The sequence below is a fragment of the Nocardia wallacei genome (assembly GCF_029868745.1).
Taxonomy (GTDB): Bacteria; Actinomycetota; Actinomycetes; order Mycobacteriales; family Mycobacteriaceae; genus Nocardia; species Nocardia wallacei_B.
On record NZ_JARWOP010000336.1, the window covers coordinates 1 to 57671 of the forward strand.

The window sequence follows — 57671 nt, forward strand, 5'->3', positions numbered from 1 at the left end:
TCAATCAGCGGCCGAGGCGTCCAGAACGACGGGGCGGCCACTCCTCGCAAACCACCCAACGGCAAGAACCGATCAGCCACACCCCGCCGCCCTGGGCATCCAGAGCACCTTGCCCTGGACACCTACAACCTTATGGAGAACTGATGAACAGCTGGCTGTGGGTGGGGCAGATCGTCCTCGCCGCGTCCTTCATTGTCGGCGGACTCGCCAAGGTCGCCGTACCCAAGGACAAGCTGCGCGGCCCGATGCCGTGGGCCGACGATCTGTCGCAGCGTGCGGTGAGCGGGATCGGTGTGGTCGAGGTGCTGGGCGGCGCCGGAGTCGTGCTGCCCTGGGCGACCGGTGCGCCACGGTGCTCACGCCGATCGCGGCGGTGGGGCTTGCGCTGGTGATGGTCGGCGGGTTCGCCACTCACCTTCGCCGTACCGAATACGGCCGGTCGCTGTCCAATGTCGCGTTCTTCGTCGTCGCCGTCCTGGTCGCGATCGGACGCTTCACCTGACCAGCTGCGAATTCGACTCTGCGGCAGGATATTTCGGCACCGACCCGGCCAATGCGTCGTGCAGGATCCTGGCCGTCTTACCGGCGCGTTTGCCCTGCAGCACCACCTCTGCGAAGCCGTCGACGAGTGCCCGCGCGGGGTCCAGCGGATTGTAGGCGCCCCCGTGCAGCGAATCGGTGAGTGCGGTCTGCCACGCCAGTTCGTGCGCACCGAAGCCGCCGGCCCGGTCGAGGGCATGGCCGTATTCGCGCACGACAGCCGCATACACGGCCCGCTCGAACTTGCGTCTGGACCACCGCCCCCGCGGTTGTTCGGAGTGGTCCGGCTGGATCATGGTGCGGTCCAACACGAGCCAGAAGCCGCGGGCGTCCTCCGTGCACGGCCCGGGTCCCGTCCGCTGCACCACGCCGCCCCCGGGTTCGCTGATCTCGATGCCGCGCACCGGGATCGGGTACTTCGCATGCAGGTCGTCGAGAGCCGAGGCAATCACGCGAGCGGTGCGCGGATCCAGACCGTCCCGATCGCATCCGATGATCTCGAGGCGGCGGACAGGCGATGGCTGCTGAGGGTCCGGAAGCGGGTCCGGTGGCGGGATCTGCGGCGGTTGGCCCGGCGGAGGTTGCGACCACAGCCCGTTCACCAGCGGCTCACCGACCGCAGCTTCCGCCGACCGCCCGTCGTTCAGCCGGGTCCGCGGCCGCAACAGGTCAGCCGACGATGGGTCCGCCAACACGGGCCCACCACGAATATGCTTGGCCCCCACCGCTTCCCCCGAGGGCGGCCGAGACCGCAACGAATCCGCCGATAACGGGTCGGCCACCGGCCCACCACCGATCCCCCACTCCCCGTCCACCGGCCGGGGACGCGAAAGCTCCGCCGAGGACGGGTCGACCACCACCGGGCCGCCACCGGCGCCCTCAGACCGAGACTCCTCCTGCACAGCCTCGTCGCGGATGCCTTCCGCCGCGCGCGTTTCCGTCGATGCAGGCCGAGGCTGCAAAAGGTTGACCGATGATGGGTCGATCAATACCGGGCCGCCGAGAAGGCCTACCACCGACGGCGATTCCGTTACGACAGGCCGGGGGCGAGGCAACTCCGCCGAAGACGGTTCGGCTGGAATCGGCCCATCACCGCCCTCCGCTGAGGGAGATGCCCCCACGACAGCCCGATCACCGACACCTTCCCGCGACTCCCCCACCGTGGACCGAGGCGGAAGGAGTTCCACCGAGGATGGGTCAGCCAACACCGGCTCACCGCCGGCGTGCGTCCGAAACTCCGTCAGCGACACCTCGTTACGGGTCTCCTCCTCCCGTGCCGGCCTGGGCCGAAGAAGTCCCATCGACGAAGGATCAACCAACTCCGGCTCAGCACGAACGCGCTCCACCGATCCCGATTCCCCCAGGGCACGCCGAGGCCGCAAAAGTTCCTCCGACGACGGGTCGGCCAACACGGGCCCACCCCGCACACCCTCCGCCGACGAGGGATCAGCCAGCACCGGTCCACCGCCCACACCCGCCTCCGACCGCGGTTCCTTCACCGCAGGCCGAAAGTGCGGAACCTCCACGTGCGATGAGTCAGCCAACACGGGCTCACGAGGAACGCCTGCCTCGAACGACGGTTCCTTCGCGGCCCGGCGGGGACGCAAAAGCTCCGCCGACGACGGGTCGGCCAGCAGCGGACCACCGCGTACACCTACGGCCGACTGCGAGTCCTCCACCGCAGACCGAGGCCGCAAAAGCTCGGCTAACGACGGATCGACCAGTACCGGACCACCACGCACAACGTCCGCCGACCGCGGCCCGCCCGGCACGGCCGCACCAACGATCTCTTCCTCCGACCGCGACTCCTTCACCGCAGTCCGCGGGCGTAGAAGTTCCGCCGAGGACGGGTCAGCCAACACCGGCCCAATTTTCACGGGTCCAGCCTCCGTCGACGCGGGTCTGGGCGGCAGAACGTTCGTCGGCGACGGAGTAGCGGGGACGGGCGCACCACGATTTTCCGACGGCGGTTCCTTCGCAGCAGGCTGGGGGCGTGGAACATCCACCGGTGCCGGGTCGGCCAACGCGGGCTCGGCCGGACGAAGCTCCGACGATGGCGGCCGGGCTCGCGGCGGTCTCTTGGGCGGAGGTTGGGCTGCCAGACGCCCGGTTTGCACGCGGCCGGGCGGCAGGGGCTTGGCGGTGCCGTAGGCGTGGGTGTGCCGCGGATCGGGCTTGCGCACCGGCCGACGCGAATCGGGCTCTCCTACGGCCGAATTGGTGTCGGTCGAGGCAGCGGACGCGGAAGCCATCGGCGACTGAGCCACCGTCGCCGACGTGGCTGCCCCCGAACCTGCGGAACGTTTCGACCACGGTGTCGGACCGGATTTCCCAGCCCGCGCACCCGCTGGCGACGCAGCGACGGACTCCTGATTCTGCACAGCCTCTGATGAATCAGGCCGCACGTCCCGCACAGACGAGCCCTGCGCCCCACGCCCCGCCGAACCGACCTTCGTCCCTTGCGTCGGCGGTCCCGCCGCCGTACCGAGCATCCCCCGCCGCACCGCCCTTTCCCGCACCGAACCTCGAGTAGTCGCATCCGGCACTTCACCTCGGGTTGCTGCGCCCGGCACCACATTTCGGACCGCTGCACCCTGCACCGCACCTCGAGGTGCTGCGCCCGCCGCCGCATCTTGGATCACTGCATCCGGTGCCGCACCTCGGACTGCCGCATCCCCGGCCGCTGCGCCCGGGACCTCCACACGGGCCACTACATCGCGCAGCGCGCCTGCCGCTGCCGACACCGCGCCTGGTACCACCATGCCCGGCATGACGCCTCGGACCGCTGTATCCCCGGCCTTCCCCACGTCCACCGCACCCGGCGGCGGCGCATCCCGAGCCGCCGGGCCGGAAATCACTGCCGCAGTCTGCACATCGCCGCGAGCGTCACCCATGCGACTTTCGGCGGCGGCGATGGCCTTTTTCAATCCGTCGACAGTCAGAGAAGCCTGGACGATGAGCTGTTCGAGCGTCGACAGCAGCGCACGCAACGTGTCCGCATCGGACTGCGAGGGCTGGCTCACCGATCTCTCCTGCTCGTCGCGCCGATTCAGGGCAGGCCCATCTCGACCTCACTCCTCGGCGGCGAATCCTACTTTCCCACGCCCAGCCCGACGAAGCATCACCACCAGCGAAAACCACCCGCACAGGCATCGCCCCAACCCGCGATTCCCAGCCTTATAGCCGTACTTATAAGAGTTCTGAGTATGAAACCTCTGGTCAAGCCGGAGCGAGTGTTCAACCGGGAGCGCGAGTGGGACGGGCTGAACACCCGGTCATGGATCCGTGCTGGTTAGGCTGGCTGGGTGATCACGATCGGGGGCAGGGCCGGGAGGTTGCCCGCACCCGCGCATGTTGTCTGGGGGTCGCTCACGAAGCCGACGCGGCCGGGTGCTCGGCCGTGGCTGAACTCCTACGGCCGATAGCTCATCGCCGCGCGGTCGGCACCTGCCCGCGCCGAGAAAGCGGTGACCGGAAGGGAATTCGGACCACCGCTTCCCGGCGGCACATCAGGAGGCCAGGGCCGCGGTGATCTTGCGAGCCATCTCGACCACAGCCGGGCCGGGCTGCCCCTGCCGAGTGCGGGCGGCGGTCTCCACAGCGACGGTGACCGTATTGCGGAAATTGTCGGCCTCCGCCGGATCCTGCTGCTCGAGCAGGGTCACGGCCGCGGTCAGGGCTGGGAGCACCTGGTCCGCGAGTTCCGCGACGGTCTTCCCCGTCAGCTTGATGTCCTTGGACTTCGCCGCGAGCACGTGCCCGGACAACCCGGTCGCCGACGCCAGCGCGACGGTACCGTCGGTCGCCGCCCGGTGCGCCGAGGTGCCCGCGGCGGCCATCAGCGATACAGCGCCGTAGGCGGCAACACGCAGGGTGGACTTGTCCTGGTCGGTCAGAGTGATGGTCATGGCGTGTACTCCTTCATCGGTCGTGTCGCCCGGACCCCTTGTGGCCCGGCCGTTTTGTTCGATGTACACACTGTCGCCGCCCCGCCTGACACGCCCCTGATGCCGACCTGACACCTCCCTGTCACGGACCGGTCCACGCGCCGCCTTCCGTCGACAGCAGATACGCGGCGTCTATACAGGCCACCACACCGGCCATACGAGCACGACCAGCGGGATACCGACCGCTGACAATAGACAGGTGATGGAGAATGAGCTGTTCCAGCGTCGACACCAGCGATACCCCTAAATTGGGGGCACGACCTTTCGGGACATACTCCTCCAGCAGTAATTCTGCGGGGTACCGGGTGAGCAACGCCGAGAACTGGCGACTTCACTGATCCGAACGACATCTTGTGCGACTTAGAATCCTAACGGTGTATAGGACGACGCCGCTTTGTCGAATCTTCGACTCTTCCGAGGACCGCGTTGGTTGCGAGCCGAGAGAGTTGTGGATTCGGTGCGCGCACGCTGGACACCACGCCACGCAACTGGGCGGCAGACATGTTCGTCGCAAATCAGGTGGCGGCCGGTACACCCTTTCTTCAGAGGCACTATGACCACTTACTACTGGTACTCGTCCAAGGACCACAAACTACACCAGTCGGACCGCCCGCCGGAGTCGGGATATTACTCCACGCAGGATCACCCCGGCGGAGACGTCACCCTATACCAGGTGAACCCGGACAGCGCCGATGATCCTATACGCGTCGACGGCTGGCCCTTCGACGAGTACAAAGAAATTGGTATCGACTACCTCGCCGACGGTACGGCTTTCCATATCAAATGGCAGGATGACCTGCCGGTGTTCGACCGATTTGCGTCGGACGACCGGAACCTACCCCTGCCATGGACTAAATACCTCGGTGACCAGGATGCACCCGGGGTGGGCGATAGGATCAATTCTTTCGAACTGGAAATTCCAGTGCCGCCGAGGTCCACAGTGTCGAACGATTTGAGAACGGCTATTTCCGTGGCGAACGACGAGCTGCGGTACCTGATGTATCAGATGGGGACAGAGAGCAAAGAGAAGCCGTCGTTGTTGATCTCGCCGTCGGAGAACGACAAGAATACGATGGACAAGAATCTGACGCAGTCGTTCATGGACACGATCGCGTCGGGTGAGGCCGCGGACGGGTATTTGTCGGCGATCACCTATCTGGAAGCTCTCGCGGACGAGTGGAACAAGAAGGATTCGCAGTATCGGCTGACCGAGCAGACGCTGGGGAATTTGAACAGCCGCTACTACAAGAACATGTGGGACCGGATCCAGACGGTGCGTGAGAACATGTGGAAGAGTATGAAGTTTCTGGACCCCGAGGAGATCGCCTGGACCGAAGCGCAGTTCAGGAAATCCGAAGCGGACCGTGCCCAGATCACCAAGGATCTCGCCGACGAAAAGCAAACAGCGGCCGGGTTGCAAGAAGCGCTGCGGGAGCCCGGAATCCAGCACGTGATCGAGGAAAGGGCGCTGTACAACCTGATCCGGGAAGCGGTCGCAGGTTGCCGCGACGATGTCGTCTCCTACGTCGACACCGTTGCCGAACTGCCCTTCGACATCGGCCCACCGGCGCCCGCGCCGTCCCCGGCGCCGTCACCATCTCCTTCCCCGTCACCATCTCCATCTCCCTCCCCGCCGCCATCTCCATCTCCCACCCCGCCGCCATCTCCGTCTCCCACCCCGTCTCCGCCTCCGCCTCCGTCTCCGTCACCGTCTCCAACATCAACATCCAGCGACGCCACCAGCGACGAGGACTTCAGCAACCTGTTCAGCGATCTCGACCTGACGGGTGAGGACGGCGGCGCCCTCACCGGTGACGAGAGCGGCCTCGTCACCGCCGACGGTTCACCCATCGGCACCACCGGTAGTGGCGTCACCGCGACGCCCGCCGGCTACCAAGCGCCCGCCACCAATACCGGCGGAAGCAGCGGCGGTGGAGACGCGCTCGGCGGACTCACCTCCATCCTGCCCATGCTGACGACCATGCTCTCCGGCGGTCTCGGCGGCGCGGGCAATCTGCTCGGCGGCAACAAGGACGAAGACAAGCCCAGCGAAGCGGAAATCAACGAACGCGAGCAGGCCGCCTACGAGGCGGGCGCGCAATCACAGCAGACCGTCACCGCCCAGCAGGCCGGTTACGCTCAGCAACCCGGTGCGACCGACCCCGATGTCGCCGGCGCGCAACCCGCCGCTGTCAGCCCACCCACCGGCAACGGTAGCCCGCCGCCCGTCAACTCTCCTGGCACCATGGTCGACTTCCCCATTCGCGACGGCGTCACCCAGCAAGTCCCCACAACCGTCGCCGAGGCTCTCAACCGCCAGCTCCACGACGGCGCGACCGACGCCGATGCCGCCTACGCCGGCACTCCCGGCGAATCGACCGGCGACCACCGCTGGACCATCGTCAACGATCTCGACAAGCTCCGAACCGGCGACATCGTCCAGTGGTCCAACCACAGCGCCCTCATCGTCGTCGACAACGGCACCGTCAGCTACGTCGACAACGGCCGATTCCTCCCCCTCGACCCACACAATCCTCAGAACGGCAGCAGCTACGGCGCGTTCCAGGGATTCCGCCACCCTTCGGGCATTCCCGACCCCGACAACACCGCCGTCAGCGTGGCCACCGCCCCACCCACCATAACCACCGCCCAGGACCCCAGCGCCGACGAACCACCGAAAATCTGACACCTGCGCCCGACACCGTCCAGATGGCATCGTCGGGAACCCGAGAAGACCACCGATACAACGGTCGACGCTCACCGTTGTCGCCCGGTGAGGATGACCCGGATAAGGTCGGCGCGCGATCCGATGTCCAGCTTGTTGAAGATCTTTCGCAGGTGGTAGTCGATCGTTCGGGCACCGAGGAACATCTGAGCGGCGATTTCGCGGTTGGTGTAGCCCTGCGCAACGGCCTGCGCGATGCGCACCTCCTGGGGCGTGAGCATCTCGACCTCACTCGAGCGTGCCGGGTCCTCCACAATCTCCCCGGCCGCACGCAACTCGGCGCGAGCCCTATCTGCCCACGCCGAGGCACCCAGCGATTGAAAGGTCTCGAATGCCTCCCGCAATGGGCGGCGGGCCTCGGTCCGGCGGCGGCGCCGACGCAGGTACTCCCCGTACAGCAGCCGAGTCCGAGCGGACTCTATCGGCTGGTCACCGTATCCGTGCAGTTCGAGGGCACGATCGAAGGCACCTTCAGCATCCTCGGGCTCGGCGAGCAATGCCTCGCACCGCGCCACCAGTGCGCTCGGTTCCGGTGCGCCGGTCGACGCGGCCTGCCGAAGCGACGCGAAAGCCTTGGTCGCGAGGTCGCGTTTGCCGGCTTGAACGGCAGCCTCCACCAGATCCGGTGCGGACATCAGAATGACCCCTGGATGAACGAAATCGCTCGGTGATTGGAGATATGTCAGTGCCGAATCAGGTCGGCCGGCGACCAGGTCGATCAGCCCCAGGGCGCGCCTGGCGGTGGTGACGACGACCGCCAGGCGGCGGGGAATCGCTTCGGCCAAGGCCTCATCGGCAAGGTCACGTGCGTTTTGATCTCGTCCTTCCAGCGCCGCGAGCAGAGCCAGAGTGCTGCGGTACCAGCAACTCGCGTTGCTCAGCCCGATCTCGTCGGCGAGGCGATGCCCCTCCTCCGCGGAGACCCCCGCGGAGCGGAGGCGCCCACTGGCGAGGTCGTCGATCACCGAGCGCTCCAGCGCCCAGATCAGAAATATGACCGCTCCGGTGTCCCGGGCGTGCCGCACGGCCGTCCGGTTCAGTCGTCGGCCCCGGTCTCGCTCGCCCAGGCTTCTCAGCATTCCACTGGCCCCGAGCAGCATGGCGGGATCGGTGAACGCCTCCACGGCATCCAGGTCGGCGGAGGACAATTTGTGCGGTCGCCCCGTCCGGGCGCGGCATGCTCCGCGGAACAGTCTGAGGAGCGCATCGTGAGAGCTGTTGTCGGAGAGCGACAATCGCTCGACGATCTCCGCGAGTCCCGACCATTCGGTGGGCAGGTTCGCGTGAAAGCTGGCTTCTTCCCAGACTATCAACGACAGAATCGCCTGCTGTGGATCGGCTTCCACGATCGCCGGCATCAGCGGGCCGAGCATGGCCATCGCGTCGCTCGGCGTCCCCGTGTGCAACTCCATCAACGAGCGCAGCCACAGGACGTCGCGACGCAACGACTCCTCGGGCGGCCCTTCTCTGTCGATCAATTCGAGCATAAGTGCCGCTCGATCGGCGTCACCGCTGTGGAACCACGCCACAGCCGATTCGAGATACCGCTGGTAACGACGGGGACCGCCGGTACTCAGGTCGCCTGCCCGGGCGAGCAGCGCCGCCGCGGTTGCCGTGCTGACCTGGATGCCGCGGCCCGCCCGCTCGATCCGATCGGCCACTTCGTCGTCCGGACCGTCGACCGCCTGTCCCAGATGCCACGCGCAACGTACGAGGTCCGCGGCCGAAGTCAGCACCGCAGCAAGTGCACGATGCGCAGCGCGCCGATCCGATGCGGCGGCGCCGTGGTAGACGGCCGCGCGGATCAGGGGGTGGCGAAAAGCGATCGCCCCCGTGTCCGTCTCGATGAGCTCGTCCAGCGTGCCGAGTTCTGCCGTCGGAGCCGCATCGAATTCGGCTGCCGCCGACGCCAGGAGATCGCGACGGATGTGGCCTGCGGCCGCAACCAGGAGCAGCAGCCGCCCCACCGATGGAGTGTGCCGCAGCACCCGCGCAAGGAAGGCCTCGCGCAACGTGTCCGCCAGCAGCACGGGCGCCGACAGCGATGGGCCGTGCGGAATTGCACCGACAGGCAACTCGATGATTGCCAGTGGATTGCCTGCCGTCGCCTCCAGAACGAGTTCCCGCTGCGCCCGCGACAGCCGCGACCGTGTCCGCTCGGACAGTAGGCGCATCGCGGCTCCACGCTCCAACGCCTCCAACGGCATGTCCACAGCACCCGACACCACGACGGACGGTTGCTCGCTCGTCCTGGAACTCAGCACCAGCACGATCGGCTCAGAGTCCAGCCGCCTGCCTACGAACTCCAAAACCCGCGCCGAGGCGCGGTCGATCCACTGGACGTCATCGACCAAGCACACCACCGGCCGACCGGAGGCCAGTTCCGACAGCAACGACAGCGTCGCGAGACCTACCAGAAAGGATTCGGGCGCGGGGCCCGCGGCCAAGCCGAACACAACTCCGAGTGCCGAAGATTGCGGGGCAGGCAACCGGTCGACCCGGTCCAGCACCGGCAGGAGCAATTGGTGCAACGTCGCGTAACCGAAGTCGGCCTCGGCTTCGGCACTCGTGGCTCGCAGCACCGACGTCTCCGAAACCGCGGCGGCAAGGTGGTCCAAGAGCGCGGTTTTGCCGATCCCGGGCTCTCCGTGCAGGCTGACCACCGCACCACATCCGGTGGTGTGTGCACGATCCACCAGGGCGACAAGCGCATTCTGCTCTTTATCTCGACCGTACAGCACACTTCGAGACTAATTCGGTTCGGCAGCCTGGAGATTCGCCACCTCCGGGAAACCCGGACGGTCTCCCGAATTCTGCAGCGCGGGCTGTCCCGGGTTATTGTCCGCCCGGTTGCGAGAATCCGGACACGCATTGTAGGTGCCGGTTGGCATTCTAGGAACAGGCGCTCCGAGACACGGGGCGGGAGATAGAGGAGGCAGCGGTGGGGATGTTCGATGCCATCCGGCGAGGGCGCACGGCCAAGCTCGAGAAGGCTCGGACCGCGGCGTACGAGAAGGCGATTCGGGGCGGGGCTTCGGAAACGGAAGCCGCGGCCGTCGCGGACGAAGCCGCCGAACGCGCGGCTCGCCGACGGCGGTTGCTGCTGTTCGGAAGCTGAGTTCTCGCCGCCGGTTCAGTCCTGCCTGCGGTGCGGAACGAACTCCAGGGTCAGCAAAGCCGCTGCGGTGAAGACGATTTCGCGCCAGCGGATGAGGACGAAGCGGTCGTCGCCGAAGGAGTTGAACTTGCGCAGGAAGCGATACAGCGATTCCAGGCGGATCAGCGGGTCCAGGGTGCGGGCGGCGACGTAGACGGCCTGGCGGGAACGGGTGCGTTCCTTTTCGGCGAACAGCTCGGGGAAGGCCGCGAACGCCAGCGAGATGCGCTGGACGCCCTTGTCGCGGCCGTAGTCGACCAAGTCCACGATCATGCGCTCGTCCAGGCCGTTGGGGGCGTCCTTGCGACGCCACGGCACGTCCAGGCTCAGCTCGGTGCCGCCGTTGGACTCGCCGTAGCGCTGGAAGCCGACCACCCGGTCGTCCGCGTCGCGGGCGATGACCAACAGCATGCCGGGATGCCGCCCGTCGAGCAGATGGTCGAGGATCATCGAGAAACCGCGCGTCTGATGGCCTTTGCCCCACTCGTCCACGATGTCGAACAGAGTCGAGCGCAGCGACGCGCCGATCTCGATCTCCTTGACGATCTTGGTGGTCACCCCGAAGTTGCGGGTGCGGCTGACAGCCTGGCGCAGGTTGCGGAACTTGCGGCCCACCATGTCGAAGTGCTCGACGTCGATCACCACGTCGCGGCCGATCGGAATGGCCCGCAATCCGTGATGGTCCACGGCCCGTCCGCGCCACAGCTCGGTCAGCTCCGGACTGGCGCCGAGTACCGCGATGCGCCAGCCGTGGTTCATCGCGAACTCGGAGAACTCGCCGATCAGGGCGGGGAACTCGGCGCGATTGCCGACCGGGTCACCGGCCACCACCGCGATGCCGAATCGGGCCCGATAGCCCACGGCCGCGGTCGAATTGGCGTTGAAGAAATACGACTTCGCCGAATGCAGGGCGAAGGGCGCGAGCGGGTCGCCGACGGTCCGGTCGACCAGTGCCGCCACCCGGTACTGCTGCTCGGGCTGCGGGCGCGAGTTCTGCGGCAGCATCAGGATGAACCCGGTGGACGCCAGGCAGACGAAGCCGACGCCGGAGTGACCGTTGTGGTAGGTGACGTTGGAGACACCGAGCACCAGGACCGCCACCGTGAAATGCGGCAGCGTGATCGGCCGCCGCAGGTGCAGCCCGCGCGCCACGAACAGGCCCGACAGCGACACGGCCACGAACCAGCCGTGATCCACACCCTCGCGGGACGCCCGGTCGGCCGCGTACACCAGCACCACGCCGACGAGCACCAGCACCACGATCAACGGCACCCGGACCGCGCGAGTGGGCGACAGCGCCGCGTCCCGGTAGGTCCGCCGGTAGCCGGCGACGGCAGAGTTCAGTTCGGGCACGGCACAGCCCCCGGCCATACGCCCACGAACATCCTCGTCATGTCCGTCCTCCCGATGATCGCGTCCCGCACCACAAGAATGCAGAACAAACGTTCCGGTCGGTAGTACCTGAAGCGACGACACCGCGACAACACGGTTCCCATCGGCGAGGCACTCCCCCGGATCGGTATCCACCTGAATCATAGGATGAATCCCACGGCGCAACGCGCACGTAATTCAACGGATACTCCCCCGCCGGTGTTCCCGCAATGGGTTTATGCGTTGTGCCACACCGTGATCCACCCGTGCCCGGCGTGCGACCCGGGATCGTAATTTCCGCAGGTCGGCTGGCCCACATCCGGACCCGCCGACCCGCCCCTCAGCTCCCGAACACGCGCTCCACGACGGTCTTGGCCCGCCTCGTCACCCGCATGTAGTGGTCGAGGAATTCACTGCCGTCGTCGTTGGGCCACCCAGCGACCTTGGCGACAGCCGATAGTAGGCGGCCCGGGCCGGGCAGCTGATCGGCCGGTTTCCCGCGAACCAGGACGAGGGCGTTGCGGGCGCGGGTCGCGGTCAGCCAGGCGTCGCGCAGTAGTTCCACGTCGTCGGCGCCGAGCAGGTCGGCGCGCTCGATGGCGTCCAGGGACTCCAGCGTGGACGTGTTGTGCAGTTGCGGCACCTCGTGGGCGTGGCGCAACTGCATCAGCTGCACGGTCCATTCGATGTCGGCGAGTCCGCCGCGACCCAGCTTGGTGTGGGTCGCGGGATTGGCGCCGCGCGGCAGCCGCTCGGAGTCGACCCGGGCCTTGATCCGGCGGATCTCGCGCACCGCCTCCGCGGACACCCCGCCCTCGGGATAGCGCACCTTGTCGATCATGTGCAGGAACCGCACGCCCAGCTCCTGATCTCCGGCGATCTGATGGGCGCGCAGCAGCGCCTGCACCTCCCACGGCTGGGCCCATTGCTGGTAGTAGGCCTGATAGGCGCCCAGCGTGCGCACCAGCGGCCCGTTGCGGCCCTCCGGGCGCAGGCCCGCGTCGACCTGTAGCGGCGGATCGGTGCTCGGCGCGCCCAGCAGCCGCTGCACCTGTTCGGCGACGCCGATCGCCCACTTCACCGCGACCGTCTCGTCCGCGCCGGGCCGCGGGTCGCAGACGAACAGCACGTCGGCGTCGGAGCCGTACCCCAGTTCCTTGCCGCCGAGCCGGCCCATGCCGATGACCGCGATGTCGGCGGGCGCGGGCGCACCCGACTCGGCCTCGCTCGCCCGGATCAGCGCCAGCAGCGCGGCCTCGAGCACCGCCACCCACACCGAGGACAGCGCGCTGCACACCCGCGGCACCTCGAGCATGCCGAGCACATCGGCCGACGCGACGCGGGCCAGTTCGTGGCGGCGCAGCGAGCGGGCGGTGGCGATCGCGCGCTTCGGATCGTCGTAGCGGGCGGCGCCGGCGAGGATGCCGGTGCGCACGTCGTAGAGCTTGGGCGACAACAACAGTGGGCCGGTCGGTCCGTCGGCGAACATGCGGATCGTCTCGGGGGCGTTGATCAGCAGGTCCGGCAGGTAGGCCGACGAGCCGAGCACGATCATCAGCCGCTCGGCGACGGCGCCCTCGTCGCGCAGTTCGCGCAGGAACCAGGTCTGCGACTCCAGGCCCTCCGAGATCCGGCGGTAGGCCAGCAGGCCCTGATCGGGATTGGGCGTCTCGCCCAGCCACTCCAGCAGCGTCGGCAGCAGCAGCGCCTGGATACGACCCTTGCGGCCGATCTCACCGGTGAGCGCCTTCAGGTGACCGAGGGCGTTCTCCGGCGCGGCGTATCCGAGCGCGGCGAGCTGCCGCACCGCGGCCTGCGGGCTCAGCCGCAGCGCGGCGGCGTCCAGGCGGGCCACCGATTCCAGCAGCGGCCGGTAGAACAGCTTGGCGTGCAGGCGCCGCACCCGCAGCCCGTTGCGTTTGATCTCGCTGCGCAGCACGCCCACCGCGTCCTGACGGCCGTCGGGACGCATGTGCGCCGCGCGCGCCAGCCAGCGCATACCCTCCTCGTCGTCGGTGGCGGGCAGGGTGTGGGTGCGCTTGAGCCGCTGCAGTTGCAGCCGGTGCTCGAGCAGGCGCAGGAACTCGTAGGAGGCGGTGAGGTTGGCGGCGTCGTCGCGGCCCACGTAACCGCCGGCGGCCAGCGCGGTCAGCGCCTCGACCGTGCCCTGTACATGCAGCGACTCGTCTGCCTTGCCGTGTACCAATTGCAGGAGCTGCACGGCGAATTCGACGTCGCGCAGGCTGCCGTGGCCCAGCTTCAGCTCCCGCTCGCGCAGGTCCGCCGGGACCAGGTCCTCGACGCGGCGGCGCATGGTCTGCACGTCCGCGACGAAATCCGGCCGCTCCGAGGCGTTCCAGACCATCGGCATGACCGCGGCCCGGTACTGCTCGCCCAGTTCCAGATCACCGGTGGCGGGCCGATTCTTCAACAACGCCTGGAACTCCCAGGTGCGCGCCCACCGCTTGTAGTAGGCGAGGTGGGACTCGAGGGTGCGTACCAGCGCGCCCGCCTTGCCCTCCGGCCGCAGCGCGGCGTCCACCTCGAAGAAGGCGTTTCCGGCGACCGTCATCAGCTCGGCGGCGAGCCGGGTGGCGGTGTTGTCGGCGGGCTCGGCGACGAACACCACGTCCACGTCGGAGACGTAATTCAGTTCGCGCGCACCGCATTTGCCCATCGCGATCACCGCGAGCCGCACCGGGACCGGACCGTCCGGGCACACCCGCGCCACCGCGACCGACAGCGCCGCGGTCAACGCCGCGTCCGCCAGATCGGTGAGATGGCGGCCGACCTGCTGGTACGGCAGGACCGGCTCGTCCTCCACGGTGGCGGCCAGGTCGTGGGCGGCCAGCAACATCAACTGGTCGCGATATCGCTTGCGCAACAACGCGATTGCCTCGGGGCCCGCGATGGATGCGCGATACAACGTAGAGGTGGTGTGTGGTTCGGGTACGGCCTCGACGGCATCGAGCAGATCCGCGACCAGTTCCGCGGGCGCGGGCAATTCCCCGCGGCGCAATAGTTTCCAGGTATCCGGCTCGGCCACCAGGTGGTCGGCGAATGCGCTGGAGGACCCGATCAGCGCGAACAGTCGGCCTCGCAGGGAGATCTCGCTCCGTAGCGCCTCGTCCAATTCGTCCCAGCGGGGGCCGAGCTGTTCGCGCAAACGCACCAGCGTCAGTAACGCCAGGTCGGCGTCGGGGGCGCGCGACAGCGCCCACAGCAGCGGAATGCTTTCTACGTTGTCCCACGCCAATTCTCGCAGCGAATCGGCGGCCGTCGGTTCGAGCAGCCCGAGCCGACCGGCGCCGGGCACCGCGGAACGGGCAGTCGGTGGCCGTACCATGCCCCACAAATTACAGGGTCGGCGGCGGCCGCCGAGGACACATCCCCGGGAACGGAGAAAGTGTTCTCAGTTCGTGCCGCGACCGGACACCTACCTCACAGATCGAGGTATTCCTGGAGTTCCCACTGCGTAATCTGCGCGCGGTAGCCCGCCCACTCCCGGCGCTTGTTGCGCAGGAAGAAGTCGAACACGTGCTCGCCGAGGGTCTCCGCGACCAGCTCCGAACGCTCCATCGCCTTGAGCGCCTCGTCCAGGCTGCCCGGCAGTTCCTTGAAGCCCATGGCGCGACGCTCGGCCGTGGTCAGCGACCACACGTCGTCCTCGGCCTCCGGCGGCAGCGTGTAGCCCTTCTCGACCCCGCGCAGCCCGGCGGCCAGCAGCACCGCGAACGACAGGTACGGGTTGCACGCCGAATCGGGGCTGCGGATCTCGACGCGCCGCGAGGACTGCTTGTTCGGCGTGTACATCGGCACACGCACCAGCGCCGAGCGATTGGACCGGCCCCAGGAGGCCGCCGTCGGCGCCTCGCCGCCGTGGATCAGGCGCTTGTAGGAATTGACCCACTGGTTGGTGACCGCGCTGATCTCGTTGGCGTGCTCGAGGATGCCCGCGATGAACGCCCGCGCGGTCTCCGACAGGTTGTTCGGATCGTCCGGGTCGGCAAAGGCGTTCTGCTCGCCCTCGAACAGGCTCATGTGAGTGTGCATCGCCGAACCCGGGTGCGCGGCGAACGGCTTGGGCATGAAGGTCGCGCGGACGCCCTCGTCGATGGCCACCTCTTTGATGAGGTAGCGGAAGGTCATCACGTTGTCGGCCATCGACAGCGCGTCGGCGTAGCGCAGGTCGATCTCCTGCTGGCCGGGCGCGCCCTCGTGGTGGCTGAACTCCACCGAGATGCCCATCGACTCCAGCGCGTCGATGGCGTGGCGGCGGAAGTTCGGGGCCTCGTTGTGCACGGCCTGGTCGAAGAAGCCGCCCTTGTCCACCGGCACCGGGTCGCCCTTGGTGTCCATCTCGGCCTTCACCAGGAAGAACTCGATCTCCGGATGCACGTAGCAGCTGAAGCCGAGATCGCCGGCCTTGTTCAGCTGCCGCCGCAGCACGTGCCGGGGGTCGGCCCACGACGGCGAGCCGTCCGGCATCGCGATGTCGCAGAACATGCGCGCCGAGTGCTGATGTCCCTTGCTGGACGCCCACGGCAACACCTGGAACGTCGACGGGTCGGGCCGGGCGACCATGTCGGCCTCCGACACGCGGGCGAAGCCCTCGATGGCCGAACCGTCGAACCCGATGCCCTCCTCGAAGGCGCCCTCCAGCTCAGCGGGCGCGATCGCGACCGACTTCAGGTACCCCAGCACGTCGGTGAACCAGAGTCGTACGAAGCGGATGTCCCGCTCCTCGAGCGTCCGCAGCACGAATTCCTTCTGGCGATCCATACGCGCGAGCGTAAGCACCCGGCGTTAAATCCGTGTTACATAGCCATTGTCAGGCAAATTAACCGCATGTGAGACCGGCCGGCGGCTCGGTCAGATCGGTGAGATAGCTGATCACCGCGTCGTCCACGCACGGCACGCCGCCCGACAGGAACGCCGTGTGGCGGGTGCCCTTGTTCGTGATCAGCGCCGCGTTCAGCTCCTTGGCCAGGTTCACGCCCGCCTCGTAGGGGGTCGCGGGGTCCTGGGTCGTGGAGACGACGACCGTCTTCGGCAACCCCGACACGGTGATGTTGTGCGGGGTGGACGAACTCGGCACCGGCCAGAACGCGCACAGCTCGAGCGGCGCCTGCCCGCTCGCGTGGCCATCGTCGAGGAAGGGGGCGACCTTGCGGTACTCGGCGTCCTGCTTGTCGGCCACCGCGCGGTCCTTCACGGCCGGGTCGTCGACGCAGTGGATGGCCATGAAGGCGTCCTGGGAGTTGTCGTAGGTGCCGTCCTGGCGACGGCCGTCGTAGAGGTCGGCCAGGCGCAGCAGGATGTCGCCCTTGCCGGTGGCGAGCTGAGAGAGCCCGGCGCTCAGCACATTCCAGTTGTCCTCGGCGTAGAGGGTGTTCTGCACGCCGGTGATCGCGTCGCCGTAGGTGAGCGGGCGGCCGTCGTCGGTGGTCGCCGGACGGTCCCACAGCGGACCGACCAAGGCTTGGAACCGCGCCACGGACTGGGCCGGGTCCGCGCCCAGCGGGCAGTCCGGCTGCCGCGCGCAATCGGTGGCGTATTCGTTGAACGCCTGCTGGAAGCCGGCCGCCTGCTGCACCGATTCCTGCACCGGATCGGCATCCGGGTCCAACGCGCCGTCGAGCACCAGCGCGCGCACCCGGTCCGGGAACTTCTCGGCGTAGGACGAGCCCAAGCGAGTGCCGTAGGAATAGCCGACGTAGTTGAGCTTCTCGTCGCCGAGCACCGCGCGGATCACGTCCATGTCTTGCACCACCTCCCGCGTACCGACATGCGCGAGGAAGTCGTTGCCGGTGCGCTCGGTGCAGCGGGAGGCGAACTGCTTGTTCTCGTCCTCGGCCGCGGTGATGCCGGTGGGGCTGTTGTCCTTCGGCGGTTCGGCGCGTTCGTCGTCCCATTCCTCGGCCGTCATGCAGGAGATCAACGGGGTGGACGCGCCGACGCCGCGCACGTCGAACCCGATGCGGTCGAAGCGTTCCGCGAGCGGAGTGTCCTGCCCCTGCTGCGACATCCACAGTCCCGGCTGGCCCGGACCGCCCGGATTGAACAGCAGCGAGCCGATGCGCTGGCCCGTCGCCTTGATCCGGGAGATCGCGACCTGCGCGGTCGCGCCGTCGGGCCGGGCGTAGTCGACCGGCACGGTGACCCGGGTGCACTCGGCCGTCTTGGGGAAGCGGTCGGTCGCGTCGCCGAAGTTGTCGCAGCTGCTCCACTCCGGCGCCTGGGTGTAGAACTTCTCCAGATTCGCCGGAGACGGCGTCACCGCCGGGGGCGTGGTCGTCTCGTTGTTCGACGATGTGGAGCAGGCGGTGACCACCAAGGGGGCCACACACAGCAGGGCCACCGCGGCTACGAGACGGCCGGTTCGCGACAAGGGCATGCGAACGATCCAACCAGACGAACCTGTGTGATGAATTGCATGGTCGGCACGCCTTAAACGGGGTGTCCGGCCGGTGGCACACTGGACGGGTCCGCAATGGACGAGTCACGACAACCCGGGGACCCGTACGGGCCTCGAGGAGACGACGAAAGGGACGATGATGTCCGCATCCGAAAAGTCCGCCGAAACCGCTGCCTATGGCGCCGCACCGACAACTTCCCGCCGGAAGACGCGAGTACAGCACCTGCAGCAATTGAAGGCCGCGGGCGAGAAGTGGTCCATGCTCACCGCCTACGACTACTCCACGGCAAAACTGTTCGAAGAGGCCGGGATTCCGGTGCTGCTGGTCGGCGATTCGGCCGCCAACGTGGTGTACGGCTACGACACCACCGTGCCGATCACGATCGACGAGCTGGTTCCGCTGGTGCGCGGCGTGGTGCGGGGCGCACCGCACGCGCTGGTGGTCGCGGACCTGCCGTTCGGCAGCTACGAGGCCTCCCCCGAACTCGCGCTGGCCTCGGCCACCCGGTTCATGAAGGAGGGCGGCGCGCACGCGGTGAAACTCGAAGGCGGCGAACGGGTTTCCGAGCACATCGCGCGGCTCACCGCCGCCGGTATCCCGGTGATGGCGCACATCGGATTCACCCCGCAGAGCGTCAATACCCTCGGCGGGTTCCGCGTGCAGGGCCGCGGCGACGGCGCCGAGCAGCTCGTCGCCGACGCCATCGCGGTGCAGGAGGCGGGCGCGTTCGCGGTGGTCATGGAGATGGTGCCGGCCGAACTGGCCGGTCAGGTCACCCGCAAGCTGACCATCCCCACCGTCGGCATCGGCGCCGGCGTGGACTGCGACGCGCAGGTGCTGGTGTGGCAGGACATGGCCGCCTACACCAGCGGCAAGACCGCCAAGTTCGTCAAGCACTTCGCCCAGCTCGGCGATCAGCTCCGCAACGCCGCGGCCGCCTACGCCGACGAGGTCCGGCGCGGGGTGTTCCCGGCTCCTGAACACAGCTTCTGAGGTTGTCGGCGGCACGTTTCCGGTTCACCGGGGGCGTGCCGCCGCTGCGCCGGTGGACGAGGGCGGGGCGGGCTTGCTCTCCGCGGCGGGGACGACGTCGGTCGGTGATCGGTGGCAGACTCGAAGTCCGACCGAGCACGGAACGAGCAGAGGGAACTGATGTCGCAGAGCCGTTGGATGACTCGCGGAGCGCTGGGGGTGGCCGGGATGGCCGCCGTCGCACTGATTGCCGGATGCGGAGGCGGGGGTACCACCGGATCGCCCGAGCCCGCCGGGTCGAGCGGGTCCGTCACCTCCACGGCGGCGCGCGCCAGCGGCTCGGCCACGCCGAGTAAGGCACCGGGTCCGGTCGAGGTCCCCGAGCAGGTCGCCAAGCAGCTGTGCAACCGGATCCAGCCACAGCTCTCGGATTGGCGCGTGCAGGGTCCCACGCTGGGCCGGGTGGCGCTGAACATCACCGTGCACGAGTGGGCCGCTCTGAACGGCGGCATCAATATGCAGATCCTCGGCGACAAGTCGGTGGTCGACCGCATCACCTCCGCCACCTGCTCCGACGTTCGCAGCCAGGCGCTACAGGCATTGGAACTGCCCGACCTCGCGGCGGGGATCGCGTTCTGATGCGCACGCTGTACCCGTCGCTGCGGGCGCACCGCGAGGGCCTGCTCGATGTCGGCGACGGACAGCAGTTGTACTGGGAGGAGAGCGGCAACCCCGACGGCAAACCCGTGGTGTTCCTGCACGGCGGCCCCGGCGGCGGCACCGCGCCCTTCCACCGTCAGTTCTTCGACCCGCGCGCCTACCGGATCGTGCTGTTCGACCAGCGCGGCTGCGGCCGATCCGTGCCGCACGTCGCCGACGGCGCGAGCCTGGAGACCAACACCACCTGGCATCTGGTCGCCGACATCGAGAAGCTGCGCACGCATCTGGGCATCGAACGCTGGCAGGTCTTCGGCGGTTCGTGGGGTTCGACGCTGGCGCTGGCCTACGCGCAGACCCATCCCGATCGCGTCACCGAGCTGGTGCTGCGCGGCATTTTCCTGTTGCGGCGCAAGGAGATCGACTGGTACTACAACGGCGCCGCCGGTTACGTCTATCCTGACGAGTGGGAAAAGTTCCTGGCCGCGGTGCCGGAATCCGAACGCCGGGGAGATCTCGTGAGTGCTTATCACCGACTGCTGCACTCCCCCGATCCCGAAGTCTTCGTCCCGGCCGCCGTCGCCTGGTCCAGCTGGGAAGGGGCGACGAGTTCGCTACTGCCGCAACCGGATCGAGTGGCCGAGACCGCGGAGCACCGGTTCGCGCTGGCGTTCGCCCGCATCGAGAATCACTACTTCGTGCACGGCGGTTTCCTCGACGACGGTCAGCTGCTGCGCGATATCGACCGCATCGCCCACATCCCCGGGGTGATCGTGCAGGGCCGCCACGACATCGTGTGCCCGGCCGTGAGCGCCTGGGATCTGCATCGCGCGTGGCCGAATTCGACATTGCACATCGTCGCCGACGCCGGGCACGCCGCCAGCGAGCCGGGCATCACCCACCATCTGGTGGAAGCCACCGACAAGTTCCGGAGTACCTGATGACCACCGCAACCGGCCCCGCGCTCCGCGCCGCTCTCGACGAGGACGTGGACCGGTTGCTGTCCGCCGAACCCGAGGTCCGCGCCGACGCCCACGACTCGGTGCACCAGATGCGCGTCGCGACCCGGCGGCTGCGCAGCGTGCTGCGATCGTATCGGGAAGCGTTCCACCGCAAGCGGATCGATGAGATCCGCGAGGAATTGCGCTGGCTCGCAGGGCTGCTCGGGGTGGCCCGCGATGCCGAGGTGCGCGCGGAACGTTTCGCGGCGCTGGCCGAGGAGCAGTCCGGCGAGCAGCGGCGCGTCTGCCGCCGCCTGGTGACCGTGGAACGTCACCGGTACGCCGAAGCCCATCGTGAGGTGCTGCGCGCCCTCGACGGTGACCGCTACCGGCGGCTGCGCAAACGGCTGAAGGCGTTGCGCCGCGATCCGCCGCTGCGCGGTAAACGGGCCCGCGCCGACGCCACCCGATCGTTCTCCGCCGTGTTGCGCGAGGACTTCCGCCGGGTGCGCCGTATGGTGCGCGCCGAGGAGACGGTCGAGCCCGCCGACCGCGTCGAGCATCTGCACGAGATCCGCAAGGCCGCCAAGCGTTTACGGTATTCCGCGGACGCCGCCGTCCCGGTCCTGAACGGTCCCGCCGAGGAGTTGTCCGCCCGCGCCAAGAAACTCCAGACCGTCCTCGGCGACCACCGCGACGCGATCGAGGCGATGACCACCATCCGCGCCCGCGCCGCCGCGGCCTCCACCCGCGGCGTCGTCACCGCCGACTACGACCGCCTCTACGACGCCGAATCCGACGCCGCCCGCAAGGCCTTGGACCAGTACCCTGCGGCCGCCGAGTTCCTCCGCCACAAATACGGTCGCTGAGCTTCGGGGCCGGCGCCCGCCTACCACGCGTACGCCGATCTGCACGTACATCTCGCTGCCCTACTGCGGCAGTCCGGCTGTGGACACCCCGCCCGGACGCTGCCGCCGAGACGCTGCGAGGTGAGGCCGAGTGTCGGGCGGCGCGTGTTTCACCGCTTGCGTGCCGGGTAGCGCCGCGGTGTAAGGGCAAGTGCGTAGTGGGTGCTTGCCGGACGATGGAGGGAGCGAGCGGATGGGATTCGCCGAGCAGCAGCAGGATGTTCCCGGTGCGCAGTCGGCGATGGAGCCGGTGCCCGACTGCGGCGAGCACAGCTATCGCGGCAGCGGCAAGCTCACCGGCAAGGCGGCGGTGGTGACCGGCGCGGACAGCGGTATCGGGCGCGCGGTGGCCATCGCCTTCGCCCGCGAGGGCGCCGACGTCCTGATCTCGTATCTGAACGAGCACGACGACGCCAAGGAGGTCGCCGAGCTGGTGCGGGAGGCGGGTCGCACCGCCGTGCCGATGGCCGGTGACGTCTCCGACCCCGCGCACTGCCAGGCGCTGATCGACACCGCGGTCGCCGAGTTCGGCAAGATCGACGTGCTGGTCAGCAATGCCGCCTACCAGATGACGCACGAGACCATAGAGGAGATCACCACCGAGGAGTTCGACTACACCTACCGGGTGAACGTCGGCGCCTACTTCGCTCTGGTGCGGGCCGCGCTGCCGCACATGCCGCCGGGTTCGGCGGTCATCGGCAGTTCCTCGGTCAACTCCGATATGCCCTCGCCGACGCTGGCGCCCTACGCCGCCACCAAGGCGGCCATCGCGAATCTGTCCGCCAGCCTGGCACAGTTGCTGGGGCCCAAGGGAATTCGGGTAAACAGCGTGGCGCCGGGACCGATCTGGACGCCGCTGATCCCGTCGACCATGCCGCCGGAGAAGGTGGCGAAATTCGGCGACGACACCCCGCTGGGCCGGGCCGGGCAGCCCGCCGAACTCGCGCCCGCGTACGTGCTGCTCGCGAGCGACGAGGGCAGCTACATCTCCGGCGCTCGCCTCGCCGTCACCGGAGGACGGCCCATTCTGTGAATCACCCGGCGGACCGATCGTCCGCCCGATCCGGGGTACCCCGACACCGGGACCGCCGAGACCGAACACGGAGGTGGTAGTCATGACCGATCCGCAAGACACCTGGGACCCGCCGCAGGACACCGGCGCACCCGACTCGGTGGAAACCGATCCCGGTGCGCTGAACAGCGCCGAGGATCTCGACGAAGACCGTCTGCAGTCAGACCCGCTGGAAGCGGGCATGGATCCCCCCGAACGCTGGTCCGAGGCCGACCGCTACGGCACGACGCCCTGGGAGGAAGCCCACGACCGCCCACTGCGCGACCGGCTGGCCGAGGAACAGCCCGAGACCGAGCCGTCGCCCCCGGAGGACACGCAACCGGCCGAGGTGGACGCCGTCGACATTCCCGAAGGTTCGCCGGACAGCTACGACGAGGAACTGGGCACCTCCTCCGACGTCGCCGGGGGCTCGGTGGCCCAGGGCATGCGTACCCCCGAACCCCCGGACTGAACGGGGCTCGTCGGTGGTCCGGCCCGCGCGGCTGCGCGATAACAATTGTCGCGGCGGGCCAGAGCCCAAGTGCGGCAACGGCTCTCGGCGTGCCGTCTTGGAGCCGGGAACGCGGCGCTTAGTCGCGGGTACGTTCTCGTCCATCGCGCTCTCGTCCCCGCTCTTCCCTGTGGCCGCGAGTGTGACCTGCATGTGGCGGCTCTCGGTGCGGTGATTCGATTCCGGCTGTGGGCCGACTGACCTGCATTATGTCGGCTACCTCACGGACCATATCGCCGGGTTGTCTGTTGGCCGCCGCTTCGCGTGCCCGCTGCGCGTGCTCCGCGAGCCGGTCCGCTGCTTCACGCTGTTTTTGCCGCGTCTTCTCATCGGCGTCGTCACGTTCCCTCTGCTTCAACTTCTCGGCTGCGGCGGCTTCCTCCCGCGCCCGTGCCGAATTGCCCTCGTTCGGCTCCCGATCCCGAGACAACAATGCGCGATACTTATCCGCGAACTCGCGCGCCACTCGGTCAGCCGCTTCCCTTTGAACTCGTGCGCGCTCCTCCCGGACTTTTCGCTCACGCTCCGCTCTTTCCCGTTCTTCTTTCGCTGTAGCTTCCCTCTGGCGTACGATCTCCCGAATATTCGCGAGCCGTTTCCGGGCGCGGTCCGCGCGGTCCAGCTCATACGCTCGCACCAGTTCGAGCTGCTTCGCTGCCAGGGATTGACCGAGCTTCATCGCGCGGAGCGCGTCATCTCGTGAAATAACTTCGTGTTGGAATCGCCCGCGAAAGTCCCGAGCCATGCTCAGGATCTCTTGCTGAACCGTCCGGGGTACTTTCTCCCCCTCAACCGTTTCCCAATTGCTTTGAGTAAGCTGTCCGATTTCGAGCGCCGAGCGCTCCTTCCCCAGCTGTCTATGGGTCTCGCGTTCGTTAAGCCGTCCTGACTTGCGCTCAACAGAGCGCGTGCCCTTACCCTCCGTCTTCGCATTATCCAGCACACGCGAACCTTTAGGGGTTTCTATCTTGAATTGGCGGACCCAGCCCCGTTCTGCGGTTTCGCCGCGTTCGTGCGCCCTGCCCAGCTCGAAGTACAGGCCCTTCTCGTAGTTGGAGAGATTTCGCCGGAAGCTGTCGTACTCGTCATCGGGCACTGCGGTACCCACCCCCGTTATCCTGTGGAAGGACCTTCCGTCTATCCCTTGCGGGTCTTCTGTATATCTCGGAGCGCTGCAGTGATCACGTAATCCGCCATCTCTGCATCGTGGCGGAACAAATAATCCGTCATCGAGAGGACGTTCATGACTTCTTCGCCGTCGCCGTGCTGGACCGCAGGGCTGAAGTCCGTATACAAGGGTGCACTAGTCCACTGGGGCCGGTTGGTCCATGTCATTCCAACGCGACGTATGAAGCATTCGCCATAGAATCTGATGAACTGATCCGCCGCGTCCCGGTTCTCATCGGCGCGCAATCCGTGGCTGTCGCCGAAATACTCTTTCGACGCTTCGAGTATCGGCACCGTCAGCGGAGCATTCCACCACGATTCAGCATAGTCTGCGACGCCAGGAACCGTTTCGGCAAGGAACTTCCGGATCTGCGATTCCATACGATCGGGTGCAACCCAGCCCAGAAACGCCTGTGTCGCGTCATCGAATTCGATATCGAATCCCATTTGTTCGTCGCTCATTGCTTCCCCTCGCGTCGGCTGTACCGGTGTGCGGAGCCTATCGGGTGCGGCCTGAGTCGGGCTTGATCCGTCCGGCTTCGACCAGAGTCCGGAACGCGGCACGCTTGCGGGGGCAATCGTCCACGCGGCACTCCACATGCATCTGCATGATCGTGTGGGCGTGGTCAGGTGTCAGTGGACCCACCGGTGCGTCGTGTGTCCACCAGAGCGCGGACAGTTCCCGCCTGGACGCCGCGGGGTCGTTTGTCATGCGAACACCCCTTCACGGATCGGCGTCCAGCGAGCGAAACTCATTCGCGGAGAGATAGTTTCGATCTCCGCGACGTACAGAATCCCATTCACCTCGAGCGGGCTCAGGTGCTGCGATGACGGCGTGATCACCACGTCCACGTCAGCGGCACGCACCTGGTCGGCGAGTGGGATGAGCGATGGCTCGGGCCAGATGACCAGGTATCCGAGTTGCCGCGCCAAGCGCTGCACCTGGGCGCGGTCCCACATCGGCGCATCGGACACCTCCGTATCGATCCAACCCAGCGCGGTAGGTCGGAATCTCATAATCGGCACTTCCCTCCCGTTGTCAGCGTCAGAGGCATCACAGGGCGAGTCGGACGGGGTGGTTGCCTGGCTACCACCCCCTCTGTGAAGCCGAAACTGACGCTAGAACCGTCGCGAAGCACTGAGTGACAGTGCGGTGACAGGTATCGGGGGAATGGAGTCGTCGGTACGCTCGAGGTCAGAGCGTGTTTCCTCCCGACGTGCTGGAGTGGATGACAGTGACGACAACCGGTGAGCGGATAGCGGCCGAGCGCAAGCTCGCCGGCCTGAAACAGGTACAGCTCGCGCAGCGGACGAACTACAGCCTGTCCATGGTCCGTGCGGTTGAGCAAGGGCGGGAGCCTGCCTCCCCTGCGTTCATCGCCGCGGCGGCGAAGGCGCTGCATGTCGAGCCCGAGTACCTGACGCAGACGCCTTTCTATGACGTCCTGGAGCAGGACGGCCCGCTGGAGGGTATTGCGGAACTGCGGTCAATTCTGGCAGAAGGCACGTATGTTCGCCCGGTCGAACCGTCTCCCGTTGCTGAACTGGCCACGGAGATGCAGGGCATAGACGCGGCTTATCGCAACGACAAGGGCCGAATCGCACTTCAACGTATCCCTGCACTTATCCGGCAGCTGTACGGCGCGTTACACGCCGCACAAACCGACTCGGAACGCGGCCGGGTGTTCACGCTGCTCTCAGCGGCGTACGTCACGACTGAGAGACTGTGCCGCCGGTTCGGATTTACCGCGCTGGCGCCTGTGGTTCTGGATCGGCTCGAATGGGCCGCTGAAGGCTCCGATGATTCGCTGTACGTCGCTCAAGCCAGGGTGAAGCGGGCACGAGTCTTGATGTACCACAACGCGAATGACGTTGGTATGCGGCTTGTAGAGGATGGGCTGGACCTGATCGAGGGGGACACCGAGCGAGCGAACGCAGTGCGTGGCTACGCGCATCTGTGCGGCGCGATTGTCGCCGCTCGTGGCTTCGCGGCTGACACGGCCGCTGAACACATAGAGAGCGCGCGTCAGCTGGCGCATGGCTTCGACCGCGAATCCGACTTGTACGGGACGCTTTTCGGACCTGCGAACGTCGGCATCCACTCTGTAGCGGTGGCGCTGGAATCCGGAAATCCCGACAAGGCCGCCCGTGAAGGGTCAGCGCTCGCTTTGCCCGAGGAGATCGCACCGCCACGGGCCGGTCACCATTGGCAAGACGTGGCCCGAGCCTGGTTGCTGATCGGGCAACCGGACAAGGCACTCCACTCGCTGAACCTGGCGCGGCGGATAGCTCCGCAGCAGACTCGCTTGCATCCGTCGGTGCGGGAAACGTTGCACGGGATCGCGTCGGCTCAGCGACGGCAGTCGGAGACTCTGGTCAGCTTCGCATCGTGGGCTGGTGTAGCTCTGTAGGAACAGCTGCTGTCGAGTTCTGGTCCGTCCCCCGGGGTTCCGCTCGGCAAGGCCGCAGGATCCGGGCCGTCAGCCCTCCGGGAAGGCGAAAGTGACTGTGCGGGTGGTGGGGTCGGCTGTGATCAGCCGGACTCGGACGTGCCGGCCTTCCGGGGGCGCGCCGAGGCATTTGGCGAGTACCGGTGGTTGGGCGACGAAGATTTCCGAGGCCCGGGAACCGTTGGCTTCTCTGACGACGACGGCGTCGAACTCCGTGCCGACGCGTTCGGCAAGAATCGTGGATTCGGTGAGGTCCAGGCACGCCCGTTCGAGCTTGCCGGCCAGGGCGTCGCTGCGGCGCATGGAGTCTGCGACGGCGGTCAGGCCCTCGCTCGCCCAGCGCGGGACCGGCGTTCCCGCGCTGCGGGCCAGGCAGATCTCCGCGACGTAGCGGTCGCCCAGCCGCCGCAGCGGTGCCGTCGCGTGGGCATAGGGTGCGCCGATTCCGCTGTGCTGCACCACATCCGGGACCTCACCGGCGAGCACCGTGTAGGACGCGCCGCGCAGCAGGCCGGTCGCCTCCGACATCAGCACGAGCGCGGCGGGCGACTCGGCCTCCAGTGTGGCGAGCAGACGGCCCACGGGCGCGTCGTCGGGCCAGTCCAGCCCGAGGGCGGTGGCGGTGCGGCGTAGCGAGTCGATCGCGGCGCGCGGCGGGGCGGGCATGGTGCGTAGCAGGCCGAGTGGCTCGGCGTCGCCGCCGCCGAGCATGATGCGCGCCGCGCACATGCCGGTGAGCAGCGAGATCTGCTCGTTCCAGTCGTCGGCCGCGGTGCGGGGTTCCACGATGAGCTGCCAGCGCGCGGCGTCGTCGGGCGCGTGGTCGTGGCCGTCGCGCACCACGGTCTGCGCGGGCAGTCGCAGGCCGATCGCGCCGCGGCCGAGACCGGCCTCGATGCGCAACCGTCCGAATTCCGGCAACGCGGCGATCGAGGGATGCGGACGTCCGGCGTCGGCGTCGGCCTGCACGCCCGCGTAGTCCAGCCGGGCGCGGGAGCGCACCAGCGCGCGCCGCACCGAAACCCGTTGCGGCTCAGCCAGTTCGTCGCATTCGATGGTCCACAGCACGGCGGGCCGGTTCTGGTCCGGAAGCAGGCTCGCCGAGCCTTCCGACAGCACCTCGGGGTGCAGCGGCACCGTGCCGTCGGGCAGATAAAAGGTCTGACCCCGGGACAGCGATTCCCGGGCGAGCGCCCCGTCGGGGGCGATGACCGCGCCCACGTCGGCGATCGCGTACTGCAGCAGGAAACCGGTGGGGGTGCGTCCGAGATACAGCGCCTGGTCCAGATCCAGCGCGCCGGGCGGGTCGATGGTCACCAGCGGGATGTCGGTGCGATCGGCCCGGATGCCCGCGAACGCGTCGACCGCGCCGCGGGCCTCCGAGACGGCCTCGGACGGATAATCCGAGGCCAGCCCGAATTCGGTTCGGACGGCGCCGAAATCGACCGGCGCCGACACGATCCTGGGATGGAGCTCCACGCGGAGGCGCTGAAACTACTGCAGCGCCAGCATGGTGCCGTTCAACTGATCGAACGGCCCGTACACCGTGAACACGACCCGGCCGTCCGGGTACTGCGACGACAGCCCCGACGCGGCGTCGAGCGCCTTCCCGAAGGAGGACGCCGACGGATGCGGCAGACCGGAGATCGCCTGGCCGATGTGCGACTGGTGCACCCACTGGGTGTCCCCGTGATTGAGGTCGACCTGCACCCCGCCCGGCAGCGGAGTCACCGCGACCGCATTCGCGGACCCGGCCCCCAGCACACCGATAACCGAAGCAGCACCGGCGATCATCGCACCGGCAACCAGCTTGCGAACTACGCGCATAGAGATAGAACCTGCTTTCCGACGTTCGTTGACACCCACAGCGCCATTGCCACCCCCAGCAACGGAACTTTCCAACGCGCAACACTTTATGACGCCGATCACCTATACGGCCAGTTAAAGACCGATAGTCACGTCGAACACGCCGACCGGGACCCGGTTCTCCCCCTACATGGCCGGTTTCCGCGATGACGGCCCGGCGCGTCGGGCGTGGCGAGGACCTGCGGGCATGGGGTACCTGCGGTCACACGAATCCGAATGGGCAGGTACCGGACGGTTGACTTTCGCTACGCGGTGACATCCGACCGCACCACATCAGCCACATGCTCCCCAGCAGTCGCAGCTCGGGAAGCTGTAATTCCGCACCGATAGCAAGAGCGCTTTGCTATCGAAAGCGCCACTAATGTGAGTTTCCGGACAGAAAAGACAGGTGCCGCCGATTCTCGCCCATCACGGGTCAGCGACCGATTTCCGCTGGTAGTGCGCCGGGTCGCGGTCGCTGTTACTGTGGCCCGAGCGCGTGAGGGACGTCCGTTCCCTCAGTTGTGCGCGCAATTGTCCCCATCGTCGAGAAACAAGGGAGTTCCGCACCGTATGTCGTCCATCGTCTACGACTACCTGTTGCCGCTGCTCGGGCCCGAGCAGGCCGCCTACTGGGCACAGATCCTGGTGATCAGCCCGGCGGGCTGAGGACGTCCCAGCTTCGGCCGGACGATCGCGCCGGCCGCGCGGCGGTACCCGAAAACGGGTGCCGCCGTTGCTGTTTTCGGCTCCCGACAGCATTGCAATTCGAGCGCGGACCGGTCCAATTCCTATTACATGCCGAACACCCCTGCCCCACATCGCGATACCCGGACTGCCGGGAATTTCGCCGGGTGCCGACCCTTTCGACGGCGGATCCCGTTCGCGCCCTGCCGAATCGACCGGACCTTTACCGGACAGCAGACCGCTCCGTCCGTGATATGTAAACGAAACACGCAGCGGCGCCATGTGATTCGGGGTTCTCCAGTCCGCTCCACTTGTCGGACCACCCGAGTAGCGTGGCAATTACCAGCGCCCCATCGCGAGTTTGCGGGGCCGTGTTCCAAAGGCGGAAGGGCCGTGTCGAACATTGACGAACGCATCCGGATGGCGGTGGAATGGCTGCGCGGCAGCCAGCTCCCACATCCCAGCGGCGGCGCAGGCTGGGGCTGGATTCCCGACGTACCGCCCAACCCGCAGAACACCGCCGAGGTGGTCTGCGTACTGCACCGCGCCGGATGCGAGATCCCGCGTGCCGCAAAGGTTGCCGCCCTGGTCCGGGCGACCGTGGTGGAGCGCCCGATCGGCGACGAATGGTACTTCCGCACCCCGATAGACGTGGCGTGGCGCATCCGCGCCCTGCGCTGCCTGGAGGTCGAGGAGACCGATCCGGGCCTACTCGGCGCCCTGCGATCGCTGCTGGATCAACAGGATTCGGAAACCGGCGGCTGGCGCATGTCCGGTTTCCTCGGCCCGGTCTCGGTCACCGCGACGGCCGCCGCGGTACAGGCCCTGATCGGCGGCGGCTCCTTCGACGGCGAACGGCACCAGGCGATTTCGCGCGGAATCGCGTTCCTGGTGTCGTCGGTGTTCCAGGAACCGCGGACGCTGCCGATGTACGCGGCCGCACACATCGCGACCGTGCTGTCCCGCCCGGAGATCGTCGAGATCGGTGACAAGCGTGCCGAACGAGCCTGCACGCTGGCGGTCAAGCGGCTGCTGACGGGCCTGCGCCGCAACGAATGCGAGATCGACACCGAGATCTTCCGCCGCGACGATCTGGTCGACACCTGGCGTCACCTCACCCTGCACCTGGCCGTCGCGGCCGTGGTGTCCGCCGACAGCCGCACCATCTTCGATCCCGCCGTGCGCGCCGGAATCGTCGAACTGCTGGAGATGCAGGAGGTGGACGCGCTGGCCATCTACCGCGGCGGCTTCCGCATCTCCACCGAGGGGCCGGTCACCTCCTACGCCACCACCCAGGCACTGGAGGCGCTGTTGCAGGTGCGCCCGGCGATCAACGAACGGGTCAACCCGGCGAAGGTGTACGACGAGATCTGCCGCGCCGACGGCGCCCACCACACCGACCCGCAGGCCGTGGCGACGGTGCGCGGCCGCCGCATGCTCATGAATTCCACTGCGGGCGTGGCACTGCTGCTGCTCGGGGCCGCCGCCGGGGGCACCGTGTTCGCGCTGGCCGTCGGCTTCGATCAGGCGCTCGGCAAGGTCGGCAGCCGGGCGCTGGTGGTGTGGGGCACGCTGCTGATCGCGTCCGGGACCTACTGCGGGCTCGCCACCCGATTTCCGCGGCTGCCGAAACGGCGGGTGGCCGGCGCGGTGTTCGCCGCGTTCACCGCACTGGTGCTGCCGGTGATCAGCTTCCTACTCGCGTAGTCACGTGCGCGCCCCGCTGGTCCCGCTCGCCCTCATGGTGGCGGTGACCTGTCTGTGGGGTACCTCCAGCGCCTTGCTCGCCGTGCTGGCGGCCCCGGCCACCGCGGGGGTGGTGGCGCTCGGCGGCGCGGTGACGCTGCTGCTGCTCGCGTGGTCGCGCGGGGAGCGGCCGTGGGAGACGCTGCGGGCGCAGCCGACGCTCTACGTGCGCCTGGGCGCGCTGGAGACGGCGAATCTGGCGTTGTACGTGGCGGCGTTGCGGATCGGACCGCTGCCCGTCGTGGTGGCGCTGCATCTCACGGCCCCGGTGCTGATCATCACCACCGCGCTGGTGCGCGGGCGACGCGCGCCGACCGTGCCCGTGCTGCTCGAACTGATGCTGGTCGCGGTGGCGATATGGCTGGTTACCGGCAGCCGGCCGGAGGCGGCGGCGGACGGGACCGCGGTGGCCGGGTGCCTGCTGGCGCTCGGCAGCGCGGCCTGCGTCGCCGCTCTGGTGAGTCTCATCGCGCGGGAGGCGGGGCCCGGCAACACGATCACCCCGGCCGGTCTGCAACTGCTGCTGGCGGGTGTCGCGAGCAGTCCGCTATTGGCCGTCGAACCGCCGAGCGCGCGGACCGCCGCCGCGCTGGCCGCCGTGGGCGCGCTGCTGCTGGGGCCCGGCTTCGCGCTCTACTGGCAGGCGCTGCGCTGGCTGGACGCGGCCACGGCCAGCATCGTCGGGCTCAACGAGGCGGTGGTGGCGGCGCTGGTGGGTGCGCTGTGCACCGACACCCGGCTGACCACGGCGACCGCCGGCGCGGGCGTGCTCATATTGCTGGCTGTCGGGCTGGAACAGCGGTCGGTCTCGCGGCGTCGTGTGCCGCCCTGACGAATTCGGCGCAGGCGACCGGATCCTTGTCACCGCCACGCCCGTCGACACCGGAGTTGACATCGACCCAGGACGGGCGCACCGCCTCGATCGCCCCCGCGACATTGCGCGGATTCAGCCCGCCGGCCAGCATCACCGGGAAATCCTCCCCGGCGAGTTTGTCCACGATGCGGGCGCTGATCGACCAGTCGTGAGTGCGGCCCGTCCCGCCGAGCCGGTGCGCCGAGCGCGAATCCAGCACCACGCCATCGCAATCCGGCGCCGCCTCCACCGCGGCGTCGATCGCCTCCGGCCCGGTGACGTGCACCGCCCGGATCACCCGGCGACCGGCGGCCCCGGCCCGCACCGCGCGCACGGTGTCGAGGGTGATCAGGCCGTGCAACTGGATGCAGTCGACCCCGATGTGGTCGGCCAGCCGCAGCACCGCGCCGGCGTCGGTGAGATGGGTGACGAGCACCCGCTCCACCGTGGGCGGCACCAGCCGCGACAAGCCGCGGGCCTGCTCCGCGGAGAGCACGTCCTCACTGAAATGCGTTGTGCCCGAGATGAAACCGGCCGCATCCGCATCGGCCGCCAGCACGGCCCGGAGATCGGATTCGCTCCGGATGCCGCAGATCTTCGCTCGGACGTTGATCATCCGGCACACGATACTGCCTAGTCTGTGCCGCATCCGGCGGGCTAACGCCGGAGAAGGATCGCTAACTGTTACCGGCGCCGGGCTCCGGACCGGCCGGAACGGCCGTCGTCAGCCGACACCGAAGCCGCCCGAGTCCCGGACGGCCGCGTCGACGTTGATGCATACCCCCTCAGTATGAATACCCCCAACATCGGGAAGGTATCACGCCCCGACCACACCCCGACAGAGCCTTTCTCCCCCACCCCGATAGCCTGCCCGTCGCTACAGCCCGAAAGTGGGGACGAGTCGGTCTGTAAGCCGGATCCTGTCCCAGCTGACGCTGGGGGCGACCATCCATCTGGGTGCACCGTCGCCGGGCACCTCGAGCGGTCCACCCGCAGGCTCGGGCGAGCAGCCCTCGAGCGCCTGCGCAACCGCACTCCGGGGAGTGCGGCCTTCGACCTTGCTCCGGGCGGGGTTTACCGAGCCGCCCCGGTCACCCGGGGCGCTGGTGCGCTCTTACCGCACCGTTTCACCCTTACCGGCGCTCCGCCTTCGGAAAGGCTCGGCGCCGGCGGTCTGCTTTCTGTGGCACTGTCCCGCGGGTCACCCCGGGTTGCCGTTAACAACCGCCCTGCTCTGTGGAGTCCGGACTTTCCTCGGCGACAGGCGGCGGCACAACCGTGCCCGTTCCTGTCGACGCGGCCGCCCGACCGACTCGTCCGTCGCTCATTGTGCCGTCCCGCCCCGCGCGGCCGCACGCGGACCCCTGATCACCGGCTATCGCCGCTGCTCAACGGGATCGGCGGCGGTACCGGCACCGCGACACCCGGAAACCTCGGCGCGTCGCACGGCCCGCCGGACCGGCGAACCGGACAGGGATCCAGGTCAGCGCTCGATCTCGCAACGAGTTACGGTATTTCGCCATGGAGCGTGTCGAGGTGGGGTTCCCGTCGGGAAGCGAACAGTGTGCAGCGTGGCTCTATCGCCCTGACGGTCCGCCGAAGCCGCGGCCGCTGGTGATCATGGCACACGGTCTCGGCGCCGATCGGGAAATGGGCCTGGACCGATACGCGCGCCGCTTCGCCACCGCCGGAATGGGCGTGCTGGTGTTCGACTACCGCCACTTCGGCGCCAGCGGCGGCACCCCGCGGCAGATGATCCACATCGGCCGCCAGCGCGAGGACTGGCGGGCCGCCATCGCCTTCGCCCGCACCCTGCGCGGTTTCGACGCGACCCGAATCGCGCTGTGGGGCACCTCGTTCGGCGGCGGGCACGTGCTGTCCATCGCGCACGAGGACGACTATCTGGCCGCCGTGGTCGCGCAGTGCCCGTTCACCAGCGGCTGGGCGGCCGCGCGGGCGAAGGGGCCGATCAGCCTGTTCAAGACCGGCACCGTGGCCACCACCGACGTGCTGGTGGGATCGCTCCGGCGCAAGCCCGTCGGGGTGCGGCTGGCGGGGCGCAAGCGGTCCGCCGCGCTCATGAGCGCCTCCGACGTGCCCGAGGGTTTCGGGCGGCTGGCCGAGGAGAGCGAGCAGTACCAGCCGAAGGTCGCCGCGCGTATCGGGCTGTCGGCGCTGTTCGACTCGCCCTGGCGGCGCACCAAGGGCATCAAGGTGCCGGTGCTGTACGCCGTCTGCGACAACGACTCGGTCGCGCCGGTCGGGCCGACGCTGAAGGCCGCCGAGCGCACCAAGCACGCGGTCGTGAAGCGTTATCCCATCGGCCATTTCGACATCTACTTCGACGACTGGTTCGAGAAGGCCGTCTACGACCAGGCCGATTTCCTGGTCTCGGTGCTACGGCCCTGACGGGCCGCGGCATGATCGTGCGGCAGGTCGGCGCCGAGGAGTGGCAGGTGGCCCGGATCGCGCGGCTCGACGCGCTGGCCGGGTCCGCTCCGGGCACCTTCTCGCTGTCCTACGGCGAGGCGGCGGAGTGGGACGAGCAGCAGTGGCGGCGGTGGCTGGCCGACCGGACGTTCTTCGTCGCCGAATCGGGGACCGAGGTGCTCGGGTGCGTGGGCGGCCTGTCGGAATTCGGCACGCCGACACTGGTTTCGATGTTCGTCGCGGCGCGCGCCCGCGGCACCGGGACGTCGGACCGGTTGGTCGAGGCCGTGGTGGACTGGGCGCGGGCGGCCGGGCACACCCGGCTGCACCTGTGGGTAGCGCACGGCAACAGCCACGCCGAGAAGCTCTATCTGCGGCATGGTTTCGCGCCCTCGGGACGGCGGCGGCCGGGCTCGCTGGAGCAGCCGCGGATCGACTACGAGATGGTCCGGACGCTGTGAGCTCGAGGCGGCGCGGGTGTGCCGCACGCCGACCGCTCGCGGTATCCTGGATCGAGATCAGCGGGCGCTCCGAGACGCCCGCACCGTCGATGGCCCCGGTGCGCCGCGAAGCACCGTCCGCATGAAACCCTCTGCGCCCCACGGGAAGGCCGTTCCCGTTCCGCGATGAGCGCCGCGCGGGCCCGCACGCCCGCCGAGATCCGCCGGCAACGGCGGCCCCGCGCACACACCTGCTGGAATCATCTGATCGCGGCCCCGCTGTGGCCCAAGCACGGCGTGAATCTCGGGACGCTGCTGCGCACCTGCGACGCCGTCGGCGCCTGCCTCGCGGTGCCGCGCAAGCCGTGGGTGCCCGAGGCGCTGCAACGCGGCAACACGCTGCGGCACCGGCAGTGCGTGCACTGGGTGGACGGCCGGGTGGACCGCTGGCTGGACCGGCAGCGACACGGTGGCTCCGCCGTCGTCGGGGTCGAGTTGACCGACGAATCGGTGCGGCTCGGCGATCTCCCGCCCGCCCGCAAACGCACCGTCGTGGTGCTCGGCAACGAGGGATCGGGGATCCCGCCCGAGGGCATGGAGCGGCTGGATCTGGCCGTGGAGATCCCGATGGTCGGGACCGGGCACAGCCTCAATGTCGCCGTCGCGGCCTCGCTGGTGCTCTACAAGCTGGCCGGATTGTGTTGAGCCGGTTAGAGATACGACGTGTCGTTCACCAGGCGCACCGACGCGCCGCCGTCGGGGTAGAACTCGGCGATCGACAGCGACGCCAAGTCCAGGTGCAGCCGGTAGAGCAGCGACGGGCCGACGCCCAGCGCGAGTTGCAGCAGCGTCTTGATCGGCGTCACGTGGCTGACGACCACCACGTTCTGCTCGGGATACAGTGCCACGATGTCGCGGCGGGCCCCCTCCACGCGCTCGCGCACCTGCTCGAAGCTCTCCCCGCCCGGAGCGGGCAGGCTCGGATCGCCGAGCCAGCGCATGTGCAGGTCCGGATCCCGTTGCGCCGCTTCGGTGAAGGTGAGACCCTCCCACTCGCCGAAATCGGTTTCGATCAGCCCGTCCAGGACGCGCACCGGCGCGTTCACGGACTGGGCGGCGGCGTCGGCCGTCTCGCGGGCGCGGCCCAGGGGCGAGGTGACGATGGCGGCGATATCGCCCTTCGCCGCAAGGTATTTGGCCGCCCGCGCGGCCTGCTCGCGACCCAGCGCGGTCAGTGGCGGGTTGCCTCGGCCGGAGTATCGGCGCTGCACGGACAGTTCGGTCTGCCCGTGCCGCAGCAGCAGCAGGCGGGTGGGGCGGCCGCGCGCGCCGGTCCAGCCGGGGGCGTTGCTGATGGAAGCCGCGGCTGTCGGGTCGGATGAATCGGCTTGCGTCGCTCGGGCGTCGGATGATCCGGTGGCTCGAGCCGCGGCGACTTCATCGATCCAGCCGGGGAGTTCGCGTTCGACGGCCGAGTCCGCTTCGGATTCGCGGACCTCGGTGATCAGTTTCGCGTCGTCCATCGCCTCGTTCGCGAGGCGGTCGGCGTGCGAATTCTGCGCGCGCGGAATCCATTCGAACCGGACCACGTCGAAACCGGCGACCAACTGCCGGGCCCGTTCGGCGAGCGGCACCATCGCGGCGTGCTTGACCTTCCACCGCCCGGACATCTGCTCGACGACGAGCTTGGAGTCCATGCGGACGTCGACCTCGCGGGCGCCGAGTTCGGCGGCGGCCGCCAAACCCGCTATCAGGCCGCGATATTCGGCGACGTTGTTGGTCGCGACGCCGATCGCCTCGCGACGTTCGGACAGCACCCCCGCATGCCCGGCATCCCACACCACTGCGCCGAATCCGGCGGGTCCGGGATTTCCGCGCGAACCACCGTCCGCCTCCACGATCACCTTGGTCACCACCGCACTCCCTCCACCTGAACCCGCGCCGACGGACCGCGGCGCGACACCGGCCGCACGTCGTATCCCTCGCTTTGCCTACAGCCCGGACTGCTTGGTGCGCACCATGATCGCGCCGCACTCGGGGCAGCGGACCACGACCTCCGGGTCGGTCTTGGCGATCCGGGCGATCTCGCCGCGGTCGAGTTCGATGCGGCAGGCGCCGCAGCGCCGAGCCTGCAGCAGCGCGGCGCCGACGCCGTGCTGGGCGCGCTGCTTGTCGTAGATGCCGAGCAGTTCCGCGGGGAACGCGGTGAGCAGCCCCTCGCGATCGGTGGCGCAGCGACGGGCCGCGACCTCGAGGTCGGCGAGCGCCTCGTCGCGGCGGCGGCGGGCGTCGGCGAGGTCTTCCTCGGCCTTCGACAGGTTGGCGCCGGCGTGCTGGTGGTCGGCGGCGGCCGCCTCCCGGCGTTCCATCACGTCGAGCATGTCGTCCTCGAGCACCGTGCGGCGGCGTTCCAGGCTGGTGAGTTCGTGCTGCAGTTCCGACAGCTGCTTGGCGCCGACGCTGCCCGCCTCGAGCATGCCCCGGTCGCGCTGTTCGCGTTTGCGGACGCTGTCGACCTCGGTCTCCAGTTTGCGGATGTCCCGGTCGAGGTCGTCGATCAGGATCTCGACCTTGACGGCCGCGTCCTTGCGCGTGGTGCGCTCCTCCTCGAGCCGCTGGACCTCCTGCTGCTCGGGCAACACCTTGCGGCGATGCTCGATCCGCGTCAGCTCGGCGTCGACGGCGGCGAGGTCGAGCAGCTTGGACTGGATCGATGGTTCGACATTCAACGCGGAACTTACTCCTCGACGCTATGGACGGTTCGGCGGCAGCGGTGGCCCGATCGGGCGCCCGACACCGAAGTTCAACCGTACTCCGCCGACGACTCCTTTCGCCCCAACCCCACCAGACCGTGCGGGGCAGAGCGCAGGGGTCCGGGCGGCGAGATATGCGGGGCGACCGAAACAGGCTCTGTGGCAGGCTCGTCGGTATGCATCGTTACGAGGTGGAGGTCGCCTGGAACGGGGCGACCACCGACTATCGCTCCTACTCCCGCAACCACGAGGCGCTCGCGCCCGGCCGCCCGCCGTTGCCGAGCAGCGCCGACCCGGTCGTCGGCCGCGGCGACGCCACTCGCTGGAATCCGGAGCTGCTGCTGGTCGCGTCGCTGTCGGAGTGTCACATGCTGTGGTACCTGCATCTGTGCACCGAGGCGGGCATCGTCGTCACCGACTATCGTGACGCCGCCGAGGGGACCATGGACAACCAGCGCTTCCAGCGGGTCATCCTGCGGCCCCGCGTGACGATCACCGATCCGGCGCGTGCCGACGCGGCGCGGGAGTTGCACGCGGAGGCGCACAAGCGGTGCTTCATCGCCAACTCCATGAATTTTCCGGTGGAGCACGAGCCGACGATTACCGCCTGAGGCGGTTCGTCAGGCCGCGGCGAAGTCGTCGAGGCCGTTCACCCGGGTGTTGTGTGCGGCTCGGATCAGCCAGGTGCCCGCGCGTCTGGCCATGATCAGGGTGATGTAGCCATGTCGGTCCGAGGCCGTGTCCCGGCCCGGCAGCACGTGGTCGGGCCAGGACCAGGCGGTGTGTACCAGGGCGACGTCCGGGGCGAGTTCCCGCACGCTCACCACCTCTTGCGTGTAGTTCTTCTTCTGGGTGAGCACCGAGTCGGGGACGTCCTGGTGTCCGGCGATGTTCTCCGACCGGGTTCGCCACCAGATTTCGCGGTGGGTGATGAAGTCCGAGTCCTCGGTGAAGTAGGTCCCCCAGCGGTGCATCTCGTGCCGGATCCAGAGGTCGGTGTGTGCTGCCAGGAGGTCGCGGATCTGCTGTTCGTCGTCGGGGTCCATGCGTCGATGATGGGACCTCAATGTTGGTTGAGGTCAAGGGTGGCGGCTTCCGGTGACCGCAGTGCGGCTGGCCTGAGCGGACACAATCCGGCCTCACAGCGCAAATTTCGCCGCGAACGGCGGATTTGTGCACGGTCAGGCCGGGCGGTAGCGCGCCGGGGCTCAGTCGGCGGCGCCGAGGGTCCACGGGTCGGTGCGAATCGAGGAGACGCGAGTTTCCAAGGTGGGCAGGGCTTTTCGTACGATGCCGGCCGCCTGCGCGCACCAGGGGAATTCGGTGGCCCAGTGGGCGGCGTCGATCAGGGCGGGTCCGCCCGCACGCAGGTGTTCGTCGGCCGGGTGGTGGCGCAGGTCCGCGGTGACGTAGGCATCGACGCCGAGGCGGGAGACGGTGCCTAGGAACGAGTCTCCCGCGCCGCCGCATACCGCGACAGTGCGGACGGTCCGATCCGGGTCACCGGCGGCCCGCACTCCCCACGCCGTGTCCGGGAGGGCGGCCCGTACCCGGGCGGTGAACTCGCGCAACGATTCCGGCTGCGGCAACTCGCCCACTCGTCCCAGGCCGCGCTCGGACGGCAGCGCGGCCCGCTCGGTGACATGGAAGGCGGGCGATTCGTACGGGTGAGCCGCGTGCAGGGCCGCCAGCACGGCGGGCCGCGCCGATGGCGGGGCCACCACCTCGATCTGATCCTCCTCGACGCGCTCCAGCGAGCCCACCTCGCCGATGGCCGGATTCGCGCCTTCGAGTGGCCGGAACCGGCCGGTACCCGGGACCTGCCAGCAGCATTCGCTGTACCGGTCGCTGCCGCCCGCACCTGCCGCGAACAGCGCCGCGAGCACACGCTCGGTGTGCGCACGGGGTACCTGCACGACCCACTTGTCCACCGCCGCAGACGATTTCGGGTCCAGTGGGCCGGTGACGGTGAGCCCCAGCGCCTGTGCGAGCGCGTCGGACACGCCCGGATCGGCGGAATCGGCATTGGTGTGCGCGGTGAACAGGGCGCATCCACTGCGGATCAAGCGGTGCAGCAGTGCGCCTTTCGGCGTGGCGGCCGCCACGGTGTCGACTCCGCGCAACAGCAATGGGTGATGCACCACCAAAGCCTGTGCGCCCCACTCGATCGCCTCGTCGACCACGGCGGCGGTAGCGTCCACGGCGAACGACACCCGGGACACCCATTCCGCCGGATCGCCGCACACCAGCCCCACCGAATCCCACGATTCGGCCAGCCGCGGCGGGTACGCCGCATCGAGCACCGCGATCAGCTCCGACAGCGCCACCGCTCCCGTTCGTGTCACCGAACCACCTCCACTCCAGTCACATTCGCTCTACCCCACACCGTCCGGCGACTCTCCCGAACGCCGCCCCGCCTCTCCGAACACCTACCACGGACCGCGCCGTTTCCCGCCCACGATCGGCTTCGGTCATAAACCCGACCTCCCGGATGGTCATAGGCCGACCTCCCGGATGGCGGCGATCAAGCGGTCCACTTCGGCGGCGCCGCGTACCGCCAAGCGCAGGTGAGTGGTGCCGAGGCCGGGGAAGGTGTCGCCGCGGCGGACGGCGATTCCCTTGTCCGCCAGGCGTTTGCGGAGCAGTTCCGCATCGGGGACGCGGATCAGCAGAAACGGGCCGTGGGCGGGTTCGTGCACCTCGATACCGAGCGCTCGCAGGCGCGGGATCATCGCGGCGCGATCGGCGGCGATACGCTCGGCGCGGGAGTGGGATTCGGCGACGGCAGCCGGATCGGCCGTGGCCGCAATGGCTTCCAGTTGCAGTGTGCCCAGCGGCCAGTGGGCGCGGCCTTCGTTCAAGCGCGCCAGTATGTCCGGGGCGCCGAGAAAGTAGCCGCAGCGGAGTCCGGCCAGAGCCCAGGTCTTGGTGAGGCTGCGCAGGACAACCAAGTCCGGAAGATTTTCTCCCGCAACGGATTCCACCTCGCCCGGTACCGCGTCGGCGAAGGCCTCGTCGACCACGACGATCCGTCCCGGCCGTCGTAGCGCGCGGAGGGTCGCGGCCGGATGCAACACCGAGGTCGGGTTGGTCGGATTACCCACGACCACTAGATCCGCCGCTTCCGGCACCAGATCGGGCTCCAGCACATACGGCGGCTCCAGCACCACGCGGGCGACCGGCACATCCGCTTCACGCAGCGCCAGTTCCGGCTCCGTGAACGACGGGTGAATCACCGCGGCCAGCGCCGGCGACAGCCGCGGCAACATCGCGAACCCTTCCGCAGCGCCCGCGAGCAACAGCACTTCCTCGGGATCCCGCCCATGCCGAGCCGCCACCGCCCCCCTGGCGGCCCGCTCCGCTCCCGCATCGGGATAACGCCCCAACTCCCCCAGCCGCGCCGCCAACCGCCCCCGCAACCACTCCGGCGGCCCGCTCCCCTGCACATTCACCGCAAAGTCCAGCATCCCCACCCGCACCTCGACATCCCCATGATGCCGCAACCGATCCCGATCCACCCCTTCACCAAACCCCCCACTCACCGCCCCACCCCCACCAACGCCCCCCGCTCACCCACATCACAGAACCACCCACCCTCGGCACCGCCCCAAGCCCCGACACCATCCCCCAGCACATCAACATCACCGCCCCGCCCAACCGCAACACCACCATGCAGCCCTACAACGACATCACCACCAGACGCCACAACACCACCCGATACCAGCGCAACATCACCAGGCAGCGCAGCAACTGCCCTCGACCCCATGGCACCATCACCCACCGGCACAACAGCACCCTCCGGCAGTACGGCAGCTTTCCCTCGCAGCGCGACAGCTTCCCTTGCCAGCACAGCAGCTCTCCCTGGCAGCACCACAGTTTCCCCTGGCAGCACAGCAGCTCGCCCCCACGACGCGGCGGCCCCCATTGGAACCGCAGCAGCCTCTCTCCGCAGCACGCCAGCCAATGCCGGCAACACAGCATCGCCCCGCAGCGCGACAGCTCCCCTCGCCAGCGCAGCAGCTCTCCCTCCGAGCACAGCGGCCTGCATTGGGAGCGAAGCAGTATCGCCCCGTAGCACAGCAGCCTTCCTTGAAAGGACAGCAGCTTCTCCTCGCGGCACGACAGCGTCCCCTGCCAGCGCAACAGCTTTCCCTCGCAGCACGGCAGTCTCCATTGGGAGCGAAGCACCGTCGCCCCGCAGCACAGCAACCTTCCTTGGAAGGACAGCAGCCTGTCCCCGCGGCACGACAGCTTCTCTTGGCAGCGCGGCAGGTCTCCGTCGCAGCACGACAGTTTCCCCTGGCAGCGCAGCAGCTCGCCCCCGCGACGTGGCGGCCCCCATCAGGAGCGCAGCAGCCTCCCCCCGCTGAACAACAGCCATCCCCGACAGCGCGGCAGTGCCCAGCAGCGTGACGGCATCGCCCGGTTCCCCCCGCAGCGTGGCCGCGTTGCCGGGCCGCGTGGCGGCGGGCTGTGCTGGTGGGCGGCGGGTGGGGGCGTTCCTTCGACGCCGGGTTGGCGGGTCTTGTGGCATAGGGGACCACCCTACGTGGGCGGGTTGGTGGGGACCGGAGAGAATGGGGTTGTGGGCGAGCTGCATGTGACGTTTATCTGCACCGGGAACATCTGTCGGTCGCCGATGGCCGAGAAGATTTTCGCGGCGCATCTGGAGCGGGCGGGGCTCGCCGATCGGGTGCGGGTGAGCAGTGCTGGTACGACCGCCTGGCATGTCGGGTCCGACGCCGATCCGCGCACGACGGCGCTGCTGCGGCGGCACGACTATCCGATCGGTCATATCGCCGCGATGATCGACGCCGATCATCTCGATGCCGACCTGGTGGTGGCCCTGGCCACGACGCACGAGCGCGAGCTGGCGCGGCTGGGCGTGCCCTCGGCGCGGCGGCGGCTGCTGCGCAGTTTCGATCCGCTGGCCGACGATCCGGACGTGCCGGACCCCTACTACGGCGGGGATGCCGAATTCGAACTCGTCCGCGAGCAGATCGAGGCGGCCGTGCCCGCCATGCTCGACTGGGTCCGCGAACAACTCGGCGAAAGCCTTCCCCGCCGATGACTCTGCTGCGCCGGCTCACCTTCCTGCTGCGGCCCAGCTGGCTGATCCTGGCCGTCATCGTGGTGGCGTTCGCCTACCTGTGCTTCACCGTTCTCGCCCCTTGGCAACTGGGCAAGAACAACTCGACCTCGCATCGCAACGACCTCATCGCCGCCTCGGTGAACGCCACCCCCGTGGACGTGACGACGCTGCTGAACGACCCCGAGGCCGAGGACACCGAGTGGCGGCGGGTCGTCGCCACCGGCAGCTACGTGCCCGGCTCGACGGTGGTCGAACGACTGCAGCGCCTGAACGACGCACCGGCCTTCGGAGTGCTGGCCACATTCCGGCTCGACGACGGCCGGACGCTGCTGATCGATCGCGGCCTCGTCGCGGCGGCGGACGGCGTCCGCATCCCCCCGATCGCGGAACCACCGGCGGGGCCGCAACGCGTCGAGGGCCGGGTCCGCCGTTCCGAGGGCGTCGTGCCGGGCAAGGAACCGATGACCCAGGACGGCTTCCGCCAGGTGTATTCCGTTGACACCGGCCAACTTTCGACCGTCCTGGGCAGCCCCGTCGGCACCATCCCGCCCGACGGCGGCTATCTGCAGCTGACCGAGGGACAGCCGGGCGCGTTCACGCCGCCGCCGCTGCCGCAACTCGACGCGGGCCCGTACTTGTCCTACGGCCTGCAATGGATCGCCTTCGGCATCATGGCGCCACTCGGCCTCGGCTATTTCGTCTGGGCCGAGATCCGGGAACGGCGCAGAGAACGCGCCGCCCCGGCCCCGGTCGAAACCACCGGCGACACAGCGGATTCGAATTCACCGGCCTACTCGAACACCCGATCCAACGCCGACCGTCTTGCCGACCGATACGGCAACGTCAAACACTGAACCAGTCGATACCCGGCCGCGAAAAGGAACGGTGCGCTACGTCCTGAACCGGAAGAGGATCCGGCCGCGCGTGAGGTCGTACGGGCTGAGTTCCACGAGTACCCGATCCTGCGGCAAGATCTTGATGTAGTTCTTCCGTATCTTTCCGCTGATATGCGCGAGCACCTTGTGCCCGTTGTCGAGTTCCACGGTGAAAGTGGCGTTGCGCAGGCACTCGGCCACGGTGCCCTCGATTTCGATGCCTCTCGATGTTTTCGTCATCGCAGCACCAACTCCACATTGCTGTTCGCGCGCCGCGCGCCGATACCGTCGAACAGCGCCATGGCCGCGACATTGGATTCGTTCACATCGGCTGACGCCGTGTCGATTCCGGCGCGGTGCAATGCGCCCAGCGTGTGACTCAGCAGCGACCGGGCGATACCTCGACGATGCCGCGAGGCCAGTACCGCGACGAGTCCGATGCGTGCGTGGCGGCGTCGGGTTACCACTCGCACCAGACCCACATATCGGCCGGACTGCGAGGCCACCGTGTAATTCGACGGGTCCGGCGCGGTATTCCCGTCGGGACAGCGCAATATCTCGACAGGCATCTCCTGCCATCCGACGGTTGCCTCGACCTCGTCGCGAATTTCGCGATCCAAGGTCCGCAACGGGGTTTCCTCGGCGTCACCGGCGGCCACGATCGTGATCCCCGGCGGCGGGACCGCGTCGAGGCCCGTGCTTTTCGGATCGGTAGAGAGCAGATATTCCCACTCGCGACGCCGGGTCGTGAAACCGGCGCGCGCCCAATTGGCTGTCGTATGCGTATCGGCCTCGTCCACCACCGTGTACAGCGGCCTCGGCAGGTGTACCGATATCGCGCCGGCGAGTTGGTCGAAAACCGTGTCGTGCCAGGAGTCGATGCTGACGAAGATTCGCCCGTCGGGGCGACGCGAGACATCGCTGCGGCCGACCGTCCGGCCGTCTTCGAGCGCGTGCCATTGTGTCTCGCCGACCCGCGTGATCACGACGGAGGGTTTGCCCCTGTCCGCGGTGGGGTGCACAGAATTCATAGGTGTTGCCTTTCGGGATTGCCTTGTTGCGCAGGCACTCCCGGCGACACCTACGTCGATCGCCGAACCGTGAACACGAGGGGGAGCACCCACATCGATACAGCGTTCATGGGTCTCACCTCCTTGCGTGATGTCACGGTTCCCGGAGGGTAGCAGCCCGGGTTCTGCCCCGGCCAATCATTTTCCGCGACGCCGAGACGGGCGCAGACAGGCGAGGGCCACGGCCGACGCCGCCGCGGTTACCTGGACCGCCTCGGACAGGCGGACGGCGCGGCGCAGATCGGGGACCTGGGGGGACGGTCCGTCGCCGAGGGTGGGGCGGATTTCGGTGCCGTGCCGGTATCGGGTCCGGCCGCCCAGTCGGACACCCAGCGCTCCGGCCATCGCGGCTTCGGCTACGCCCGCGTTGGGGCTCGGGTGGGCGGCGGCGTCGCGACGCCAGGCGTGGACGGCGGCGGCCGGACGACCTCCGACCACCGGGGCCAGCAGTGCGGTCAAGGCTCCGCTCGCGCGCGCCGGGAGCAGGTTGGCCAGATCGTCGGTGCGGGCGGCCGCCCAGCCGAACCGGTGGTAGCGGTCGTTGCGGTAGCCGACCATGGCGTCCAAGGTATTGACGGCCCGATATCCGAGCAGGCCGGGTACCCCGGCGACCGCGCCCCAGAACAGCGGGGCCACGGTGGCGTCGGACGTGTTCTCCGCGAGGGATTCGACCGCCGCGCGGGCGAGTCCGTCCGCGTCCAGCGCCTCGGGGTCGCGCCCGCACAGCGAAGGCAACAACCGGCGCGCTCCCGCGATGTCCCCCGATTCCAGGCGGTGGGCCATGTCCGAGCCGGTCCGCGCGAGCGTCGTCCCACCGAGCGCGATCCACGTGGCGAGCGCCGTCGACAACCCTTGCGCCACAACGGTTCGCGTGCCCGCGCCCCGTCCGACAGCGAACAGCCGCTCCACACCCGCCGACATCGCTACGACACCCCCGACGAGCACCACCTCGTGCACCACGCCGGCCGCACGCCCGTCCCGGTAGCCGACCTTCTCCGCCACCCCCGCCACCGTCCCGAAACCCGCCACCGGATGCCACCGCGCCGGGTCCCCCGCCATCCGATCCAGCACGAACCCCAGCCCCAGCCCGATCGCCCTCGCAGTCCCCATACGCACCGGCCGAGCCTAACCGCGCCGCAACCCACCCGGCCGACCCCGCCACGATTTCCGCTGCCCGCACCGCCGATCGAGAACCAGGCACCGGCGCACCCGATGTCACACCCCGGCGACCTGCGTCGTCACCTCCATAACGCACCGATAGGCTCGGGCGGACGGAAGGAAGCAGGGTGACGACTGAGGAGCGTACCGGCGAGATCGATCGGGCGGAGTTGGCGCGTCGGTTCGAGGAGCACCGGCAGTATCTGCGCCGGCTGGCCTACAGCACGCTGGGAAGCCTCAGTGACGCCGACGATGTGGTGCAGGAGGCGTGGCTGCGGTTGCAGCGGTGGCACGAGCACCGCGCCGCCGATGACCAGATCGACAACCTGCGCGCATGGCTGACCACGGTGACCGGACGGCTCGCCCTGGACCAGCTGGGATCGGCCCGTGCCCGGCGCGAACAGTATGTCGGGGAATGGCTGCCCGAACCGGAGGTCATCACCATGGACGATCCCGCCGACCGCGTCACCCAGGACGAGCGGGTCACCACCGCGCTACTGGTCGTGCTGGAGTCGCTGTCGCCCGCCGAGCGCACCGCCTTCGTGCTGCAGGAGGTGTTCGGTATGACCGCGCCCGAGGTGGCCGACGTCGTGGGCCGGACGCCAGCGGCGGTGCGCCAGTTGGCTTCTCGCGCGCGCAAGCATGTCGAGGAGGGCACTCCGCGCTTCCCCGCCAGCCGCGACGAGCACGAGAAGGCGGTGTCGGCGTTCGCGCTGGCGTGGCGGTCCGGCGACCTGAGCGCGCTGCTCGGCGTGCTCGACGAGAAGGTCGTGCTGACCGCCGATGGTGGCGGCAAGGTGCCCGCCATCCGCAAGCCGGTGCGGGGCGCGGAGCTGGTCGCCAAGATGTTCCTCGGCTGGTACCGGGCGGGTACCGGCGCGTGGGGGCGGCACGTGCTGGTCAACGGCAGCCCGGGCCTGATCGTGTTCGACGGCACCCATGTCGGGGTGTTCTCGTTCGTGGTCGACGGCGATCACATCGTGGGCATCAATGTCGTTCGCAACCCCGACAAGCTGCGCGACCTGCCGACGGGCGACGAGCCCGACTGGTACCTCTGAGCCGTAGGTCAGGACTGGCGAAGCTGCCAATCGCTCGGCAGTCCGTCGACCTTCACGGTGGTTCCCCGCGCCTGGATGGTGATGGTGGCGGGGCCCAGCCGGAGCTCGGCGAGACGCACTCGACCGGCCCGGTCGGGCAGGCGCGGCGCGATGCCCAGGGTGCGATTGGGAACGTCGGGTTGCAGGCCGAGGTACGAACGCATCAGCAACAGCGGCGCCGCGCTGGACCAGGCCTGCGGTGAGCACGAGGTCGGGTACGGCACCGGCGCGGGGAAATCCTTGCGGGTGAAGCCGCAGAACAGTTCCGGCGGGCGGGCGCCGAAACCCATGATCGCCTCGAGCAGCCCCCCGGCCAGGCGTTCGGCAAGTTCGGTGGCACCGGGAATGTGGTGGTAGCGCAGCAGACCGGCGATCGCGATGGCGGTGTCGTGCGGCCACACCGAGCCGTTGTGGTAGCTCATCGGGTTGTAGCGGCCCATGGATTCCGACAGGGTGCGCAGTCCGAACCCGCTGTCCATCCCGGGCTCGGACAGCCGCTCGATGAGGGTCGCGGCGCGCTCGTCGGGGACGATCCCGGTCCACAGGCAGTGCGCGACATTGCTCGACAGCGCGTCCACCGGATTCTTCCGGGCGTCCAGAGCTATTGCGTACCAACCGGATTGGGGCAGCCAGAACGCCTCGTCGAAGTGCGCCTTGAGTTCCGCCGCCTGGGTGCGCAGCCGGGTGGCGGTCTCGGTGTCACCGAAGGCCTCGGCGATGTCGGCCCGGCCCAGCCGCGCGGCGTAGACGTAGCCCTGCACCTCGCACAGCGCGATCGGCGGGTCGGCGAGGCGGCCGTCGGCGAAGGAGATCGCGTCCCAGCTGTCCTTCCAGCCCTGATTGGCCAGGCCCTGATCGGTTTTGCGGCGGTACTCGACGAACCCGTCGCCGTCGGTGTCGCCGTACGAGTCGATCCAGGTGAGCGCGGCGTCGGCGGCGGGCAGCAGCGCCTTGACGATCGCCTCCTCGGCGCCCCAGCGCCAGCATTCGGCCAGCAGCATGACGAAAAGCGGTGTGGCATCGACGGTTCCGTAGTACACGGTGCCGCCGAGCACCTCGTCACCGGCGGGTCCGTGCCGCATCTCGTGCATGATGCGGCCCGGTTCCTCCTCGGTGATCGGATCGACGTGGGTGCCCTGCAACGCCGCCAGCTGCTGCAGCGTGCCCAGTGCGAGATCGGAGTCCAGCAGCAGCGCCATCCACGAGGTGAGCAGGCTGTCGCGGCCGAACAGCGTCATGAACCACGGTGCGCCCGCGGCCACGTAGGTCGGCGCGTCGCCGCCTTGGTCATCGATGCGCAGGGCGCCCAGATCGCCCTCGGTGCGCTGCAGGATCGAGGTGAGGCCGGGGTCGCCGGCGGTGAGGCTGGTGGCCGTCGCCCGCCACTGCTTCATCCGGTAGGTGGGGCTGTCCTGGTCGTCGTCGCTGAAGGTCGCCTCGACGGCGCGGTGCCCGATGATCGGGCGGCAGCGCACGGTGGTCTGCCAGTGACCGCGCCGCGGCACGACGATTCGCCAGGTCAGCGTGCCGGGCTGGGCGGCGGGGCTGCCGTCGGCGGTGATGGTCAGGCCGCGTCCGGGGTCGTCGCGGTCGGTGAGGTGCAGTTCGCCGTCGGCGGCGGCCAGCTCACAGCCGACGCTGTGCACCTGCCCGGCCTTGACCGCGAACAGGTCGGCGAAGTCGGCGTCGACGTTCAGCGACAGGGTCATCGCGGTGTCCTCGTCGCCGAGGTTGTGCACGGCGATGATCTCGCGCATGCCGTCGCCGATCATCCTGCGGCGCAGGATCAGCACGGTGCTGTCGGCGATGCCCTGCCGGGCCGGTTTCCGCAGCACGAACCGGGCGCGGAAGGCCTCCGACATCATCACCGACAGCTGCTCGGGCCGGTGGCCGTCCAACCGCAGCTCCCACCGGGAGACGACGCGGGCGTCACGGTAGAACAGCCCCTGCGAAGTCCCGGCATTGATGTCGCCCAGCGGATCCGACAGGCAGAATGTGCTCGCCTCCACCATCGTCACCACACCGCCACCACCGCCGATGATCGGCATCGGCTGACCGGCATTGAACACCGAGGGCGCGCTCATACCCACACACTCGCCGCGCTACGGGCATTTTCACGAAACGGCACGAGACTCATCGCCTGACTCCTCGTCGGTGAGGTGGGATAGCGTGCGCAGACCACGCTGTCAGAAACCCCCACCCCACTCAAGATCGCAAGGTTTGCCGCCCCCGGTTGTTACCCCATCGTTGCCGGAACGCCCGGCAGCTACGGTCACGCGGGGACGGGTCCGCGTGAACCGAGATGACGTCGGCGACGAGCCTCAGCCAACCGGTTCCGACGGCGGTAGCGAGCTGATTGCGGTGGCGCAGCCGCAGGTTTCGGCTGGGGTGAGGAAGACCTCGAGGGGGGTGGGGGCGGGGGCCGGGGTTTTCAGGGCGGCGTCGAGGGCGTGGCGGGCGATGGTGTCGATGGGCTGGCGGACGGTGGTGAGGGGGAGTTGGCCGTAGAGGTTGGTGGCGTCGCCGTCGAAGCCGACCAAGGCGATGTCGTGGGGGACGCGGGCGCCGCTGTCGGTGACGGCTCGGAGGGCGGCGGCCGCTTGGCCGTAGGTGCCGATCACCAGGGCGTGGGGGGCGTGCCCGGCGGTGAGGCGGGCGGCGACGGCGTGGTAGGCGCCGGCGGGGGTGAGATCGGTGCGGAGCAGGCGGGCCGCGGACGGGCCGAGGACCGACGCGTAGCCCTCGTAGCGCTGCGCCACGGTTTCGCGGTCGCCGTGCTCGACGTCGCCGGGAGTGAATCCGCCGACGAAGACCACCTCGGTGCGGCCGTGCACGGTGACGAGGTGTTCGGTGGCGAGCGCACCCGCCCGGACATGGTCGGCGCCGATCACCGGCGCGTCGACAGCGCCCCGATTGTTGTGCACCCAGACGACCGGGATGCGCTCTCGGCGGCACAGCGCGGCCGTGGCGGGCCCGTTGGCACTCCCCACCACGATCAGCCCGTCGATACCGGAATCGGCGAAGGCGCGGACGAATTCGATCTCCCGTTCCGGGTCGTACCCGGTGTTGCCGATCAGGGTCAGGTGGTCGCGACCGCGCGCTTCCACCTCGATGCGGCCGACGAGCGCCCCGAACAGCGGAAGCGTCAGATCGGGCACGAGCAGTCCGATCTGCTTCCACCGGCGCGGCCGCCGCAGCGCCCGGGCGATCCGGTCCGGGCGGTAGTCGAGTTCGTCGAGGGCCGCGACCACGCGCGCCCGCAGCGCCTCGGAGACCGGCCGGGGCCCGTCGTTGAGGACATAGCTGACGACGGCCGTGGACGTCCCGGCCCGCCGCGCCACATCGGCCAGCGTCACCCGCTCGGCAGTCATGATCCGCCCCATCCTCATCGATCGCCCGCCGGTCCGACAAGGGTTCGAACCATGCTGATTCTCTCACCGTATGCGCAGCTCAGAGCCTACGCAAATCGATTAGATTGGTAACCTCCGCGACCCCTGGACGCAACAACCGATTGGTGGAGTAATTCGCATGGCCTTCGTACGACCGACCGGTGTCACCTACTTCGATCCCGAGCCGGCACACCACAGTTACGTCCTGTACTCGGGATCGGACGGGACCACGCGCCTGATCGATCTGAACGGCGCCGTGCACCACGAGTGGCCGTTCGCCGGGGTGCCGCCGCGCATTCTCGATCCCGCGCTCACCGGCGGCCGTCTCGGCGACCTCGGAGTGCAACTGTCTGCCGGGGACGACCCGCGCGGCGGGATCTACGCCAATCGCACCGTCGGCCAGCTGTCGTGGACGGGCGAGCGGGTGTGGGAGTGGGGCGAGCGGGCGCCGGGCGGCGCGGCGCGGCAGAACCACGACTGGGAACTGCTCCCCAACGGAAACCGGTTGCTGCTGGTCACGATTCCGCGCGTGGTGCCCGCCCTGGGCCCCGATGTCGTGGGCGACCAGGGGCTGTACGAGGTCTCCCCCGGCGGCGAGATCGTCTGGGAGTGGCGCGCCGGAGACCATCTCGACGAGCTGGGCTTGTCGGCGGAGGGCTGGGATGCGCTGCGCCGCACCGTGGCTCGCGATCCGGACGACCCCTGGGGGTACCTGGAGATCAACAGCGCCAAGACCCTCGGCCCGAACCGCTGGCACCGCGCGGACCCGGACGGCATCTTCCAGCCGGACAACATCCTGATCAGCTACCGCAAGGCGAATATCGTCGCGCTGCTCGACCGGTCCAGCGGCGCCGTCGTGTGGAAGCTGGGTCCGTACTTCGCGGCCGAACCCGGGGCCCAGCATCAGCGAATCAACGTCCACAAGGTCCCCCGCCCGCTCGACCAGATCTCCGGGCAGCACAATCCCCATCTCATCGCCGAGGGGTTGCCGGGCGCGGGCAACATCCTGGTCTTCGACAACCAGGGCGGCGCCGGATATCCGCCCGCCCCGCTCGGCATCTACGCGGGATCGCGGGTACTGGAGATCGATCCGGCGACCGAGGAGATCGTCTGGCAGTACACCGCCGAGGATTCCGGCCTGCCGTCGTGGACGTTCTTCAGCTCCTTTGTCAGCAACGCCCAGCGCCTGCCGAACGGCAACACGCTCGTCACCGAGGGCATGAACGGCCGGTTGTTCCAGGTCACCCCCGACGGCCGGGTGGTGTGGGAATACCACACGCCCTACACCGGATTCGGGGTCGCCGGGGAACCGGAGGTGCGGGAACCGCGGGTGCCGGGCGTCGACCGCGCCACCCGCACCTCGCTGATCTACCGCGCCCAGGCCGTGCCGTTCGACTGGGTGCCGATCGGCGCGCCGCACACGCCGCCCGTGCCGATCGACCCGTACCCCACCCCGGAAAGCGCCAGACCATGACCACCTCCAGTCTCCACACCGCCACGGACACAACACCTTCCGCGCCGCCGGCCCGCCGCCGCTGGACCGCGCGCGTGCCGAAACCGCGGGGCGGCGGCTGGGGCGCGGCCGGCGGCACCCTGGCCGGACTCGTGCTGGCCGGAGTCGTCTGGACGCTGGTCGCGGCCACCGGGCACTTCCCCGCCGAGCTGTTCCCCAGCGTGCCGAAGATCGCGCGGGCCGGGCGGACGCTGTGGTCGGACGGATTGCTGCTGCCCGACATCACCGCCAGCCTGCGGCGGGCCCTGCTCGGTTTCGCGCTGGGCTCGATCGCCGGGACCGCGGCCGCCCTGCTCACCGCGAGCACCTGGGCGGGCCGCCGGTTGTTGCAACCGGTGCTGCGGCTGCTGTCGCCGGTGCCGACCATCGGGCTCGTGCCCCTGGCCATCCTGTGGTTCGGGCTCGGCGAGAACAGCAAGACCCTGGTCATCGCGCTGGGCGTGTTCGTACCGGTGTGGATCAACAGTCACGCCGGATTCGCCAGTACCCCGGCGGATTTCCTGCAGGCGGCGCGCTGCCTGGGCGCGGGGCGCGCGCAGACCCTCGCCCGGGTGGTCGTCCCCGAGGCGCTGCCCGATGTCGCCGCCGGTCTGCGGGTGGGCGCGGCGATGGCGTTCGTCTTGATCGTCGTCGCCGAAATGACCGGCACCACAGCAGGAATCGGCTACCGCATCTACCAGGCGCAGCTGTTCTCGCAGGCCGATCGGCTCGTGTTCTGCCTGATCGTGCTCGGCGTGATCGGCGCCGCCTGCGATCTGATCCTCGCCGCGAGCACCGCGCCGTTGACCCGCTGGGCCCGGGAGGAGCGATGACGATCGCGGCACACGACGTCGTGGTGCGGTTCCCGAACACCGCCTCACCGACGCTGCGCAACATCGACCTGAGCGTTCCCGACGGCTCGTTCCTGGTGCTGGTCGGTGCCTCGGGCAGCGGCAAATCGACACTGCTGCACTGCCTGGCGGGGCTCATCACCCCCACCGGCGGCACCGTCGTCGACGACGGCGAGACGGTCACCGCACCCGATCCGCGCCGCGGCGTCGCCTTCCAGCGCGATGTCCTGTTCCCGTGGATGAGCGTGGCCGACAACATCGCCTTCGCCCTACGCGCGCACGGGATTCCGCGGCGCGAGCGGCCCGCCCGCATCGCCCAACTACTCGACCTGGTCGGATTGTCCGGGGAGGTCGGCGCGCAGCGGCCGAGCCGGCTCTCCGGCGGCATGCGCCAGCGGGTCGGCCTCGCCCGCATGCTCGCCGGGGAGCCCGCGATCATGCTCATGGACGAGCCGTTCGCGGCGCTCGACGCCCTCACCCGGCTGCGGATGCAGGACCTGCTCATCGACCTGTGGACCCGGCTGAACCGCACCGTCGTCTTCGTCACCCACGACATCGACGAGGCAATTCGCCTGTCCGACACCATCGGCGTGCTGCGCGACGGCCGCATCCGCACCCACCTCACCAACCCGCTGAGCCGCCCGCGGCCCGCCGCGACGCTCGCCGATCAACCCGCCTACAGCGCACTGCGCCGGCGACTGCACCACGAACTGGGCCTCGAGCCCGGCGACCCTCCGAGCTGAAGAGAGAACCGTGCACACACTCACCCGGCTGCTCACCGCAGTCCTCGCCCTCGGCGCCCTGTCGACTTCCCTTGCCGCGTGCGGTAATTCGGACAGCAGCGACCCGTCGACCCTCACCGTCGGATTCGTCGTCGACCCGTCCTGGGCGCAGGTGCCCGTCGCGCAGCGGGCCGGAATCTTCGACAAGCACGGCGTGAAGGTGAAGGTGGTGAACTTCCCGTCCGGCGTCGAGGCGCTACAGGCGCTCGCCGCGCATCAGGTCGACGTCGCCACGGCCGCCGACGTGCCCGCCGCCGCGACCCTGGCCCGGTCGCCGTCATTGCGGGTCGTCGGCGACGGTTCGCGCTGGGAGGGCTCGCGCATCGTGGCCCGGCGCAGTGCCGGGATCACCTCGCCCGCACAGCTCGCGGGGCGGTCCATCGGTACGCCGCTGGGCACCAGCGCGGCCTACTTCGCCGCCACTACGCTGGCGGACAACAACATTCGTGCCGACCTGGTCCAGGTGGCGCCGCAGGCCACGGTCACCGCGGCGACCCAGCGCAACGTCGACGCGGTCGCCATCTTCCAGCCGTACCAGGCGCAGGTGGTGGCGGCCCTCGGCGACGACGCGGTCGAACTGACGGGCGGGTCGTACCACCAGCACAGCCTCTACCTGGCGACCGACACCGCGACCACGCGCAAGGCGGCGGCGCTGTCGGCGTTCTTCCGAGCGATCGATGAGGCCGGCGCACAGCTGGCGGCGCGCTCCAGCGACGCGGTCACCGCCGTCGCCGAGGCCACTCAGCTCCCGCCGGACCTGCTCGGAAAGATCCTCCCGGAGTTCGATTTCAGCCTGCAGGTGCAGCCGCGGCTGGCGGAAAGCCTGACGGCCCTGGCGAATTGGGCCAAGGAGCAAGGCTCGATCGACCGCTCCGCCCAATTGCCGGACTATGCCGCCGCCCTCGACAGCGACTTCCTGCCGCGGGCCGGGTGAGCGGGGCGCCGGGCCGGGGCTATGTTCGGTGATCATGAGGATTCAGTTGGGTGAACACGCGCCGCAGATCGACGACAGCGCGTGGGTGGCGCCGAACGCGACCGTGATCGGCCGCGTGCGGCTCGCCGCGGACGTGAGCATCTGGTACTCGGCGGTGCTCCGGGGCGATATGGAGGAGATCTCCGTGGGCGCCGGAACCAATATCCAGGACGGGTGCGTGCTGCACGCGGATCCGGGCGTCCCGCTGACGGTCGGCGCCGGAGTCTCGGTGGGACACAACGCGATCCTGCACGGCTGCACGGTCGGCGACGACGTGCTGGTGGGCATGGGCGCGACCGTGCTCAACGGCGCAGTGATCGGCGCGGGCTGCCTGATCGCCGCCAACGCGCTCATTCCGGAAGGGGCACAAATTCCGCCCGGATCGCTGGTCGCGGGCGTCCCGGGCAAGGTGCGCCGCGAACTCCGCGAGGCCGAGCTGGATCGGATCCGGCTCAACGCGACGGTCTACCGGCACAGCACCGCCGCCCACCGCGACGGCATCGAAGTGTGATACACCGCACACTGGTCAGATGACCAGCTTATCCTCTTGCTAGCATTTGGCCAGCGTGCCCGGGGTCCGGTCGACGGCGTCGACACGGCGGCGGACGGCTCGTTGCGCGAGGCGAGCCACGCCCGGACGACGGGCTCGTCACGCGGGCAAGCAGGAGGTTCAACGGTGGCGTACGAGCAGTCCGGTATGCACCGGCCCAAGGGGCGGATCAGCGTGGCCGATATCGCGGCCCAGCCCGGAGGCATCGAGGCGCTACATCGCCGGGTACACGAATTACGTTCCAGCGGAATAGATTTCGCCGCGAATGCGATCGAGCAGGAGATGACGGCGCTGAATCTGCGCTGACCGGCGCCGGGGCGCGACACGCCAGGCTGCGGTTCCGGGTGCGATCCGATGAGATAATGATCCGCACCCTTCCGCATCCGACTGGAGATTCGATGCCCTCGGTTCCCCCCATCCTGGCGCGCATCCTCGAGAAGCCGCGAGCCGACGGCGAGCAACTGCTGGAGAGCGCGCTGTCGGCGTTCCTGGACTTCGGGATCAAGCGCACCAGCATGGGCGAGATCGCGCGCCGGGCCGGGATCAGCCCCGCCACGCTGTACCGCCGCTTCGAGTCGAAGAACGAACTGATCGAGGCGGTGGGCGTGCGCGAGGCGCAGCTGTTCGTCGCCGAGATCGACCAGCGGGTCGCGGAGATCACCGGCGGGAACAGCGCCGAATCGGCCACCGCCGCCGAGGATCAGCTGGTCGAGGTGTTCGTCGCGTTCATCACGCTGCTGGCGCGCAACGAACTGCTGCGGCGGCTGCTGCGCACCGAACCGGATCTGATCCTGCCGCGGCTGACCACCGAGGCGGGGCCGATCCTCGCGGTCGGGCGCGCCTATCTCGCCGAGAAACTGCGCGAACTGCAGAAGACGAACCCGGCGCTGGACTTCGATGCCGACCTGGTCGCCGAGATCATGGCGCGGCTGGCGCAATCGCTGGCACTGACGCCCGACGGGCTGATCCCGGTCGGCGACCAGCAGGCCGCGCGGGACTTCGCGCGCCGCACCCTGATGCCGATGGTGGGGGTGCCGCGCGGCTGAGGCGTCAGAGACGGAAGGCGGCGGCTACTCGCTCGTCGAGCAGAGCGGGGTCCGGTTCGGCCGCGCCGTCGACGAACGTCCGCACCAGCTCCGTGAGCGCCGCCGCCGCGGGAGTCGCGGGGTCCGGCAGCGGCAGGCGGCCGACGTACTGGGTGATCCACCGGCGGCGGCCCGCGTACAGCCGGTTGCCGCACACCGCGTCGTAGAAGCGCAGGCCCAGCGTCGAATTCGCCACTCCCATCAAGAGATACGCGAGCGTGTCGGCGCCGAGGTCGGGCAGCGAGATCCAATAGCAGTCGCCGTTGACGATGGCGCCGCTGCGGTCGAGCGCGAACCGCGGCCGCACGCTGATATCGGGAAACACCAGCTTCGGCCGCGACCACAGGTGCGGGCGCTGCGGCACCCAGATCTCGAACCACTCCCGGCCGCCGGCGGTGACGTAGCCGCGGGCGGCCAGGGTGTCCTTGTGCTCGGCCAGATACGCTGCGGCCGCGGGGAATTCGCCGAGATCCACCGGCGTGCGGCGCGCGCGTGTCACGTCGTAGGGGTAGAGCACGCGCGTCGGATGCGACCGCGTGATCCGCCACGGCGCCAGATCGTGATGGGTCAGCAGATCGAACAGCAACTCCGCCTCCGGTCGCGGTTCGCGCTCCTCCCACCGATCGGAGATGAACACCCGGTCCGCCGTCGTCTTGATCCCCACCCGAATCCGCACCACCTCCCCGAACGTCCGCCAGGTCCCCTCCGCCACCCGCCGCAACCACCCGTCCACGCCGGGGTGGGACATCCGCCAGGGGACGGTGGCGTCGGGTCGGGGCGTGGCGCCGGATGGAGCCGGGGTCAGGTCGTCGGCGAGGGTGCCGATCTCGATGGCGATGGTTCGGCCGCTGTGGGTGATCACGGTGCCGGACGGGGCGGTGAGGGCGGTGTACAGGTCGGTGGTGGATGTTGTTCGGGGGGTGTCGAGTTCATAGGCCGAGACGTAGCGGCAGGGGGCGGCGGCAGGGGCGCGGAGGGCGATGGTGATCGCGGGAAGGACTGCGGCCTCGAACAGCCGGGTGTCGCCGAGGTCGTACAGTTCCACCGGCGCCAGCTCGGACCGCAGCAGGGCGCGCAGGTTGGTTCCGGCCTTGGTGGTGAGAAAACGGTTGGCGCACAACAGGCCCAGCACGCCGCCGGGCCGCAGCAACCGGGGCACGCTCGCGACGAACGGGTGGGTCAGGTCGATGCGGCCGGTGAGGCCGTACCGGCGGGCCAACAGCTGGGCGGCCGCCGACCCCAGCTGCTGGGTCCGCACATACGGCGGGTTGGTGATCACCACGTCGAACCCCGCGGGGGCCAAATCTTCTGCCGCGGTGAGGAAGTCACCGGCATGCCAGTCGATCTCGAGTCCCTCGCCCCGCGTCCGGGCGACCCGCACGGCCTCCGCGTCGAGATCGAACCCCGTCAGCCGCAACGGAATTCCCGGAAACCGCTCCGCCAGTACCCGCCCGACGGCCAGCAACAACTCACCGTCACCACACGCCGGATCCAGCACCCGAACCTCGCCCCGGGGCGCTACATGCTCCGCCACTCGTTCGGCCAGGAACCGAGCCAACCGCTCGGGCGTGTAATGCCGCCCGTGCCGCTTCCGCACCCCCTCGTCCCCGCCGGGCACCTCGCTCGCCCGCCGGTCGGCCGATGCCCGCCCGCCCCAGCCATCCATACCGGGCATTGTGCACGCCCG

At 68.9% G+C, this 57671-nt stretch carries 52 protein-coding genes and 1 other RNA gene; 27 read left to right on the forward strand and 26 right to left on the reverse strand.

The genetic code is table 11. From position 1 onward, the window contains the following. Nucleotides 1–143: 143 nt before the first annotated feature. Together QH470_RS31150 and QH470_RS31155 are read left to right on the forward strand one after the other, a co-directional pair. Entirely contained in the window at nucleotides 144–392 is a 249-nt protein-coding gene (locus tag QH470_RS31150) for a DoxX family protein (RefSeq protein WP_280275950.1), read from the forward strand. After that, nucleotides 374–502 carry a hypothetical protein gene (locus QH470_RS31155; protein WP_280275951.1) on the forward strand — a complete coding sequence of 43 codons (129 nt, stop codon included), beginning with the start codon at nucleotides 374–376 and terminating at the stop codon, nucleotides 500–502. Before QH470_RS31150 ends, QH470_RS31155 begins: the two co-directional genes overlap by 19 nt. Here the strand turns inward: QH470_RS31155 and QH470_RS31160 are convergent. The 3 genes from QH470_RS31160 to QH470_RS31170 all read right to left on the reverse strand — a co-directional run bounded on the left by QH470_RS31160 (nucleotide 495) and on the right by QH470_RS31170 (nucleotide 4719). Further along, nucleotides 495–1235 (reverse strand): hypothetical protein, encoded by a 741-nt coding sequence (locus QH470_RS31160; RefSeq protein ID WP_280275952.1) that lies wholly within the window; start codon nucleotides 1233–1235, stop codon nucleotides 495–497. The genes QH470_RS31155 and QH470_RS31160 overlap by 8 nt on opposite strands. A gap of 2814 nt (nucleotides 1236–4049) precedes the next feature. Further along, nucleotides 4050–4448 carry a hypothetical protein gene (locus QH470_RS31165; RefSeq protein ID WP_280275953.1) on the reverse strand — a complete coding sequence of 133 codons (399 nt, stop codon included), beginning with the start codon at nucleotides 4446–4448 and terminating at the stop codon, nucleotides 4050–4052. Between the two features lie 121 nt (nucleotides 4449–4569). Further along, on the reverse strand, nucleotides 4570–4719 hold the full coding sequence (locus tag QH470_RS31170; RefSeq protein ID WP_280275954.1) for a hypothetical protein: 150 nt from the start codon (nucleotides 4717–4719) through the stop codon (nucleotides 4570–4572). A 321-nt stretch (nucleotides 4720–5040) separates the two neighbouring features. Between QH470_RS31170 and QH470_RS31175 the strand changes: the two genes are divergently transcribed. Continuing rightward, nucleotides 5041–7173, forward strand: coding sequence for a hypothetical protein (locus QH470_RS31175; protein ID WP_280275955.1), 2133 nt, complete (start codon nucleotides 5041–5043; stop codon nucleotides 7171–7173). A 71-nt stretch (nucleotides 7174–7244) separates the two neighbouring features. On the opposite strand, the gene QH470_RS31180 is transcribed toward QH470_RS31175, so the two are convergent. Then, on the reverse strand, nucleotides 7245–9953 hold the full coding sequence (locus tag QH470_RS31180; RefSeq protein WP_280275956.1) for an AAA family ATPase: 2709 nt from the start codon (nucleotides 9951–9953) through the stop codon (nucleotides 7245–7247). A 200-nt stretch (nucleotides 9954–10153) separates the two neighbouring features. On the opposite strand from QH470_RS31180, the gene QH470_RS31185 reads away from it, so the two are divergent. Then, nucleotides 10154–10330 carry a hypothetical protein gene (locus tag QH470_RS31185; protein ID WP_280275957.1) on the forward strand — a complete coding sequence of 59 codons (177 nt, stop codon included), beginning with the start codon at nucleotides 10154–10156 and terminating at the stop codon, nucleotides 10328–10330. A gap of 15 nt (nucleotides 10331–10345) precedes the next feature. On the opposite strand, the gene QH470_RS31190 is transcribed toward QH470_RS31185, so the two are convergent. The 4 genes from QH470_RS31190 to QH470_RS31205 all read right to left on the reverse strand — a co-directional run bounded on the left by QH470_RS31190 (nucleotide 10346) and on the right by QH470_RS31205 (nucleotide 18131). Further along, nucleotides 10346–11722 (reverse strand): bifunctional lysylphosphatidylglycerol flippase/synthetase MprF, encoded by a 1377-nt coding sequence (locus tag QH470_RS31190; protein WP_280275958.1) that lies wholly within the window; start codon nucleotides 11720–11722, stop codon nucleotides 10346–10348. A gap of 358 nt (nucleotides 11723–12080) precedes the next feature. Beyond that, on the reverse strand, nucleotides 12081–15086 hold the full coding sequence (locus tag QH470_RS31195; protein ID WP_280275959.1) for a bifunctional [glutamine synthetase] adenylyltransferase/[glutamine synthetase]-adenylyl-L-tyrosine phosphorylase: 3006 nt from the start codon (nucleotides 15084–15086) through the stop codon (nucleotides 12081–12083). 95 nt (nucleotides 15087–15181) lie between these two features. Beyond that, entirely contained in the window at nucleotides 15182–16522 is a 1341-nt protein-coding gene (gene glnA / locus QH470_RS31200; protein WP_280275960.1) for a type I glutamate--ammonia ligase, read from the reverse strand. A gap of 58 nt (nucleotides 16523–16580) precedes the next feature. Further along, a complete protein-coding gene (locus QH470_RS31205) occupies nucleotides 16581–18131 on the reverse strand; it encodes an alpha/beta hydrolase (RefSeq protein WP_425302817.1) in 1551 nt (516 codons plus the stop codon). A gap of 166 nt (nucleotides 18132–18297) precedes the next feature. Here QH470_RS31205 and panB point away from each other — a divergent pair, with 166 nt between their 5' ends. From panB to QH470_RS31235, 6 genes are all read left to right on the forward strand, one after another. Next, on the forward strand, nucleotides 18298–19152 hold the full coding sequence (gene panB, locus QH470_RS31210; protein ID WP_280275962.1) for a 3-methyl-2-oxobutanoate hydroxymethyltransferase: 855 nt from the start codon (nucleotides 18298–18300) through the stop codon (nucleotides 19150–19152). Between the two features lie 177 nt (nucleotides 19153–19329). After that, nucleotides 19330–19770 carry a hypothetical protein gene (locus QH470_RS31215; RefSeq protein WP_280275963.1) on the forward strand — a complete coding sequence of 147 codons (441 nt, stop codon included), beginning with the start codon at nucleotides 19330–19332 and terminating at the stop codon, nucleotides 19768–19770. Further along, the gene (pip, locus tag QH470_RS31220; RefSeq protein ID WP_280275964.1) at nucleotides 19770–20729 is read left to right on the forward strand and encodes a prolyl aminopeptidase; all 960 of its coding nucleotides are present in this window, start codon (nucleotides 19770–19772) and stop codon (nucleotides 20727–20729) included. The genes QH470_RS31215 and pip overlap by 1 nt, the downstream gene beginning before the upstream one ends. Continuing rightward, entirely contained in the window at nucleotides 20729–21598 is an 870-nt protein-coding gene (locus QH470_RS31225) for a CHAD domain-containing protein (RefSeq protein WP_280275965.1), read from the forward strand. The genes pip and QH470_RS31225 overlap by 1 nt, the downstream gene beginning before the upstream one ends. A 232-nt stretch (nucleotides 21599–21830) precedes the next feature. Next, nucleotides 21831–22670, forward strand: coding sequence for a glucose 1-dehydrogenase (locus QH470_RS31230; RefSeq protein WP_280275966.1), 840 nt, complete (start codon nucleotides 21831–21833; stop codon nucleotides 22668–22670). A gap of 82 nt (nucleotides 22671–22752) precedes the next feature. Then, nucleotides 22753–23160 (forward strand): hypothetical protein, encoded by a 408-nt coding sequence (locus tag QH470_RS31235; protein WP_280275967.1) that lies wholly within the window; start codon nucleotides 22753–22755, stop codon nucleotides 23158–23160. 118 nt (nucleotides 23161–23278) lie between these two features. Here QH470_RS31235 and QH470_RS31240 read toward each other — a convergent pair whose 3' ends face one another. The 3 genes from QH470_RS31240 to QH470_RS31250 all read right to left on the reverse strand — a co-directional run bounded on the left by QH470_RS31240 (nucleotide 23279) and on the right by QH470_RS31250 (nucleotide 25383). After that, the gene (locus tag QH470_RS31240) at nucleotides 23279–24307 is read right to left on the reverse strand and encodes a hypothetical protein (protein WP_280275968.1); all 1029 of its coding nucleotides are present in this window, start codon (nucleotides 24305–24307) and stop codon (nucleotides 23279–23281) included. A 29-nt stretch (nucleotides 24308–24336) separates the two neighbouring features. Beyond that, complete coding sequence (locus QH470_RS31245) at nucleotides 24337–24828, reverse strand: hypothetical protein (RefSeq protein ID WP_280275969.1); 492 nt, start codon at nucleotides 24826–24828, stop codon at nucleotides 24337–24339. Nucleotides 24829–25074: 246 nt separating this feature from the next. Continuing rightward, nucleotides 25075–25383 (reverse strand): hypothetical protein, encoded by a 309-nt coding sequence (locus QH470_RS31250; protein ID WP_280275970.1) that lies wholly within the window; start codon nucleotides 25381–25383, stop codon nucleotides 25075–25077. 200 nt (nucleotides 25384–25583) lie between these two features. Between QH470_RS31250 and QH470_RS31255 the strand changes: the two genes are divergently transcribed. Then, entirely contained in the window at nucleotides 25584–26777 is a 1194-nt protein-coding gene (locus tag QH470_RS31255) for a helix-turn-helix domain-containing protein (RefSeq protein ID WP_280275971.1), read from the forward strand. A gap of 69 nt (nucleotides 26778–26846) precedes the next feature. On the opposite strand, the gene QH470_RS31260 is transcribed toward QH470_RS31255, so the two are convergent. Both QH470_RS31260 and QH470_RS31265 read right to left on the reverse strand, forming a co-directional pair. Beyond that, nucleotides 26847–28295 (reverse strand): RNB domain-containing ribonuclease, encoded by a 1449-nt coding sequence (locus tag QH470_RS31260; RefSeq protein WP_280275972.1) that lies wholly within the window; start codon nucleotides 28293–28295, stop codon nucleotides 26847–26849. A gap of 15 nt (nucleotides 28296–28310) precedes the next feature. After that, a complete protein-coding gene (locus tag QH470_RS31265) occupies nucleotides 28311–28643 on the reverse strand; it encodes a hypothetical protein (RefSeq protein WP_187684150.1) in 333 nt (110 codons plus the stop codon). A 1098-nt stretch (nucleotides 28644–29741) separates the two neighbouring features. Here QH470_RS31265 and QH470_RS31270 point away from each other — a divergent pair. Both QH470_RS31270 and QH470_RS31275 read left to right on the forward strand, forming a co-directional pair. Further along, nucleotides 29742–31055: a hypothetical protein gene (locus QH470_RS31270; RefSeq protein ID WP_280275973.1), complete on the forward strand. Its 1314-nt coding sequence runs from the start codon at nucleotides 29742–29744 to the stop codon at nucleotides 31053–31055. A gap of 4 nt (nucleotides 31056–31059) precedes the next feature. Then, the gene (locus tag QH470_RS31275) at nucleotides 31060–31926 is read left to right on the forward strand and encodes a DMT family transporter (protein ID WP_280275974.1); all 867 of its coding nucleotides are present in this window, start codon (nucleotides 31060–31062) and stop codon (nucleotides 31924–31926) included. On the opposite strand, the gene QH470_RS31280 is transcribed toward QH470_RS31275, so the two are convergent. After that, the gene (locus tag QH470_RS31280; RefSeq protein ID WP_280275975.1) at nucleotides 31865–32563 is read right to left on the reverse strand and encodes a phosphoribosylanthranilate isomerase; all 699 of its coding nucleotides are present in this window, start codon (nucleotides 32561–32563) and stop codon (nucleotides 31865–31867) included. The genes QH470_RS31275 and QH470_RS31280 overlap by 62 nt on opposite strands. A 277-nt stretch (nucleotides 32564–32840) precedes the next feature. After that, nucleotides 32841–33263, reverse strand: an RNA gene (gene rnpB, locus QH470_RS31285) — RNase P RNA component class A. Nucleotides 33264–33468: 205 nt separating this feature from the next. Between rnpB and QH470_RS31290 the strand changes: the two genes are divergently transcribed. The 3 genes from QH470_RS31290 (at nucleotide 33469) to QH470_RS31300 (ending at nucleotide 35522) form a co-directional block, all read left to right on the forward strand. Further along, on the forward strand, nucleotides 33469–34356 hold the full coding sequence (locus QH470_RS31290) for an alpha/beta hydrolase (RefSeq protein WP_280275976.1): 888 nt from the start codon (nucleotides 33469–33471) through the stop codon (nucleotides 34354–34356). 11 nt (nucleotides 34357–34367) lie between these two features. Continuing rightward, nucleotides 34368–34838 carry a GNAT family N-acetyltransferase gene (locus QH470_RS31295; RefSeq protein ID WP_280275977.1) on the forward strand — a complete coding sequence of 157 codons (471 nt, stop codon included), beginning with the start codon at nucleotides 34368–34370 and terminating at the stop codon, nucleotides 34836–34838. Between the two features lie 165 nt (nucleotides 34839–35003). Next, the gene (locus QH470_RS31300; protein WP_280275978.1) at nucleotides 35004–35522 is read left to right on the forward strand and encodes a TrmH family RNA methyltransferase; all 519 of its coding nucleotides are present in this window, start codon (nucleotides 35004–35006) and stop codon (nucleotides 35520–35522) included. A gap of 5 nt (nucleotides 35523–35527) precedes the next feature. On the opposite strand, the gene QH470_RS31305 is transcribed toward QH470_RS31300, so the two are convergent. Together QH470_RS31305 and QH470_RS31310 are read right to left on the reverse strand one after the other, a co-directional pair. After that, entirely contained in the window at nucleotides 35528–36730 is a 1203-nt protein-coding gene (locus QH470_RS31305) for a bifunctional RNase H/acid phosphatase (RefSeq protein WP_280275979.1), read from the reverse strand. 78 nt (nucleotides 36731–36808) lie between these two features. Then, nucleotides 36809–37546: a zinc ribbon domain-containing protein gene (locus tag QH470_RS31310; RefSeq protein WP_280275980.1), complete on the reverse strand. Its 738-nt coding sequence runs from the start codon at nucleotides 37544–37546 to the stop codon at nucleotides 36809–36811. 200 nt (nucleotides 37547–37746) lie between these two features. Between QH470_RS31310 and QH470_RS31315 the strand changes: the two genes are divergently transcribed. Next, entirely contained in the window at nucleotides 37747–38181 is a 435-nt protein-coding gene (locus QH470_RS31315) for an OsmC family protein (RefSeq protein ID WP_280275981.1), read from the forward strand. Nucleotides 38182–38190: 9 nt separating this feature from the next. Here QH470_RS31315 and QH470_RS31320 read toward each other — a convergent pair whose 3' ends face one another. The 3 genes from QH470_RS31320 to cobC form a co-directional block, all read right to left on the reverse strand. Next, nucleotides 38191–38616, reverse strand: coding sequence for an SgcJ/EcaC family oxidoreductase (locus QH470_RS31320; RefSeq protein ID WP_280275982.1), 426 nt, complete (start codon nucleotides 38614–38616; stop codon nucleotides 38191–38193). 162 nt (nucleotides 38617–38778) lie between these two features. Beyond that, a complete protein-coding gene (locus QH470_RS31325; RefSeq protein ID WP_280275983.1) occupies nucleotides 38779–39915 on the reverse strand; it encodes a Nif3-like dinuclear metal center hexameric protein in 1137 nt (378 codons plus the stop codon). A gap of 150 nt (nucleotides 39916–40065) precedes the next feature. Next, nucleotides 40066–41088 carry an Rv2231c family histidinol phosphate aminotransferase CobC gene (cobC, locus tag QH470_RS31330; protein ID WP_280275984.1) on the reverse strand — a complete coding sequence of 341 codons (1023 nt, stop codon included), beginning with the start codon at nucleotides 41086–41088 and terminating at the stop codon, nucleotides 40066–40068. A 1067-nt stretch (nucleotides 41089–42155) separates the two neighbouring features. On the opposite strand from cobC, the gene QH470_RS31335 reads away from it, so the two are divergent. Then, nucleotides 42156–42641, forward strand: a complete 486-nt coding sequence (locus QH470_RS31335; protein WP_280275985.1) for a low molecular weight protein-tyrosine-phosphatase — start codon at nucleotides 42156–42158, stop codon at nucleotides 42639–42641. 5 nt (nucleotides 42642–42646) lie between these two features. Next, entirely contained in the window at nucleotides 42647–43516 is an 870-nt protein-coding gene (locus QH470_RS31340) for an SURF1 family cytochrome oxidase biogenesis protein (RefSeq protein WP_425302818.1), read from the forward strand. 36 nt (nucleotides 43517–43552) lie between these two features. On the opposite strand, the gene infA is transcribed toward QH470_RS31340, so the two are convergent. The 3 genes from infA to QH470_RS31355 all read right to left on the reverse strand — a co-directional run bounded on the left by infA (nucleotide 43553) and on the right by QH470_RS31355 (nucleotide 45717). After that, entirely contained in the window at nucleotides 43553–43777 is a 225-nt protein-coding gene (infA, locus tag QH470_RS31345; protein WP_280275987.1) for a translation initiation factor IF-1, read from the reverse strand. Then, entirely contained in the window at nucleotides 43774–44568 is a 795-nt protein-coding gene (locus QH470_RS31350) for a GNAT family N-acetyltransferase (RefSeq protein WP_280275988.1), read from the reverse strand. The genes infA and QH470_RS31350 overlap by 4 nt, the downstream gene beginning before the upstream one ends. Nucleotides 44569–44745: 177 nt before the next feature. Then, complete coding sequence (locus tag QH470_RS31355) at nucleotides 44746–45717, reverse strand: cobalamin biosynthesis protein (protein WP_280276016.1); 972 nt, start codon at nucleotides 45715–45717, stop codon at nucleotides 44746–44748. 176 nt (nucleotides 45718–45893) lie between these two features. Between QH470_RS31355 and sigJ the strand changes: the two genes are divergently transcribed. After that, a complete protein-coding gene (gene sigJ, locus QH470_RS31360; RefSeq protein WP_280275989.1) occupies nucleotides 45894–46823 on the forward strand; it encodes an RNA polymerase sigma factor SigJ in 930 nt (309 codons plus the stop codon). A gap of 8 nt (nucleotides 46824–46831) precedes the next feature. Here sigJ and QH470_RS31365 read toward each other — a convergent pair whose 3' ends face one another. After that, nucleotides 46832–48946 carry an amylo-alpha-1,6-glucosidase gene (locus QH470_RS31365; RefSeq protein WP_280275990.1) on the reverse strand — a complete coding sequence of 705 codons (2115 nt, stop codon included), beginning with the start codon at nucleotides 48944–48946 and terminating at the stop codon, nucleotides 46832–46834. A 237-nt stretch (nucleotides 48947–49183) separates the two neighbouring features. After that, the gene (locus QH470_RS31370; protein ID WP_280275991.1) at nucleotides 49184–50233 is read right to left on the reverse strand and encodes a LacI family DNA-binding transcriptional regulator; all 1050 of its coding nucleotides are present in this window, start codon (nucleotides 50231–50233) and stop codon (nucleotides 49184–49186) included. Between the two features lie 157 nt (nucleotides 50234–50390). On the opposite strand from QH470_RS31370, the gene QH470_RS31375 reads away from it, so the two are divergent. The 7 genes from QH470_RS31375 (at nucleotide 50391) to QH470_RS31405 (ending at nucleotide 55945) form a co-directional block, all read left to right on the forward strand. Next, nucleotides 50391–51725: an aryl-sulfate sulfotransferase gene (locus QH470_RS31375; RefSeq protein WP_280275992.1), complete on the forward strand. Its 1335-nt coding sequence runs from the start codon at nucleotides 50391–50393 to the stop codon at nucleotides 51723–51725. Continuing rightward, entirely contained in the window at nucleotides 51722–52576 is an 855-nt protein-coding gene (locus tag QH470_RS31380; RefSeq protein ID WP_280275993.1) for an ABC transporter permease, read from the forward strand. The genes QH470_RS31375 and QH470_RS31380 overlap by 4 nt, the downstream gene beginning before the upstream one ends. Then, the gene (locus tag QH470_RS31385) at nucleotides 52573–53337 is read left to right on the forward strand and encodes an ABC transporter ATP-binding protein (protein ID WP_280275994.1); all 765 of its coding nucleotides are present in this window, start codon (nucleotides 52573–52575) and stop codon (nucleotides 53335–53337) included. The genes QH470_RS31380 and QH470_RS31385 overlap by 4 nt, the downstream gene beginning before the upstream one ends. Before the next feature lie 10 nt (nucleotides 53338–53347). Next, entirely contained in the window at nucleotides 53348–54310 is a 963-nt protein-coding gene (locus QH470_RS31390; RefSeq protein WP_280275995.1) for an ABC transporter substrate-binding protein, read from the forward strand. 34 nt (nucleotides 54311–54344) lie between these two features. Continuing rightward, entirely contained in the window at nucleotides 54345–54860 is a 516-nt protein-coding gene (locus QH470_RS31395; protein ID WP_280275996.1) for a gamma carbonic anhydrase family protein, read from the forward strand. A gap of 165 nt (nucleotides 54861–55025) precedes the next feature. After that, nucleotides 55026–55205 carry a hypothetical protein gene (locus QH470_RS31400; protein WP_187684168.1) on the forward strand — a complete coding sequence of 60 codons (180 nt, stop codon included), beginning with the start codon at nucleotides 55026–55028 and terminating at the stop codon, nucleotides 55203–55205. Nucleotides 55206–55297: 92 nt separating this feature from the next. Next, on the forward strand, nucleotides 55298–55945 hold the full coding sequence (locus QH470_RS31405; RefSeq protein ID WP_280275997.1) for a TetR/AcrR family transcriptional regulator: 648 nt from the start codon (nucleotides 55298–55300) through the stop codon (nucleotides 55943–55945). Between the two features lie 4 nt (nucleotides 55946–55949). Here QH470_RS31405 and QH470_RS31410 read toward each other — a convergent pair whose 3' ends face one another. Continuing rightward, on the reverse strand, nucleotides 55950–57650 hold the full coding sequence (locus QH470_RS31410; RefSeq protein ID WP_280275998.1) for an Eco57I restriction-modification methylase domain-containing protein: 1701 nt from the start codon (nucleotides 57648–57650) through the stop codon (nucleotides 55950–55952). Between the last annotated feature and the right edge of the window lie 21 nt (nucleotides 57651–57671).

Bases quoted from the DNA above. Each gene is read 5' to 3' on its own strand.
- QH470_RS31215 (WP_280275963.1), top strand. From the start codon at position 19,330: ATGACTCGCGGAGCGCTGGGGGTGGCCGGGATGGCCGCCGTCGCACTG.
- QH470_RS31195 (WP_280275959.1), bottom strand. From the start codon at position 15,086: ATGGTACGGCCACCGACTGCCCGTTCCGCGGTGCCCGGCGCCGGTCGG.
- QH470_RS31280 (WP_280275975.1), bottom strand. From the start codon at position 32,563: ATGATCAACGTCCGAGCGAAGATCTGCGGCATCCGGAGCGAATCCGAT.
- QH470_RS31265 (WP_187684150.1), bottom strand. From the start codon at position 28,643: ATGCGCGTAGTTCGCAAGCTGGTTGCCGGTGCGATGATCGCCGGTGCT.
- QH470_RS31315 (WP_280275981.1), top strand. From the start codon at position 37,747: ATGCATCGTTACGAGGTGGAGGTCGCCTGGAACGGGGCGACCACCGAC.
- QH470_RS31150 (WP_280275950.1), top strand. From the start codon at position 144: ATGAACAGCTGGCTGTGGGTGGGGCAGATCGTCCTCGCCGCGTCCTTC.
- QH470_RS31235 (WP_280275967.1), top strand. From the start codon at position 22,753: ATGACCGATCCGCAAGACACCTGGGACCCGCCGCAGGACACCGGCGCA.
- QH470_RS31175 (WP_280275955.1), top strand. From the start codon at position 5,041: ATGACCACTTACTACTGGTACTCGTCCAAGGACCACAAACTACACCAG.
- QH470_RS31250 (WP_280275970.1), bottom strand. From the start codon at position 25,383: ATGAGATTCCGACCTACCGCGCTGGGTTGGATCGATACGGAGGTGTCC.
- QH470_RS31290 (WP_280275976.1), top strand. From the start codon at position 33,469: ATGGAGCGTGTCGAGGTGGGGTTCCCGTCGGGAAGCGAACAGTGTGCA.
- QH470_RS31395 (WP_280275996.1), top strand. From the start codon at position 54,345: ATGAGGATTCAGTTGGGTGAACACGCGCCGCAGATCGACGACAGCGCG.
- QH470_RS31225 (WP_280275965.1), top strand. From the start codon at position 20,729: ATGACCACCGCAACCGGCCCCGCGCTCCGCGCCGCTCTCGACGAGGAC.
- QH470_RS31375 (WP_280275992.1), top strand. From the start codon at position 50,391: ATGGCCTTCGTACGACCGACCGGTGTCACCTACTTCGATCCCGAGCCG.
- QH470_RS31380 (WP_280275993.1), top strand. From the start codon at position 51,722: ATGACCACCTCCAGTCTCCACACCGCCACGGACACAACACCTTCCGCG.
- pip (WP_280275964.1), top strand. From the start codon at position 19,770: ATGCGCACGCTGTACCCGTCGCTGCGGGCGCACCGCGAGGGCCTGCTC.
- QH470_RS31165 (WP_280275953.1), bottom strand. From the start codon at position 4,448: ATGACCATCACTCTGACCGACCAGGACAAGTCCACCCTGCGTGTTGCC.
- QH470_RS31350 (WP_280275988.1), bottom strand. From the start codon at position 44,568: ATGAATTCTGTGCACCCCACCGCGGACAGGGGCAAACCCTCCGTCGTG.
- QH470_RS31405 (WP_280275997.1), top strand. From the start codon at position 55,298: ATGCCCTCGGTTCCCCCCATCCTGGCGCGCATCCTCGAGAAGCCGCGA.
- QH470_RS31245 (WP_280275969.1), bottom strand. From the start codon at position 24,828: ATGAGCGACGAACAAATGGGATTCGATATCGAATTCGATGACGCGACA.
- QH470_RS31385 (WP_280275994.1), top strand. From the start codon at position 52,573: ATGACGATCGCGGCACACGACGTCGTGGTGCGGTTCCCGAACACCGCC.
- QH470_RS31410 (WP_280275998.1), bottom strand. From the start codon at position 57,650: ATGGATGGCTGGGGCGGGCGGGCATCGGCCGACCGGCGGGCGAGCGAG.
- QH470_RS31230 (WP_280275966.1), top strand. From the start codon at position 21,831: ATGGGATTCGCCGAGCAGCAGCAGGATGTTCCCGGTGCGCAGTCGGCG.
- glnA (WP_280275960.1), bottom strand. From the start codon at position 16,522: ATGGATCGCCAGAAGGAATTCGTGCTGCGGACGCTCGAGGAGCGGGAC.
- infA (WP_280275987.1), bottom strand. From the start codon at position 43,777: ATGACGAAAACATCGAGAGGCATCGAAATCGAGGGCACCGTGGCCGAG.
- QH470_RS31300 (WP_280275978.1), top strand. From the start codon at position 35,004: ATGAGCGCCGCGCGGGCCCGCACGCCCGCCGAGATCCGCCGGCAACGG.
- QH470_RS31365 (WP_280275990.1), bottom strand. From the start codon at position 48,946: ATGAGCGCGCCCTCGGTGTTCAATGCCGGTCAGCCGATGCCGATCATC.
- panB (WP_280275962.1), top strand. From the start codon at position 18,298: ATGTCCGCATCCGAAAAGTCCGCCGAAACCGCTGCCTATGGCGCCGCA.
- QH470_RS31355 (WP_280276016.1), bottom strand. From the start codon at position 45,717: ATGGGGACTGCGAGGGCGATCGGGCTGGGGCTGGGGTTCGTGCTGGAT.
- QH470_RS31370 (WP_280275991.1), bottom strand. From the start codon at position 50,233: ATGACTGCCGAGCGGGTGACGCTGGCCGATGTGGCGCGGCGGGCCGGG.
- QH470_RS31320 (WP_280275982.1), bottom strand. From the start codon at position 38,616: ATGGACCCCGACGACGAACAGCAGATCCGCGACCTCCTGGCAGCACAC.
- QH470_RS31295 (WP_280275977.1), top strand. From the start codon at position 34,368: ATGATCGTGCGGCAGGTCGGCGCCGAGGAGTGGCAGGTGGCCCGGATC.